This is a genomic window from Gammaproteobacteria bacterium (assembly GCA_032250735.1).
In the GTDB taxonomy this organism is placed as follows: Bacteria; Pseudomonadota; Gammaproteobacteria; order SZUA-152; family SZUA-152; genus SZUA-152.
This window is the reverse complement of record JAVVEP010000016.1, coordinates 1-57671: the sequence shown is the minus strand read 5'-3', so window position 1 is coordinate 57671 and position 57671 is coordinate 1. Positions and strand designations below refer to the sequence as shown.

The 57671-nt window shown below is 59.6% G+C and carries 52 protein-coding genes (1 of these 52 running past the window's edge); 18 read left to right on the top strand and 34 right to left on the bottom strand.

Annotation, left to right across the window (positions count from 1 at the left end):
- From RRB22_10405 to RRB22_10390, 4 genes are all read left to right on the top strand, one after another.
- A protein-coding gene (locus RRB22_10405; protein ID MDT8384818.1) for a ferredoxin family protein crosses the window boundary here: on the top strand, positions 1–53 show its 3' end. It extends 271 nt beyond the left edge of the window; only the last 53 of its 324 coding nucleotides appear in the window; its start codon lies off the left edge, out of view; it ends in the stop codon at positions 51–53.
- Complete coding sequence (locus RRB22_10400) at positions 53–3031, top strand: PD-(D/E)XK nuclease family protein (protein MDT8384817.1); 2979 nt, start codon at positions 53–55, stop codon at positions 3029–3031. The genes RRB22_10405 and RRB22_10400 overlap by 1 nt, the downstream gene beginning before the upstream one ends.
- Positions 3032–3592: 561 nt before the next feature.
- Positions 3593–7057 carry a UvrD-helicase domain-containing protein gene (locus RRB22_10395; GenBank protein ID MDT8384816.1) on the top strand — a complete coding sequence of 1155 codons (3465 nt, stop codon included), beginning with the start codon at positions 3593–3595 and terminating at the stop codon, positions 7055–7057.
- A 99-nt stretch (positions 7058–7156) separates the two neighbouring features.
- Positions 7157–7600, top strand: coding sequence for a response regulator (locus RRB22_10390; protein MDT8384815.1), 444 nt, complete (start codon positions 7157–7159; stop codon positions 7598–7600).
- A 55-nt stretch (positions 7601–7655) separates the two neighbouring features.
- Here the strand turns inward: RRB22_10390 and RRB22_10385 are convergent, their stop codons facing one another.
- The 12 genes from RRB22_10385 to RRB22_10330 form a co-directional block, all read right to left on the bottom strand.
- Complete coding sequence (locus RRB22_10385; GenBank protein ID MDT8384814.1) at positions 7656–8345, bottom strand: VWA domain-containing protein; 690 nt, start codon at positions 8343–8345, stop codon at positions 7656–7658.
- Between the two features lie 14 nt (positions 8346–8359).
- The gene (locus RRB22_10380; protein ID MDT8384813.1) at positions 8360–9826 is read right to left on the bottom strand and encodes a hypothetical protein; all 1467 of its coding nucleotides are present in this window, start codon (positions 9824–9826) and stop codon (positions 8360–8362) included.
- A gap of 248 nt (positions 9827–10074) precedes the next feature.
- Positions 10075–10842 carry a thioredoxin fold domain-containing protein gene (locus RRB22_10375; protein ID MDT8384812.1) on the bottom strand — a complete coding sequence of 256 codons (768 nt, stop codon included), beginning with the start codon at positions 10840–10842 and terminating at the stop codon, positions 10075–10077.
- Between the two features lie 69 nt (positions 10843–10911).
- Positions 10912–11394, bottom strand: coding sequence for a YajQ family cyclic di-GMP-binding protein (locus tag RRB22_10370; GenBank protein MDT8384811.1), 483 nt, complete (start codon positions 11392–11394; stop codon positions 10912–10914).
- A gap of 150 nt (positions 11395–11544) precedes the next feature.
- A complete protein-coding gene (gene xerD / locus RRB22_10365; GenBank protein ID MDT8384810.1) occupies positions 11545–12462 on the bottom strand; it encodes a site-specific tyrosine recombinase XerD in 918 nt (305 codons plus the stop codon).
- Complete coding sequence (locus tag RRB22_10360) at positions 12455–12982, bottom strand: methylated-DNA--[protein]-cysteine S-methyltransferase (protein ID MDT8384809.1); 528 nt, start codon at positions 12980–12982, stop codon at positions 12455–12457. Before RRB22_10360 ends, xerD begins: the two co-directional genes overlap by 8 nt.
- A gap of 103 nt (positions 12983–13085) precedes the next feature.
- Positions 13086–13430, bottom strand: a complete 345-nt coding sequence (gene rplS, locus RRB22_10355; GenBank protein ID MDT8384808.1) for a 50S ribosomal protein L19 — start codon at positions 13428–13430, stop codon at positions 13086–13088.
- A gap of 176 nt (positions 13431–13606) precedes the next feature.
- Positions 13607–14350: a tRNA (guanosine(37)-N1)-methyltransferase TrmD gene (gene trmD / locus RRB22_10350; protein ID MDT8384807.1), complete on the bottom strand. Its 744-nt coding sequence runs from the start codon at positions 14348–14350 to the stop codon at positions 13607–13609.
- 48 nt (positions 14351–14398) lie between these two features.
- Positions 14399–14956, bottom strand: a complete 558-nt coding sequence (gene rimM, locus RRB22_10345) for a ribosome maturation factor RimM (protein ID MDT8384806.1) — start codon at positions 14954–14956, stop codon at positions 14399–14401.
- Between the two features lie 101 nt (positions 14957–15057).
- On the bottom strand, positions 15058–15309 hold the full coding sequence (gene rpsP / locus RRB22_10340; protein ID MDT8384805.1) for a 30S ribosomal protein S16: 252 nt from the start codon (positions 15307–15309) through the stop codon (positions 15058–15060).
- Positions 15310–15458: 149 nt separating this feature from the next.
- Entirely contained in the window at positions 15459–16817 is a 1359-nt protein-coding gene (gene ffh, locus RRB22_10335) for a signal recognition particle protein (GenBank protein MDT8384804.1), read from the bottom strand.
- 182 nt (positions 16818–16999) lie between these two features.
- Positions 17000–17764, bottom strand: a complete 765-nt coding sequence (locus RRB22_10330) for a 3',5'-cyclic-nucleotide phosphodiesterase (GenBank protein ID MDT8384803.1) — start codon at positions 17762–17764, stop codon at positions 17000–17002.
- A gap of 349 nt (positions 17765–18113) precedes the next feature.
- Between RRB22_10330 and ccsA the strand changes: the two genes are divergently transcribed.
- The 4 genes from ccsA to RRB22_10310 all read left to right on the top strand — a co-directional run bounded on the left by ccsA (position 18114) and on the right by RRB22_10310 (position 22444).
- The gene (gene ccsA, locus RRB22_10325; GenBank protein ID MDT8384802.1) at positions 18114–18935 is read left to right on the top strand and encodes a cytochrome c biogenesis protein CcsA; all 822 of its coding nucleotides are present in this window, start codon (positions 18114–18116) and stop codon (positions 18933–18935) included.
- A gap of 144 nt (positions 18936–19079) precedes the next feature.
- Entirely contained in the window at positions 19080–20378 is a 1299-nt protein-coding gene (locus RRB22_10320; GenBank protein MDT8384801.1) for an HlyC/CorC family transporter, read from the top strand.
- A gap of 21 nt (positions 20379–20399) precedes the next feature.
- Positions 20400–21509 carry an agmatine deiminase family protein gene (locus RRB22_10315; protein MDT8384800.1) on the top strand — a complete coding sequence of 370 codons (1110 nt, stop codon included), beginning with the start codon at positions 20400–20402 and terminating at the stop codon, positions 21507–21509.
- Complete coding sequence (locus RRB22_10310; protein MDT8384799.1) at positions 21506–22444, top strand: carbon-nitrogen hydrolase; 939 nt, start codon at positions 21506–21508, stop codon at positions 22442–22444. The genes RRB22_10315 and RRB22_10310 overlap by 4 nt, the downstream gene beginning before the upstream one ends.
- A gap of 120 nt (positions 22445–22564) precedes the next feature.
- Here RRB22_10310 and RRB22_10305 read toward each other — a convergent pair whose 3' ends face one another.
- Positions 22565–22792: a cold-shock protein gene (locus RRB22_10305; protein ID MDT8384798.1), complete on the bottom strand. Its 228-nt coding sequence runs from the start codon at positions 22790–22792 to the stop codon at positions 22565–22567.
- Positions 22793–23480: 688 nt separating this feature from the next.
- Here RRB22_10305 and RRB22_10300 point away from each other — a divergent pair.
- Positions 23481–23786, top strand: a complete 306-nt coding sequence (locus RRB22_10300; GenBank protein MDT8384797.1) for a DUF2892 domain-containing protein — start codon at positions 23481–23483, stop codon at positions 23784–23786.
- 63 nt (positions 23787–23849) lie between these two features.
- On the opposite strand, the gene RRB22_10295 is transcribed toward RRB22_10300, so the two are convergent.
- A complete protein-coding gene (locus tag RRB22_10295) occupies positions 23850–24083 on the bottom strand; it encodes an RND transporter (protein ID MDT8384796.1) in 234 nt (77 codons plus the stop codon).
- A 307-nt stretch (positions 24084–24390) separates the two neighbouring features.
- On the opposite strand from RRB22_10295, the gene ppc reads away from it, so the two are divergent.
- Positions 24391–27210, top strand: a complete 2820-nt coding sequence (gene ppc, locus RRB22_10290; GenBank protein ID MDT8384795.1) for a phosphoenolpyruvate carboxylase — start codon at positions 24391–24393, stop codon at positions 27208–27210.
- Between the two features lie 79 nt (positions 27211–27289).
- On the opposite strand, the gene RRB22_10285 is transcribed toward ppc, so the two are convergent.
- The gene (locus RRB22_10285; GenBank protein ID MDT8384794.1) at positions 27290–27475 is read right to left on the bottom strand and encodes a hypothetical protein; all 186 of its coding nucleotides are present in this window, start codon (positions 27473–27475) and stop codon (positions 27290–27292) included.
- 147 nt (positions 27476–27622) lie between these two features.
- On the opposite strand from RRB22_10285, the gene RRB22_10280 reads away from it, so the two are divergent.
- From RRB22_10280 to RRB22_10270, 3 genes are all read left to right on the top strand, one after another.
- On the top strand, positions 27623–28792 hold the full coding sequence (locus tag RRB22_10280) for a cation:proton antiporter (GenBank protein ID MDT8384793.1): 1170 nt from the start codon (positions 27623–27625) through the stop codon (positions 28790–28792).
- 350 nt (positions 28793–29142) lie between these two features.
- Positions 29143–29454, top strand: coding sequence for a cytochrome c (locus tag RRB22_10275; GenBank protein ID MDT8384792.1), 312 nt, complete (start codon positions 29143–29145; stop codon positions 29452–29454).
- Between the two features lie 66 nt (positions 29455–29520).
- Entirely contained in the window at positions 29521–30801 is a 1281-nt protein-coding gene (locus tag RRB22_10270) for an FCSD flavin-binding domain-containing protein (GenBank protein ID MDT8384791.1), read from the top strand.
- A gap of 5 nt (positions 30802–30806) precedes the next feature.
- Here the strand turns inward: RRB22_10270 and RRB22_10265 are convergent, their stop codons facing one another.
- The 7 genes from RRB22_10265 to RRB22_10235 form a co-directional block, all read right to left on the bottom strand.
- A complete protein-coding gene (locus RRB22_10265) occupies positions 30807–32144 on the bottom strand; it encodes a YihY/virulence factor BrkB family protein (protein MDT8384790.1) in 1338 nt (445 codons plus the stop codon).
- Between the two features lie 147 nt (positions 32145–32291).
- On the bottom strand, positions 32292–33074 hold the full coding sequence (locus RRB22_10260) for a DNA-binding domain-containing protein (protein ID MDT8384789.1): 783 nt from the start codon (positions 33072–33074) through the stop codon (positions 32292–32294).
- Positions 33062–33937 carry a DUF692 domain-containing protein gene (locus tag RRB22_10255; GenBank protein ID MDT8384788.1) on the bottom strand — a complete coding sequence of 292 codons (876 nt, stop codon included), beginning with the start codon at positions 33935–33937 and terminating at the stop codon, positions 33062–33064. Before RRB22_10255 ends, RRB22_10260 begins: the two co-directional genes overlap by 13 nt.
- Positions 33938–34066: 129 nt before the next feature.
- Positions 34067–34321 (bottom strand): hypothetical protein, encoded by a 255-nt coding sequence (locus RRB22_10250; GenBank protein ID MDT8384787.1) that lies wholly within the window; start codon positions 34319–34321, stop codon positions 34067–34069.
- Between the two features lie 286 nt (positions 34322–34607).
- Entirely contained in the window at positions 34608–35660 is a 1053-nt protein-coding gene (gene nagZ, locus RRB22_10245; GenBank protein ID MDT8384786.1) for a beta-N-acetylhexosaminidase, read from the bottom strand.
- Positions 35661–35773: 113 nt separating this feature from the next.
- Positions 35774–36622 (bottom strand): ABC transporter permease, encoded by an 849-nt coding sequence (locus tag RRB22_10240; protein MDT8384785.1) that lies wholly within the window; start codon positions 36620–36622, stop codon positions 35774–35776.
- Positions 36619–37545 (bottom strand): ABC transporter permease, encoded by a 927-nt coding sequence (locus RRB22_10235; protein ID MDT8384784.1) that lies wholly within the window; start codon positions 37543–37545, stop codon positions 36619–36621. Before RRB22_10235 ends, RRB22_10240 begins: the two co-directional genes overlap by 4 nt.
- Positions 37546–37787: 242 nt before the next feature.
- Between RRB22_10235 and RRB22_10230 the strand changes: the two genes are divergently transcribed.
- The gene (locus RRB22_10230; GenBank protein ID MDT8384783.1) at positions 37788–38309 is read left to right on the top strand and encodes a SprT-like domain-containing protein; all 522 of its coding nucleotides are present in this window, start codon (positions 37788–37790) and stop codon (positions 38307–38309) included.
- A 10-nt stretch (positions 38310–38319) separates the two neighbouring features.
- Here the strand turns inward: RRB22_10230 and RRB22_10225 are convergent, their stop codons facing one another.
- From RRB22_10225 to RRB22_10215, 3 genes are all read right to left on the bottom strand, one after another.
- Positions 38320–39465, bottom strand: a complete 1146-nt coding sequence (locus RRB22_10225; GenBank protein ID MDT8384782.1) for an adenylate/guanylate cyclase domain-containing protein — start codon at positions 39463–39465, stop codon at positions 38320–38322.
- A 154-nt stretch (positions 39466–39619) separates the two neighbouring features.
- On the bottom strand, positions 39620–40549 hold the full coding sequence (locus RRB22_10220; GenBank protein ID MDT8384781.1) for a carbohydrate kinase: 930 nt from the start codon (positions 40547–40549) through the stop codon (positions 39620–39622).
- Positions 40546–41064: a L,D-transpeptidase gene (locus RRB22_10215; GenBank protein ID MDT8384780.1), complete on the bottom strand. Its 519-nt coding sequence runs from the start codon at positions 41062–41064 to the stop codon at positions 40546–40548. Before RRB22_10215 ends, RRB22_10220 begins: the two co-directional genes overlap by 4 nt.
- Before the next feature lie 289 nt (positions 41065–41353).
- On the opposite strand from RRB22_10215, the gene RRB22_10210 reads away from it, so the two are divergent.
- Positions 41354–42220, top strand: coding sequence for a sulfotransferase domain-containing protein (locus RRB22_10210; protein ID MDT8384779.1), 867 nt, complete (start codon positions 41354–41356; stop codon positions 42218–42220).
- A 12-nt stretch (positions 42221–42232) separates the two neighbouring features.
- On the opposite strand, the gene RRB22_10205 is transcribed toward RRB22_10210, so the two are convergent.
- The 7 genes from RRB22_10205 to RRB22_10175 form a co-directional block, all read right to left on the bottom strand.
- The gene (locus tag RRB22_10205) at positions 42233–43720 is read right to left on the bottom strand and encodes an ABC transporter substrate-binding protein (protein ID MDT8384778.1); all 1488 of its coding nucleotides are present in this window, start codon (positions 43718–43720) and stop codon (positions 42233–42235) included.
- Positions 43721–43724: 4 nt separating this feature from the next.
- Entirely contained in the window at positions 43725–44207 is a 483-nt protein-coding gene (locus RRB22_10200) for a CYTH domain-containing protein (protein ID MDT8384777.1), read from the bottom strand.
- Between the two features lie 17 nt (positions 44208–44224).
- Positions 44225–44575 carry an FHA domain-containing protein gene (locus RRB22_10195; GenBank protein ID MDT8384776.1) on the bottom strand — a complete coding sequence of 117 codons (351 nt, stop codon included), beginning with the start codon at positions 44573–44575 and terminating at the stop codon, positions 44225–44227.
- 208 nt (positions 44576–44783) lie between these two features.
- Entirely contained in the window at positions 44784–45584 is an 801-nt protein-coding gene (locus tag RRB22_10190; protein ID MDT8384775.1) for a Stp1/IreP family PP2C-type Ser/Thr phosphatase, read from the bottom strand.
- A gap of 14 nt (positions 45585–45598) precedes the next feature.
- Complete coding sequence (locus RRB22_10185) at positions 45599–48025, bottom strand: protein kinase (GenBank protein ID MDT8384774.1); 2427 nt, start codon at positions 48023–48025, stop codon at positions 45599–45601.
- A gap of 173 nt (positions 48026–48198) precedes the next feature.
- Complete coding sequence (locus RRB22_10180) at positions 48199–49494, bottom strand: MFS transporter (GenBank protein MDT8384773.1); 1296 nt, start codon at positions 49492–49494, stop codon at positions 48199–48201.
- Positions 49495–49727: 233 nt separating this feature from the next.
- Positions 49728–50942 (bottom strand): NAD(P)/FAD-dependent oxidoreductase, encoded by a 1215-nt coding sequence (locus RRB22_10175; protein MDT8384772.1) that lies wholly within the window; start codon positions 50940–50942, stop codon positions 49728–49730.
- A 374-nt stretch (positions 50943–51316) separates the two neighbouring features.
- On the opposite strand from RRB22_10175, the gene RRB22_10170 reads away from it, so the two are divergent.
- From RRB22_10170 to RRB22_10160, 3 genes are all read left to right on the top strand, one after another.
- Positions 51317–51829, top strand: coding sequence for a hypothetical protein (locus RRB22_10170; GenBank protein ID MDT8384771.1), 513 nt, complete (start codon positions 51317–51319; stop codon positions 51827–51829).
- Between the two features lie 111 nt (positions 51830–51940).
- Positions 51941–53635, top strand: a complete 1695-nt coding sequence (locus RRB22_10165) for an ABC-ATPase domain-containing protein (protein MDT8384770.1) — start codon at positions 51941–51943, stop codon at positions 53633–53635.
- Between the two features lie 88 nt (positions 53636–53723).
- Positions 53724–54581 carry a PDZ domain-containing protein gene (locus RRB22_10160; GenBank protein ID MDT8384769.1) on the top strand — a complete coding sequence of 286 codons (858 nt, stop codon included), beginning with the start codon at positions 53724–53726 and terminating at the stop codon, positions 54579–54581.
- A gap of 14 nt (positions 54582–54595) precedes the next feature.
- Here the strand turns inward: RRB22_10160 and lpdA are convergent, their stop codons facing one another.
- Together lpdA and odhB are read right to left on the bottom strand one after the other, a co-directional pair.
- On the bottom strand, positions 54596–56014 hold the full coding sequence (gene lpdA / locus RRB22_10155) for a dihydrolipoyl dehydrogenase (protein MDT8384768.1): 1419 nt from the start codon (positions 56012–56014) through the stop codon (positions 54596–54598).
- A 190-nt stretch (positions 56015–56204) separates the two neighbouring features.
- Positions 56205–57479, bottom strand: coding sequence for a 2-oxoglutarate dehydrogenase complex dihydrolipoyllysine-residue succinyltransferase (odhB, locus tag RRB22_10150; protein ID MDT8384767.1), 1275 nt, complete (start codon positions 57477–57479; stop codon positions 56205–56207).
- Positions 57480–57671: the final 192 nt, after the last annotated feature.

Below are 57671 nucleotides of genomic sequence, written 5' to 3'. Positions count from 1 at the left end.
ACGCCAAGCAATGGGAAGGCGTGCCGAACAAGCTCGACAAGCTGATCCGTTAGTGTGCGCCCTGCAGGTCATCCCCTATGGCGAGGACCCTTTGCGCAGGCTTGCCCAACAGCTGATCGAAACCCACCGCGACACCCTACCCAAGCTCACCGATGTCATTGTCCTGCTACCCACCCCACAGGCCAGCCTGCGATTTCGGCAGGTGTTACTGGAGATAGCCGCCGACCACCAGTTTCCGGCCCTGCTGGGGCCGACCATCGACACCCTGCCCCGCTGGGTCAATCAGCAATCCATTACTGAACAGGCGGTGCTCTCGGAACATCAGCGGGAGCTGATGCTGGTCGAGGCGCTGATCAGCCACCCCTGGCTCTACGGTCAGGGCAATCCCTGGACGCTGGCGGACAGCCTGCTGGAATTGTTTGATGAACTGGGCGCGACCCATCTCAGCCTGCCCGAAACGCTCGACCCCTTTGTTGAACAACTGGCCGGCGCCTACGGGCTGGAGCGTCTCGATCACGACAGCCTGGTCGGCGAGGCGCGGCTGGTGCACTCCCTCTGGCAGGCCTGGCACCAGCAGATGCACGCCGCCGGGGTGATCGATCGGCACACCGACCAGCTGCTAAAACTCGCCGCCTGCCAGGCCTCGCTCTCCCCCAGGGCGCATTTTTATATCGCCGGCCTGGGCGATGTTTCGCCGGCACAGGCCCACTGGTTGCGCCACCTGCTGGCGCGGCAGCAGGCCGAGATCCTGTTACAGGCCAGCCCCCTGGCGCTGCCGGACACGGACTATCACCCCGCTCGCGGGATGCAGGATCTCCTGCAGCGCCTCGACAGTGCCGCGGCGATCCCCGCCGCCGCCGACAATCCGTACGGCCAGTGCCTCGACTCCATCTACAGCGACAGCCCCAGCCCGCTGCGCCTACGCGCCAGCGCCTGTGCGCAGGATTTCCCCCACAGCCCGGTGGCGGAAAGGATCGCCATCTTCGCCGCCGGCAATGCGGAACGGGAGGCCCAGGCCATCGACCTGCAGGTGCGACTCTGGTGGCATGAGGGCAAACGCAACATCGGCATCGTCACCGAGAACCGGCGACTCGCCCGCCGCACCCGCGCGCTGCTGGAACGCTCCGGCATCAACCTGCAGGATGCGGCGGGCTGGGCCTTATCCACCACCAGCGCCGCCGCCACGCTGGAGCGCTGGCTGGAAACCCTCGAGGACGACTTTGCCTACCAGCCCCTGCTGGACCTGCTCAAGTCGCCCTATCTGCTGCCCGGGCAGGATCGCGAAGCGCGCCTGTCCTGCGTGTACCGGTTTGAACAGGGCGTGGTGCTGAAGGAAAATGTCGCGCGCAACCTCAACCGCTACCGGCAGCATTTGCGCTATCGCCAGAACCGCCTGCCCGCCGACATGGCGGCCGACTACGACGACATACACTTACTGTTAGATGAGCTGGCGACCGCGGCCAGCCCGCTGCTGGATCTCACCGGCGACACCCCCCATCCACCCGGCGAGTTCCTGGCCGCGCTGGCCACCAGCCTCGAGCGGCTGGGCCTCAGCCAATCGTTCACGGACGACGCCGCCGGTCAACGCATCCTGCAGGAGCTGCAACAGATGCAGGCCGCGACCCAGGGCAGCAATCTGCGGATGCGCTGGTCGGAATTCCGCACCTGGCTGGGACGTACCCTGGAGCGCTTCAATTTCCAGCCGCCGGCGCAGACCGGCCAGGTGCAGCTCATGAGCCTGGGGCAAAGCGTCCTCAGTCGGTTCGATGCGCTCATCATCGCCGGCTGCGAGGCCGAATACCTGCCGGGCACGGTGGGCGGCTCGCCCTTTTTCAATGACGGGGTGCGGCAGGCGCTGGGACTCAGCGGCCACAGCCAACGCCTGAGTGAAAAGTTTCACCAGTTTCGCTGCCTGCTGGAGTCGGCCGATCGCATCCTGCTCACCCATCGCCAGGAACAGGACGGCGAGGCGGTGGTGGCCTCCGCCTGGCTGCAGCGCCTGCAGTCCTTTCATCAGCTGGCCTATGACGATGACCTGATTGATCAGCCGCTCACCCAGCTCGTCAATCACGGCAACCTGCAGGTCACCCGTGTCGCCGACCCCCTGCCGCAGCCGATGGCCGCCCATCCCACGGCCCGGATTGGCGCCGAGCTGTTTCCGGAATTTCTGTCCGCCAGCGGCTATCAGCAGTTGATCAATTGTCCGTATCAGTTTTTTGCGGCGCGCTGCCTGAAGCTGGAGCCCCCGGAGCTGATCCGCGAGATGCTGGCCAAGGCCGACTACGGCGAACGCGTGCACCTCTGCCTGCAGGCCTTTCATCATGACGTCAGCGGCCTGCCGGGGCCCTTTGCCTCCCCGCTATCAGACAACAACAGGTCCGCCGCCGTACAGTGCCTGCACGACATCGCGGTCGCCGTGTTTGCCCGCGACCTGGAGGATAATTTCCTGCACCGGGGCTGGCTGAAACGCTGGCAGCTGATGATCCCCGAATACATCGACTGGCAGTTCACCCGACAACAGGACTGGCAGGTGAAATCCACCGAGCTGACGGTCTCGACGCCGCGCCCCAACAGCACGGTGACCCTGCGCGGCCGTCTGGATCGTATCGATGCCGGGGTGGATGCCGAGACCGGCGCCAGGGTGGTGGGCATTATCGACTACAAGACCGGCGCCATTCCTGACGCTGCCGAGGTGTTGAGCGGTGAGTCCGTGCAACTGCCCTTTTATGCCCTGCTGGCGGAAAGCACCGGCAGCGAAACCGTCACCCGAGTCGAATACCTCGCCCTGGACGAGCGCAAGGATCTGGCCAATGGCCGCCCGGCGTCCGCCTCGCGGAAGACCGCGGTCAAGACCGTTGGCACGCTGGAGACAGAGACCCTGGAGAGCCTGAAAGACGACATCGCGGAGCGTCTAGATCTGCTGGTAAACCAGATCCAGACGGGAGAGGCCATGCCGGCATGGGGGGATGAGGTGACCTGCGCCTACTGCCAGATGTCCGGCCTGTGCCGGCGTCAGGCCTGGCAGGAATAGTCCACCCGAAATTCACCAGCCCAGAACGAGCAAAGGCGGCCCATCCTGGGCCGCCTTCGTTTACCTCCATACCGGTCGATCCGTGACCGCGTCGATCCGTCGACAAATATCCGTTCCTCATCCCTGCTATCTTCCGTGCCTTTACCCCAAAGGGTAAAACCGGGAACTGTTCGGGATAGTAGCAAAGAATCTTCACATCACAAGGCCATATAAAATATAGACCCCATACCACTTAAACAGATTTAAACACCCTATTTGAAGGGTTTTCTGACTTTTTTACTGTGTAAACAGGGTGATGCTGGCTATTTTATGATCACGACAAACTACCGCATCAATCCATGACTACAAGTATTTCAGAAAAATCCTACACGCCCAAAAAGCGTAAAAACCCACGACATACGATTACTGTTAGTCCACCCATAGTCCACCCACGCATAAAATTCTGGACGACCCCGTGGTACTGAGAGCCGGTGAAAAAACCGTCGGCCTACTCGCCAAACAAAACCCCGAGTCGCCAAACAAAACCCCGGGCCGAATCATCAGCTGATAACATAGGCCGCCATGCCCAATCCACTCCACGCCTCCCAGCCCGACCTCAGCGCCACCGTCAGCGCCTCCGCCGGCACCGGCAAGACCTGGTTACTGGTCACCCGACTGATCCGCCTGCTGCTCGCCGGTGCCCGCGCCGATGGCATTCTGGCGGTGACCTTCACCCGCAAGGCTGCCACCGAGATGCAGACCCGTCTCAATGAGCGCCTGCTGGAGCTGGCCCGTTGCGGGCCCGATGAGCTGCGGGACCTGTTGCAACAGATCGATGCCCCCACCGACCCGCAGACCCTGCAACGCGCCACCACCCTGTATGAGGATCTGCTGCGTGCGCCGCGCAGCGTGCGGGCGACCACCTTTCACGCCTTTTGCCAGGACATCCTGCGGCGCTTCCCGCTGGAGGCCGGCATTCCCCCCGGCTTTGAGCTGCTGGAATCCACCGCGGAATTACAGCAGGCCGCCTGGGATGCCTTATGCGCCAGCGCCAGCACGGCCCCCGAGAGTGACGTGGCCCGGGCCATCGAACACCTGTTCGAGGCCTGTAATGGACTGGCCAGCACCCAGTCCGCTCTGAACAACTTTCTCGCCCATCGCAGTGACTGGTGGGCCTATACCGAGGCGAAGTCGGCGCCGCTGGACTACGCCTGCGACAGGCTCAGCGCCCAGCTGGCGGTGTCGGCGACGGATCAGCCGGAAGCGGATTTTTTCGATGCCGACATGGCCGAGGCGCTGGCCGAGTTTGCCGCCCTGTTGCGCAAACACCCGGGCAAGAAAAATGCCGAGGCATTGACCGCGCTGGGTATCGCGCGTGATGACAGCGTGGATATCGAGACACGTTTCGACCAGTGCAAAAAGGCCTTTCTCACCGCCGCCGGCAAACCGCTGGCCCGCAAGGAGGCCAAGACCCAGGCCAAGTCCATGGGCGACGAGGGCCAGCTCCGCTTTCTGGCACTGCACGGGCAGATCTGCGTGCGGCTGGAACAGGCCATGGGTCGACGCCATGCCATCCAGACCCTGCTGCGCACCCGCGCCTGGTATCAGGCCGGCACGGCACTGCTTGCACACTATCAACAGTTAAAGGCCGAGCAACGGTTGCTCGATTTTTCCGACCTCGAATGGCAGGCCTATCGTCTGCTCAACCACAGCGACAACGTGCACTGGGTACAGTACAAGCTGGACCAGCGCATCGACCATCTGCTGATTGATGAATTTCAGGATACCAATCCCACCCAGTGGCGGCTGATTCTCCCGCTGCTGGAAGAGCTGGCGGCCAACGAGGACCAGCGTGGTCGCAGCGTGTTTCTGGTGGGCGATAACAAGCAGTCGATCTATCGTTTTCGCCGCGCCGATCCGGAGCTGTTTGTCGCCGCCCAGGGGTGGCTGCGACAACATCTACAGGCAGTTACCCAGCCGCTGGATGTTTCCTGGCGCTCCGCCGAGGCGATCATGACCCTGGTGAACCGGGTGTTTGCCAGCGGGCCATTGCAACAGCGTTTGACGGCGTTTGCCACCCACACCACACACCACCCCGCACTGTGGGGCCATGTGGAATTTTTGCCCCTCATCGAGACCGATGAGGAAAATGAGGAAAATGAGGAAGTAGAGGATACCGCCCCAACATTGGTCCCCGGCCTGCGCAATCCCCTGCAGGCGCCACGCCTACTGGCACAGGATCAGCGTTACCTCCGACAGGGTCAGCAGATCGCCGCCCGGATCCGCCGGCTGATCGACGGCCACTGCCTGATCGGCCCGGCCGCTGCCGCGCGCCCACTGCACTATGGCGATATCATTATTCTGCTGCGCCATCGCACCCATGCCGGGGAGATCGAGCAGGCCCTGCGCAAGGCCGACATTCCCTATATCGGCGCCAATCGCGGCACCCTGCTGCACAGCCTGGAGGTGCAGGATCTGGTGGCGCTGTTAAATCTGCTGATCACCCCGTTCAACAATCTGGCCCTGGCCAGCGTGCTGCGCTCCCCCCTGTTTTCCTGCAGCGAACAGGACCTCATCGCCCTGGCGAGCCTGACCGAGGGCCACTGGATGGCGCGTCTGGCGGTGATCGGCCCACAGCAGCCGCCGGTCAGTCCGCTGCACCGCGCCCATCGACTGCTGGCAGGCTGGCAGGGTCTGGTGGGCACCCTGCCCGTGCACGACCTGCTCGACCGGATCTATTGTGACGGCGATGTGCTCAATCGTTATCACGCGGCCTATCCGGAACACCTGCAGCATCGAGTGATGGCCAACCTGACCCGGCTCATCGAACTCGCCCTGGAGATCGATAGCGGCCGTTACCCCAGCGTCGGGCGTTTTGTATCGCGCCTGCACAGCCTGCAACAACAGGCACAGGACGCACCGGACGAGGGCCTGCCACTGCAGACGGGGGCGCGGGTGCGGATCATGACCATTCACGCCGCCAAGGGGCTGGAGGCGCCGGTGGTGTTTCTGGCCGACGCCACCAATACCGGGCGCAGCATCCAGGCCCATCGTGCCATCGTCGACTGGCCGGCCGATGCGGCCAATCCCGGCAGTTTTTTACTGGCTGGCACCAAGGAGCAGCGCGACCCCTTCACTGCGGCGATCCTGGAACGCCACCAGCAGGCGGAGGCACGGGAAGACGCCAACCTGCTGTATGTCGCCATCACCCGACCGAAGCAGCACCTGTATATCTCCGGCTGTCGCCCCACGCGCGGCACGGAACTGGGCTGGTATGGGCTGATGGCAACGCAGTGCCGCGAGGCCGAAGCCGCGGTGCAGGACGCCACGGCAACGGCCGGGATTACCCCGGATGAGTCCGCGCCCATCGTCATCCGCAGCGGCGAACCCCCGAGCGTCGACACCATAACCGATCGCAAAACGACCGGCCCCGGCGGTGCCCCTTCCCTGGTCGCGGTGTTGGCGCAACCCCTGGAGATCGGCCCGGCCAGCCGGGTGATCGCCCCCAGTCACGCCGCCTCCGCCGGCGGGTCCCCGCCAGGCCGACCGGGGGCCGCCGCCGATGATGGCACCCGCGGCATCGCCATACATCGCATGCTGGAACTGCTGTGCGCACAACAACCGCCGGCCACCATCCCGACACGGGTGGCCGCGGAGTTGGCGATCGCCGCCCACCAGCACGACATCGCGCAGTGGTTTGATGAGGCCCGCCGCATATTTCAGGACCCGGATCTGGGCTGGATATTTTCCCCTCAGCAACCGCAGACCGCCTACAACGAGGTCGCCGTATCGTATCGCCAGCCGCAAACCGGCCACACCGTGTTCGGGATTATCGACCGCCTCATCGAGACCGATGATCAGGTCTGGGTCATCGACTACAAAACCCATGCCGTCACAACCCCGCAACAGTGCAACAGTCTCGTCGATCAATACCGCGAACAGCTCCGCCTGTACTGCAGTGGGGCACAGCAGCTGTTTCCGCAAAAGGAAATTGGCGGCGGTCTGCTGTTCACCGCGACCGGAACGTTTTTCGACGTCTCGCCATGAGTAAAAAAACCAGGCAACAATGAAACCCAAAATGCAGTAGACATCCCTCCGTTTTTCGCTTTTACTATACGTAATCAAGACACGAAAACTGGAAGTTTCATGGAAGAAAATACAATTTTACTAGTGGAGGACAATCCGGATGATGAGGCCCTCACCGTACGCGCGCTCAAAAAGAACAATCTCCGCAATGAGCTGATCATCGCCCGCGATGGTGCAGAGGCCATTGACTATCTTTTCGCGGAGGGTCAGCACCAGGGACGTAACATCAATCAGTTACCCGCCCTGATCCTGCTGGATCTACAGCTGCCAAAAATCGATGGTTTTGGTGTATTGAAGCGATTGCGCGCCGATCAGCGCACCAGGTTTCTGCCGGTGGTGGTACTCACCTCGTCGGCAGAGCAGGAAGATATTCTCAATGCCTACGGCCTGGGCGCCAACAGCTATGTGCGCAAGCCGGTAGACTTTGATGAATTCATCAAGACGGTCGGCCAGCTCGGGCCCTACTGGCTGGTCACCAACCAGTGTCCCGCCGTCGTTGCGTAAGTGACGGCCGACAGTTTCTTCACAGACTCGGAGAGCCCTGAACGAATAACCCCGCTCACTGGGACAACAAAGATTCCAGTCGCTCCAGGTCATTCACGACCTTCCACTGTCCGCCGCCAGACTCCACTCGCTGTTTCCAGCCGGCAAGACGATCCAGATAGTTCCGCGGGTCGACATTATCGGCACGCAATTTTGTGACGTTCAGCGCCACCACGCGATAACCGCTCAACAGTAACGGGATCTCATCGCGCACATAACCTTCGCGCAGCTCTTCCTTCAGGTCGGAAAAGATCAGAATGGTTTTATGGCCGGCACCGGTTTCATTCAGGTATTCGACGGCCTGCAGTATGCCGCCGGTAATATCGGTGTGGGTACTGCTTTTCACGTCTTTCAGAAAGGAGGTGATATGCGCCTGGAATTTTCGCTTCTGCTCATTGCTGACGCTGGGGCGCGGATCAAAGCTGGCCTTGGTGACGATGTCCTTTTCACTAAAACTACCGGTATCCACCCGGGCCACTGCAAAAGAATCACCGGGATTGAGTTCCGACAGGGTGAAGTTGATGACCCGTCGCGCCTGCTCCAGTTCCTGCGTATAGGTGCCGGAGGTATCGATCAGCAGGTACACGCCACGGCTGTCCGCCACCGGCTCAGCGCCATTTGAGCAGGCCGTTAACGCCAATCCTGTGGCGATAATCAACACACCCGCCCATCTTGTTTTGCTCACTATCTGCATCAATGCCTGCATGGTTCTATTCCTTTTCAGGGGGTGATGGTTGGAGACAAGGCTGCCGAACTCAAAGCCTCGTCCTGGCTTACGTGCGCGTCCTTTTCCCTTGCTGCGCGACGGATCAACTGCTCTACCCACAGCGGGGCGAAGATCAGCAGATCATAGATATTGGTCAGCATGCGACCGGAAAAGCGCGCCACATTCCCTGCAAAGCGCAGGCCCCAGTTCAGCAGGCGCAACAGCATTACCGCCAGCACACCCAGCACGGTGCGCGTGGAATGGACAAAGGATTCCAGCGGGATCGCCACAAAGGTCAGCGCGAAGGGCAATATAAATCCCATGCCCATCTGTGCCGCGGTGGTGATCCAGAGGTGGGAGTTCTGCACAATCTCGGTGGCGCCATCGGCGCGCAACAGGGCGCGGGTGGCGGCGGCGTCCTGCATGAGGATCTCACGCATGTACGCGAGCCCCGCCTCAATGCCCGCCAGGGAAAACAGAAAGATAAAGGCCGCCCACAGGATGACCCGTCGCAGTTTGTCATCCAGCGCACCGATCACCGGGAACAGACGGGTAATGCGCAGGGCCTCCATCAGGAACAGGCCCATGGCAATCTCCACCAGGATGATCACCATCGCGGCGATGCTGGAGACGGGATAACCCATAATGCGTGACGTGCCACCGACCATCTCGGACATCGGTGTGGCGATCAGGTTAAAATTGATCGCGGCGCCACCCACGGCAATCAACAATACAAAACCGGCCACAAAGAATTGCGTGAGCGAGGACGATGACAGGGTGCGCACCGCCCGACTCGTGCCCCGCACAATATCTTCGTAGTCCGCCATCTGGCGATCAATGCCCCGGGAACGCTCCAGCAGGCTCTCAACGTTCTTGTTCACCTGCGTCAGGCGTTGGCCGACCTTGCGCCAGTGCGGCATCATTCCCTTGAGGATTTGATGGCGCGCACGACTGGATTTTCGACACTGCTCTATCGCATCATCACTCGCCTTTTCCAGTGAGGCGTGAATGTCTTCGAGGATGTTGCTGACCACCGGGTCACCCTTGGCGGGAATTTTCGCCACCGCATCCACCGCCTTAACCCAGCCAGGTGGTGCCGGCGGCACTTCAATGCTCGACTGGTAGTCTTCATCGAGCAAGATGACCTCTTCGCTGAGCTGCCGATGCAATGCCGGATATTCCGCCAGGTCACGGCGCACGGTGGCGTCGATGCGTTCAAATTCACGCTCGATCATGCGCTCGGCGGCCTCTCTCCCCTGTGCCAGCAACACGTCCTTATTGCGTTGCAACATCCAGCCTTCCCAGCGCAGCACCGCATTGGCTGACAGGCGCAGGGCATTGTGCAGCACGCGGCTTAAGGCATTGATGGTTTGATGCGCCGGCTCCCGGGCGATGTACAGCAACAACGCCAGTATCACAAACCAGATCAGCCCAGAGAGAAACGCGCTAGGCACTATCATGTAGATATCCATATAGGACATTTCGATCTCCTCTATCCACGGAATGCATAACCACATTCCCAACTGTCATCATGTTATAAGCCAAAGCCCGGTCAAAAACGCCAACCGAATCACAAAAAGAAGTTACGCACTTTTTATTCTCTCTCGCATCCTCCAGGCAATCCATTGGGCAAAACCCGCAACGCAAAAAAATGGGGTATCGACGATTACGTCGATACCCCGGAAAAGCGTTAATGTCTCTATTTACACATTCAACGAGACGTTAAAAATTAGCCATTTTTCAGCTGTTCCAGAATCTGGAGCAGGCGCTTCGGTTCCACATAACCGGGAATAACCCGCCCATTCTCCAGCACCATTGTGGGCGTGCCTGTCACGCCCACCAGCTTGGCGGCATCCATGTGGGCCTCGATCGGCGTCGCGCAGTCGGCCTTGGGCAGGGTTTCTCCCGACTTGGCCCTGGTCATTGCCGCGGGGCGGTCGTCCGCACACCACACGGAAACCGCCTTGAAATAGGACGGAGTGTTTATCCCGGAGCGCGGGTAGGCGAGGTAGCGCATGGCGATGCCCAGCTTGTTGTACTCTTCTATCTGCTGGTGCATTTTTCTACAGTAGCCACAGTCGATATCGGTGAAGGCGGTGATGGTAAATTTCACCTTGTCCGCCGCCGGCGAGAAGACCACCATGGTCTTTTCATCCATCTCACTGATAATGCTGGCGCGACCCACATTGCGTTTGGCTTCGGTGAGATTCACCCGGTTCTTCAGGTCGTACAGGTCGCCTTCCAGCATGTAGCGGCCATCGCCCGAGATGTAGATAATCTGCGGCCCAAAAACGGCCTCATACATACCGGGGAATCCGGCAGGCTTGATACTTTCGGCCTGGGCCTGCGGCATCAGTTCAGACAGCACCTTTTTTATGGTGGCGAGATCGTCGGACTCCGTCGCCAGTGATTGCGCGCTAAAAGACAGGCTCGCAAACACTGCCAGTAATGTGAGCAGTGCGGTTCCGTGCGCGGCTTTGCGGGTAAAATATTTCATGCGATTTTATAACCTCTGTTGATGCTTGATGTGTTGGGGCTCGAGCAATCACGACGAAAATCGCCGATATTAATCCCGAAAGTTGGTGTATTGCAGGGGCAGTTCCAGCTTATGTTCCTTCAGCAGGGCCATTACCGATTGCAGGTCATCACGCTTCTTGCCCGTCACCCGCACCTGCTGATCCTGAATGGCGGCCTGTACCTTCAGCTTGGCCTCTTTGATCAGTTTGATAATCTTCTTGGCGGTCTCCTTGTCCAGGCCCTCGCGCACGGTGACCTTCTGTTTGACCTTCAGATTACTGGTCTCCGGTTCGCTGATATCCAGGCAGCCAGTATCTATGCCACGTTTGACCATTTTATTACGTAAAATGTCCATCATCTGCTGCAACTGGAAAGGCCCTTCGGCAAGCAGGGTCAATTCATTGCCGGACTGTTCAAATTTGGCGTCTGCGCCCCGGAAATCAAAGCGCGTGCCGACCTCCCGGTTGGCCTGATCCACGGCATTACTGAGCTCGTGCATATCGACTTCAGAAACCACATCAAATGATGGCATTCACTTTTCCCCTCTAATCTGGAAACGGTCGTTGAACGAGAATCGATGGGCGATCGTCGCAGCAAACGCCCGTTAACCATTGCCCTCAGACTGGCAAACAACGATCAACGGTGGTTTCCCTATGGATTTATTCGAATCTGTCCGCGCCCGTCAACCACGAGGATGATGTGCCGCATGCAGGCTTTTCAGACGCTCGCGCGCTACGTGAGTATAAATTTGTGTGGTGGACAAGTCACTGTGCCCCAGCAACATCTGCACCACGCGTAGGTCCGCACCGTGATTGAGCAGGTGGGTAGCGAAACTGTGGCGCAGGGTATGCGGCGACAGGGGGCGGGTGATCCCTGCCTGCTGCGCATGGCGCTTGATCAGGTACCAGAAGGCCTGCCGGGTCATTCCCGCCCCACGCTGGGTGACGAACAGCTGTTCCGATTCACGCCCCTTCAGCAGCCCGGGACGGGCGCCGAGCAGATACTGCTCCAGCCACTCGACGGCCACCTCACCCATGGGCACCAGCCGTTCCTTGCTGCCCTTGCCCAGGGTTCGCGCCACGCCCTGGCGGAGGTTGACCTGCAATACACGCAGCCCCACCAGTTCCGACACCCGCAGCCCCGTGGCATACAGCAGCTCCAGCATGGCGCGATCCCGCAGACCCAGTTCGGTGGCAGTATCGGGTGCCTTGATCAGCCGCTCGACATCGGCCTCCGTCAGCGCCTTGGGCAGTGAACGTCCCAGACGCGCCGCCTCGATGCGGTCACTGGGGTCTTCGGGGATCTCCCCGTCACGCACCGCCTGCTGATAAAAGCGCCGCAGGCTGGACAACAGTCGTGCCGTGGTACGGGGTTTGGCCTCGGCCCCCACCCGTTCCGCCAGATAGTCCAGCAGATCCTCCCGCCGTGCCGCCAGCAGTGGCTGGCGGCGATGCTGGTCGAGCCAGCCGGCAAATCCGATGAGATCCGATCGATAGGCCGCCAGCGTATTGCGGCTCAGCCCCCGCTCCATCCACAGGGTATCGAGAAAGCGGTCGATCTCGGCGCTGCCGCGGTCGGCGCCCGGCGCGGGCTCAACCACAGACCACGCCCTCGTGGGCCAACAGCGCCCGCTTGATACAGAGCTGTTCACCGGCCACAGCCCCGGCATAACCGCCGATGCCGGATTGCGCCAGGATGCGATGGCAGGGCACCACGATGGGTACCGGGTTGCGTCGACAGGCCTGGCCGACCGCCTGGGCGCCACTGCGCAGGGCCTGAGCCAGCTGACCGTAGGTCTGGGTCGTTCCCACCGGCACCGCCCGCAAGGCGGACCATAGCCGCTGCTGAAATTCGCTGCCCTGCATCTGCAGGGGCAGATCGAAGGGGCGCTGTGGATCCTGCAGATAGGCCTCCAGCTGGCGCGCAACCGTCTCGGCCAGGGCGGTCGATGGCCCCAGCGGCACGGCCGGCGCGGGGACAATATCGATGCTGCACAGGGCGCCGCCGCTGTGCGTGGTGTATATCGCCAGCCACAGCGGTTGTCCGGGCAAGGCAAAGGGCAGGACGGCACCCGGCCAGGGAGATGACTGACCGGATAATCGCGGTGATGGTTTGCTCATGGATGCTGGACTCGTTTCATCGCCCTATTCTGACGAAAAACCGGGACAAAAAAAACGCCCGGATAAACCGGGCGTTTTTTGATGCGACATACAGGATGCCGGCCTACAGCTTTTCTTTGATACGTGCTGCCTTACCCTTCAGATCACGCAGGTAGTACAACTTGGCGCGACGTACGGCACCGCGACGCTTGACCTCAATCTCGCTCACCAGCGGGCTGTAGGTCTGAAACACGCGCTCAACACCTTCGCCATGGGAGATTTTACGCACCGTGAAGGAAGAATTCAGGCCGCGATTGCGCTTGGCAATCACGATACCTTCAAAGGCCTGCAGACGCTCGCGCGTGCCTTCTTTCACCTTGACCTGTACCACGACAGTGTCGCCAGCACCGAAAGCAGGAACCACTTTGGACATCTGCTCGGCTTCGATTTGTTTAATTAGTTCGCTCATGTCCTGCTCCAATCGTTCCTGGCCATCACCTTGCGCCAAAACATTTTCAAAAAGACGGGCCAAAAATCCGGCCTAAAAATCAAGGCGCGAATTATACCTGCATCCGCCCCCGGAAACATAGCCTTTGTCCAATAAAATAACGCACAAATTGCCGGGCAGATGGGCAACTGCGCCGATCAATTTTGTGCATGCTCCCGAATGAACTCATCCAGCAGCTGCTGCTGGTGCGGATCCAGCGTCAAATCCTGCAATAAATCCGGGCGTAGCAGCCAGGTTCGGCCCAGGGCCTGTTTCTGTCGCCAGCGATGGATGGCCGCATGGTCACCACTGAGCAACACGGCAGGGACCTCCACCCCGTCCACCCGTTCGGGGCGCGTATAGTGCGGATAATCCAGCAATCCGTCACTAAACGAATCCTGCGTCGCGGAATCCTCATGCCCCAGCGCACCGGGTAACAGCCGCGTCACCCCATCGATCAGCACCATGGCAGCCAATTCACCACCACTGAGCACGTAATCGCCAATCGACCATTGCTGATCAATCTCCGCGGCGATCAGGCGCTCATCCACGCCTTCGTAACGACTCGCCACCAGCACCATGCCCGGCAGGGCCGCCAGCTCGTGCAACCCGGCCTGGGTCAGGGTCCGCCCCTGGGGCGAGAGGTGGATCACCGGCGAGCCCTCGGGGGCCTGAGCCCTGGCCTCACGGATCGCCGCCCGCAGGGGCTCCAGCTTCATCACCATACCGGGGCCACCGCCGTAGGGACGGTCATCCACGGTGCGGTGCCGATCGGTGGTGAAGTCCCGCGGGTTGCAGCTGTGGATCGACAACAGTGCCTGCTCCACCGCACGCCCGGTGATGCCCACCTGGCTCACGGCATCCAGCATCTCCGGGAACAGCGTCACCACGCCGATGTGCATCATCTCAGCGTCGTACGGCTGGTAGGCGAGAGGCGGGCGCTGGGGGCATTATTCACAATCGGGATCCCAGTCCACCTGTAGCGTACCGGCATGGAGATCGACGGCCTTAACGATGGGCCCCAGCACATAGGGGATCAATCGCTCACGATCACCCTTCACCACCAAGACGTCGTTGGCGCCGGTTTCCAGCAGATGATCCACAACGCCAAGCACTATACCCTCCACGGTCAGCACCGTGAGTCCCTGCAGATCGCTCCAGTAGTATTCACCTTCTGCGGCGGGGGGGAGCTGGTCACGGCGAATGGCGATTTCCTGCCCGGTGAGACGGGCGGCAGCATCGCGATCATCCGCCCCCCTGAATTTTGCCACCAGGCCCTTGCCGTGGGTTTTGACTTCCGTCACGGGCGCGATATCCCAGCCCGTATCACCGGTTGCGGGCGCCTTGTTGTTTATCGGTCGGGTATACCAGGGATCGTAGTCCAGCAGATTGTCCAGCGGATCGGTATAGGAATAGAGTTTCAACCAGCCACGCACACCATAGGGTGCGCCGATTTTGCCGACAACGAGGTACTGCGTCTCGGTGGAGACCGTTTCTGTTGACGTCATTGCTTTCGAGACTGCTTTCGAGGTCATCGCTGTTGAAACCGGGGAGACAACCCCGGCTGTGCTAAAAAGACCGGCTTGCGCCGGCCATCATAAACAATCGATTAAGCGGCCGCTTTCTGCTTCTGTTTCAGCAGGCTGGCGACACGATCAGAGACCTGGGCGCCCTGAGAGACCCAGTGCGCAATGCGTTCGACATCCATGCGTAATGGCTCTTCAACGCCCTTTGCGACAGGGTTGAAAAAGCCCAGGCGCTCAATGAAACAGCCGTCGCGCTTGTTGCGGCTATCGGTCACAACGATGTGGTAGAAAGGGCGTTTTTTGGCGCCGCTACGTGACATACGGATGGTTACCATGCGTGTAAATCCTTCATTTAATCAATAAAAGTCGTCAATAAATTCTGGTCGATCAGGCCGTACCCATCAACAGGCAGCCCAAGAGAGCCGCGCATTCTACGCCAATCCGCTAGAAAAGGAAATGGCGTATAACGCGGAGTCACGGGGCGCTAAAAGGGCATTCCCGGCGGCATTCTGCCCTTGAGGCCGCGCATCATCTTGGCCAGACCGCCACCCTGGGTCATCTTTTTCATCATCTTCTGCATCTGGGTGAACTGCTTGAGCAGGCGGTTGACATCCTGCACCTGGGTACCCGAGCCCGCCGCAATGCGACGCTTGCGCGAACCCTTGATGATGGCCGGATACTGGCGCTCCTTCATGGTCATGGAGCTGATGATGGCCTCCAGGCGGGAAAATTGCTTTTCATCGACATTCTTGGCGGCGCCGGCCATCTGGCCCATGCCGGGCATTTTGTCCATCAATGCGGCAATGCCGCCCATGTTCTGCATCTGTTGCAACTGGGTACGGAAATCCTCCAGATCAAAGCCCTTGCCCTTGGAGACCTTTTTGGCAAGCTGCTCGGCCGCCTTGTGGTCGACCTTGTGCTGCGCCTCTTCGATGAGCGACATGACATCACCCATGCCGAGGATGCGCGAGGCCATGCGGTCCGGATGGAAGGCCTCCAGCGCGGTGGTCTTTTCACCCACACCGAGGAACTTGATGGGCTTGCCGGTGATCTGGCGGATCGACAGCGCCGCACCGCCACGAGCGTCGCCATCGGTCTTGGTGAGAATCACGCCGGTGAGCGGCAGAGCCTCGTTAAAGGCCCTGGCGGTATTGGCGGCGTCCTGGCCGGTCATGCTGTCCACCACGAACAGGGTCTCCACCGGCGTGATGGCCGCATGCAGATCCTTGATCTCGGCCATCATCTCCTCGTCGATGGCGAGGCGGCCAGCGGTATCGATGATCACCACGTCCACGCCCATCTTGCGGGCCTGCTCCACGGCGCCCTGGGCAATGGTCAGCGGCTTCTGGGAGGGGTCACTGGGGAAAAACTCCACACCGACTTCCGCCGCCAGGGTTTTCAACTGCTCGATGGCGGCCGGGCGATAGACGTCGGCACTGGCCACCAGCACCGATTTTTTCTTGCGTTCCTTGAGCCAGCGCGACAGCTTGGCCACGCTGGTGGTTTTGCCCGAGCCCTGCAGGCCGGCCATCAGAATCACCGCCGGTGGGCGCACCGTGAGGTCCAGTTCCTCATTGGCCTCGCCCATCACCTTCACCAGTTCGTCGTTGACGATCTTGATCAGGGCCTGGCCGGGTGTGAGGCTCTGCATCACCCCTTCACCCAGGGCGCGCTCCTTCACGTGGTCGACAAATTCACGCACCACCGGCAAGGCGACATCCGCCTCCAGCAGGGCCATACGCACATCACGCAGGGTATCCTTGATATTGGATTCCGTCAGTCGCGCCTGACCTCGCAGGGTCTTAAGGGTGCCACTGAGGCGTTCGCTAAGGCTGTCAAACATGGGTCATTTCCTAAAAGGTACTGAGTAAAGTGTCACATCAAAACACCCGGATAGCCTGCCCCGTGCCGCTTGCTGGAACCGTGTGGCTGATAAAAACCACAGCAGCACGCTACCGCTACGGCCGTGCCATGCTACTTTGGGCGTCGAATGTGAATCGATCCAGTCGATCGATAAGGTGAGGATTATAACGTGAAAATCAATCCCGTTCCGGCGGCAGTGATTTTGCGGTCGGCGATGGCCTTGCGGCACTCCGCCATGATCACCGATTCATGGCCGGGCTTGTTGTGGGTGATATACACATCGGGCTGGTGCTTGAGCTTCTTCAGATCGGCCGCCAACAGCTCGGCCGTGTAGTGTCCGGAACGTTTGCTGAGCTCGATATCCGCATTGGCGAAAGCGGCCTCCACCAGCAACAGGTCAAGGCGGTCGTGGCCGTTGAGCACCTCCCAGAAGTTGTCATTGGTGGTGGTATCGCCACTGAAGGCAAACGCACCGGATGCACAGGCCACGCGATACCCCACCCCGGGCACGATATGGTTCACCTCAATCATCTCCAGCGTGCGCCCTTCCAGCTCGAACACGTCACCGGGGGTCAAGGTCCGGTACTGCATCACGGGTTTGTCCTCGGTGGGCAGCTTGGCGAAATCGGGCCAGATGGTCCAGTTGAAGACATGAGTCTGCAGGGCCTGCAAGGTCACGGGCTGACCGTGGACGATCAGGGGGTCACGAATACTGGGGAAAATACTGTCCACCAACAAGGGCAGAAAGGAGAAATGGTCGAGGTGTGAATGGGTCAGAAAAACATGGCGAATCTTGCGCATCTCATCCAGCGTCAGTTCACCTACACCGCTGCCGGCATCGATCAGAATGTCATCATCAAGCAGGAGAGAGGTGGTACGCAGGTCATTCCCCACACCACCGCTGCATCCCAGCACGCGTAGCTTCATAGACCACCCAATGGGTTGTTGATTCGTTTAACAGCGAGGGAAATATAATTTTTCCCTGAATTTACATGATGATAGCGCAATGTGCCAGCCCAATAATTTTTCAGTATCATGAACGCCGCCCTGTGCCAGGACGAACGTCGGGATAGCCCTTTTCGGTACCCCCTAACCGTAAACAGTTCAATGAAGACACTAGCGGCAAGTAAATAATGAATATTTAGCCCGCGCACCCACAGAAAGGCGGTGACAGGTCACAAATTAATGAAAAACATTGACAAACCGGGCACCGAACCGACTTAATACGCCCACACAACAGGTGCGCTGCCACCGCCATTTGCGACTAAAAAAAGACATGATTCAAACACTCACCGGCATTATCGCCCTCGTTCTCTATTCTGTTGCCGGCCTGCTGCTGGCCAGACGGCTGTTCCATGATCGCACCAAACCGGAAAAGACTGGCGGCTTAAGCAAGGCGCAGATCATCGCGATCGGTTTGATTGCGGTGCTATTCCACACCATAACGCTGTATTTCACCCTGTTTGTGGATGGCGGACTGAATATCGGCTTTTTCAACGCCGTGTCGCTGATTTCCTGGCTGATTGCCCTGCTGATATTACTCGCCGCGCTGTCGAACCCGGTGGAAAGCCTCGGGGTATTCCTGCTGCCGCTGGCCACGATCGCCATTTCACTGGAGATGATTTTTCCCACCCAGCACACGCTGATGGCTGTGCAGGCGCTGGAGCTGAAACTGCACATCATGATGTCGGTGCTGGCCTACAGCCTGTTGAGCATCGCCGCCGTGCAATCCGTCTTGCTCGCGATACAGGACAAGCATCTGCGCGAAAAACGCCCCGGCGGCTTTATCCGCACCCTGCCCCCCATGCAGACCATGGAGACCCTGCTATTTCAGTTAATCGGCCTGGGACTGACGGTGCTGACCCTCTCCCTGATCAGCGGCGTTATCTATCTGGAGGACATGTTCGCCCAGCATCTGGTGCACAAGACCATACTCTCGATGACCGCCTGGGTCGTATTCGCCACCCTGCTGTGGGGGCGCTGGAAATTCGGCTGGCGCGGACGCGTCGCCATTCGCTGGACACTCACCGGTTTTGTCGTCTTGCTGCTCGCCTACATCGGCAGTAAATGGGTGGCCGAAATCATGCTGGGACGCTAACCACCCTCCCACCGCTATCGACAGGCCCGCGCCCATCACGCGAAAAAACACCGATAGAAACAGCACCGGCCCCGGCAACTTGACACGCCACTGACTTCATTCAAAATATTCCTTTAACACACGGCTTGCGAGGCACTACGCTTTTTGGACGAGATTCCCATAGAAGCCTTATTCGGCGTTCTCATATTCCTGATTATCCTTTCCGCCTTTTTTTCCGGATCTGAAACTGGATTGGTCAGTCTGAATCGGTACCGCCTGCGGCACCTGGCAAAGACCAAGCATCGCGGCGCCACACGCGCAGCAAAATTGCTTGAACGTCCCGACAGACTGATCGGACTGATATTGCTGGGCAACAATTTCGTCAACATTCTGGCCTCTTCCATCGCCACGATACTTGCGCTACGTCTGTATGGTGAGGGCGGCATCGCCATTGCGGCGGGCATACTCACGCTGGTGATCCTCATTTTTTCGGAAGTCGCCCCCAAAACCCTGGCGGTGTTGCACCCGGAACGCTTTGCCTTTCCCGCCACCTGGATCCTGTCGCCCTTATTAAAGCTGCTCTATCCCCTGGTGTGGTTAGTCAACATTGCGGCCAATGGCCTGTTGAGACTGTGCGGCGTCAATGTCAACACGGCAACCAGCCAGGCACTGAGCAGCGAAGAACTGCGCCTGGTCGTCACCGAGGCCGGAGCGATGATTCCACGCCGGCATCAAATGATGCTCACCAACATCCTCGACCTGGAAAAGGCCACGGTGGACGACATCATGGTGCCGCGAAATGACTTGATCGGCATTAACATGGACGTGGACTGGGATGACATTCTCAGGCAATTGACCAACGCCCAACACACCCGCATGCCCGTCTACAAGGGTGACATCAACAATGTTGTCGGCATGATCCACGTGCGCAATACCTTGCATTTGCTCACCCAAAAAGAAACACAAAAGGAAGATCTGGAACGATGGATCCGGCCTGCCTATTTCGTCCCCGAAGGCACCCCGCTCAACAAACAGCTGCTGTATTTTCAGCGGGAAAAACGCCGTAGCGCGCTGGTGATTGATGAATATGGGGACGTACAGGGCCTGGTCACGCTGGAAGATATACTTGAGGAAATTGTCGGTGAATTTACCACCGACCCCACCATGCACATCAAGGAAGTTCATCGCCAAAGCGATGGAACCTACCTGGTGGACGGCAGCGCATCCGTACGCGAGCTAAATCGGGTTATGCACTGGAAACTGCCAACCAGTGGACCGAAAACATTCAGCGGCCTTATCACCGAGCACATGGAAAGCATCCCCGAGCCGGGCACCAGCCTGATGCTGGCGGGTTACCCCGTGGAAATTGTGCAAACCAAAGACAACATGGTGAAAACCGCACAAATCAACCCCAACTTCCGTCGCCCCAAAAGCAGTGATTCCAGCAATCAATCCGCGGCCTAACTTCCGGACACTCTAACCAACATGAACAACCGACGCCTACCCGCAGAATGGGAACCACAGAGCGGTGTAATACTGGTCTGGCCGCAAGCCCTCGGCGACTGGAAACACAATCTGGACGAGGTCGAAAAAAGCTATCTGTCGATCGCCGCCGAGATCTGCGCGCAGGAAACGCTAGTGGTCGTCTGCGCTGATGAGGCGCATCACGCCCATATCGAACAGCAACTGGATCTTCACCTCGCCCCCAAAAATATCGACCCAAACAATCTGCGATTCATCATTGCCGCCAGCAATGACAGCTGGGTGCGCGACACCGCCCCCTTCAGCATCATCGAAAACCGTGACGACAGCGGCGAAAATGGCGAGAATAAAGAGCACTTCTACCTGCTCAATTTCACCTTCAATGGCTGGGGCGACAAATATCCCTCGGCACTGGATAACGCCATTACCCAACACCTCACCGAGGGGCGTATCTTTGGGCAACATCCCGTGATCAATCACCCGATGATACTCGAAGGCGGCAGCATCGAATCGGATGGACAGGGTACCTTGCTGACCACCACCAGCTGCCTGGCCAATCCCAACCGTAATCCGCAGCTGTCGATAGAGGACATCGAAAAAATATTACGCACCGAACTAGGTGCAAAACGTATCCTGTGGCTCAACCATGGCCAGCTCATTGGCGACGACACCGATGGACACATTGATACCCTGGCGCGTTTCTGCTCCCATGACACGATTGCCTACACCCACTGTAACGATGAATCCGACATCCAATATGCGCCACTGGTGGCGATGGCCAGCGAGCTCGCCACACTAAAAACCGCCGACGGCAAACCCTATCGGTTGCTACCACTCCCCATACCCGCCGCCATCTACAATCCGCAAGGTGATCGCCTGCCTGCAAACTATGCGAATTTCCTGATCATCAACAATGCGGTGCTTGTCCCCACCTACAATGATCCCAACGATGCCCTTGCCCTACAGACACTGGAGGGCTGTTTCCCGGACAGAAAGGTCATCGGCATTAACTGTCACAGCCTGCTGCAACAATTTGGCAGCCTGCATTGCGCGACCATGCAGTTTCCACGCGGCGCTTTATCGTCTCTCAGCACACCGGAAATGAAACCATGAACAGAACCGTCACCCTGGGCCTCGTGCAACACGCCTGCACCCCTGACCCCGCCAGCAATCTCAAAAAAACAATCGATGGTGTGCGGGCTGCTGCACAGCAAGGCGCCCGGTTAGTGTTATTGCAGGAACTGCATGCAACGCATTATTTCTGCCAGCAGGAATCCGCCGAGAATTTCAAATACGCCGAATCCATACCGGGCCCAAGTTCCGACCAGCTTGCCCATCTGGCCGCCGAACTGGATATTGTCATTGTTGCATCCATCTTCGAACGTCGTGCCGCCGGCATCTACCACAACACCGCGGTGGTGCTCGACGGACAACACGGCATCGTCGGCACCTATCGAAAAATGCACATTCCGGATGATCCGGATTATTACGAAAAATATTATTTTACGCCCGGCGATTATGAAGCGGGACGACAGGGTTTTGAACCTGTCGACACCTCCGTCGGAAGGCTGGGGATTTTGGTGTGTTGGGATCAATGGTTCCCGGAGGCGGCACGCTTGATGGCGCTTGCAGGGGCCGAGTTATTGCTTTTTCCGACCGCGATTGGGTGGGACAAACAGGACGACGAAACTGAACAAAACAGACAACGCGATGCCTGGATAACGGTGCAACGCGCACATGCCATTGCCAACGGGCTGCCTGTCGCCGCCTGCAATCGCAACGGCTTTGAGCCGATCGAGCCGCAGGGCTCGGCGCAGACCACGGACAACGGTTCAGCACTGCAGGATAAGGGGATTGCGTTTTGGGGGTCGAGCTTTATTGCCGGGCCGCAAGGTGAAATCCTGGCCCAGGCCGCCACTAACAAGGAGGCCGTGATTCTCGCCACGCTGGACCTTACTCACAACGAAAAGGTCCGCCAGGCCTGGCCATACCTGCGTGACCGTCGCATTGATGCCTACCCCGAATTACTAAAACGGTATCGCTCATAGCGGCATTCATGCACCGCCGCACCGGCCTCATCAGACCGGTTACGGTACATGTACCCGCCAGGCCGCACCCGTCCTACGCGACCGATATCGGTATCAGGAGCGACCCAAACAGACCCGCTATTAATTGTGGCTTGAAGGGTCGCCTTCCGGCCCGATCACGCGCGTGGTCTGCACGCCACGGGGACTGCTTAATATCTCGAATTTTACCGGCTGACCTTCTTTCAAGGTCTTGAAGCCTGCGCCATCAATCGTCGAATAATGAACGAAGACATCTTCCCCGCCATCCTCCGGCACAATAAACCCGTAACCCTTGGCGTTATTAAACCACTTCACTGTTCCTGATTGCATAATCTCAACCTCTTATTCCTTTACTGGTCTGACTAACAAACCAACCAATGAAACACGTCATTCCACAATTCCTATTGTAGATCACGGCCCCGCGACATCGATGAATCGGCAAGCCGCCGGACACGCTCAGACGCGCAGTTGGCAACTCTAGACAATTGTCAATTTCATTGCAATCCTCTGAAAATACTGACTATGAACCAAAAATTCACTTAAGCCAAACACTTATCTTCAACCGGGTTTTTCGTCCACCAATCCCGGCTTCGCCGTCTATGGCCGCGCACGTCCCTTTGATTTTGAAAATGCATTCCCCCCTCACACCGACCATCCCGCACAATACTTGAGAAAAACACATAAGTATTTTTTCTGCGCCCCAAAATCATTCCCTGGGCAAATCGCTTGTCACTGACATCACATCGACTACGCTTTATTTAACATGTCGATAAAGCTTATCGATGCCACAGCAACGATGTACTTATCGGCCGTTCTTAGGTTGGCAAGTTCAGGGTTGGCAAGTACAGGTTGGCAAGTTCAGGCTGGCAAATAATGAAACCCTGGCGAATATCGTCTGTCGCCGCGGCTCATCCGGGTGGACACAAGTCGTCTGCGGTATCTTGTCTATCAATCAGGACATAAGACCCCGGACGGCCTGCCCATCCACTGGCATCATGTATGTAATGGAGGTGTTTTTATGGCTCAGCTCATCGATAAATCACTGCAAAACAGCAATGCCCTGCAAAATATTGGCCTGATCGATCGAAGCGTGCGGATACTGGTCGGTTTAGCGATGGTCGGTAGCTGGTTTTTCTACCCTGTTGAATCGGTCAGCCTATGGTTTGCGATGCTGCCCCTGCTCGGCGTTTTTCCTTTGCTGTCCGGCATCCTCGGCTGGTGTCCGGTCTATGCGATATTCCGCACAAAATCCTGTGGAATGGATAAGCGCAATACCTGTAGCACCCTGCCGAACCAGATCGATCACATGCTCCATCCACACTAAGGTCATTCACCTCATTGCCAAAAAGCCCCGCACTGCGGGGCTTTTTGCGTACGCTAGTACGAGTTATTTCACACCCGCCACCCGTTGCCGGCGCGCCAGCACCACTTTCACCACGAGCAGAATGGGTAATGCCGAATGCCATAACAGATCAAATATATCCACTGGTTTCGTTAGCGAACCATCCACTAACATCGTCAGCTTTTCCCATAGATGGGGTTGAGGGACAAACGGCGCCAGCCCCATAAAAATGGCGGCCAGGATCAGCGGCACCAGCGGGATTTTCTCTAACCATCGCATAACAAACCCTCACAAAACATAATTTATTACTGGGACACAGGGATTGAAACACAGAGAATAAGGATGCCCTTCACCCAACGTCGATTCCCGCTACCTCAGCCCACCCACCAAGTCAAGGGACTGTAATGTCCCCGTATCAGGTATAATGCGCGGCTGTTCGTCCAACTGACCACCAGAAAGGGACCTCGAAAGGATCCAGACAAGGGGTTGATCAAGTTGGTCGAAACTTACTGACAACACCAAAAAAAAACACGGTTCCCCGCCAGCCTCCGGTTTGCCGGCGACCGGGTTTTGGACTTTATCACATATGGCATTGAAGACTGACGACAAGGCCCTGCGTTCGCGCGTGAAACTACTGGGCACCCTTTTAGGCAACATTCTGCACGAGCAGGAAGGTAGAGATGTGTTATCCGCGGTTGAGACCCTGCGCAAGGGCTACATCAATCTTCGGAAAAATGATAATCCCGCCAAACGTCGTCGCCTTAATCAACTGATTGAAGGTCTGTCTTCGGAAAGTCTGGTGCATGTCGTGCGGGCCTTTAGCACCTATTTCAGCCTCACCAACCTCGCCGAGGAATCGTACCAGCACCATCAGCGTCGCAAACAGCTTCGCCAGATAGGCAGCACCGAGAGCCTCTGGACCGGTTCGTTTGACGCCACCCTGCGCGAGCTGCGCGATCAGGGAATCAATCCCGAACAATTACAGATCCTGCTGAATCAGCTGGCCTATATTCCCGTCATCACCGCCCATCCCACCGAGGCCAAGCGTCGCACCATCATGGATGCGCAGCGCCGCATCTTTGAGACCAATGAAGAGCTCAACGATACCCGGCTCACCAAACTGGATAAAATAGAGCTGATCGACAAGCTGGAAAGCCAGATCCAGATTCTGTGGAAGACCGACGAAGTCCGCACCATTCGTCCCCGCGTTAAAGACGAAATTGGTTACGGGCTCAGCTATTTCAATGAATGCCTGTTTGATGCGGTTCCCAACACCTATCGAAATTTTGAAAACGCCGCGTTGCGCGTCTGCGGTAGAACGCCAGAAGGCAATCCGAAAGTCACTATCCCCAGCTTCTTACGCTTCGGTTCCTGGATCGGTGGTGACCGCGATGGCAACCCCAACGTCAAACCGGACACCACGGCCATGGCGGTGCGTCTGCAGTCACAAACCATCTTGCTGGAGTACCTCAACCGTATCCCCGAACTCATCGAGTTACTGACCCATTCCGACAGACTATGCACGCCCACCGTGGCGATGCAGGAAAGCCTCAAGCGCGATGAACAGTACATGGAGCAGAGCTTTGCCGACAAACCGGAACGTTTTCGCCATGAACCGTATCGCCGCAAGCTGAGCATCATGCGTTATCGCCTTGAGCGCAATCTGGTGGCGCTCAAGGACAAATTACATAAACGTCACGAGCGCGGTGATGCACACATTGCCGACCGTTATCCGTCCGAAAAAGAATTCCTGACCGACCTTAAAACCATCTATGAATCATTGGTCAGCCATGGCGACAAACGTATCGCCGACGGCAGACTCAAAGACCTGATTCGTCTCGCTGAGACATTTGGCTTTTATTGCCTGCGTCTTGATATACGCCAGGAATCCACACGTCACAGCGAAGCGGTTGCCGAGATTTTCCAGCAGATCAATATTGACTATTTGTCGCTAGACGAAAGCGCCCGCCTCGCCGCGCTGGAAAAGGCTATTCAGGACCCTGATGGCATCGATACAGAACGCGCCGGACTCAGTGAGACCACACAGGAAACACTGGATGTATTCCGGGTAATGGTACAAATGAGAGACGAGGTCAGTCAAAAAGCTTTTGGCAGTTATGTCATTTCCATGACCCATGAAGCCAGTCATGTAATGGAAGTATTATTCATGGCACGGCTCGCGGGTCTGGCCGGCTATCACAACGGCAAAGCCGAATGCGCAATTCGCATCGCCCCGTTATTCGAAACCATCGAAGATCTGACTCATATCGAACCGGTGATGAGCACGCTACTCGACAACCCAACCTACTCAGCCATGCTGAAGCAGGTCGGCAACCTGCAGGAAATCATGCTGGGATATTCCGACTCCTGTAAAGATGGCGGCATCCTCGCCTCGGTGTGGAACCTGTACGAGGCACAGCAACGCGTCACCCAATTGACCAACCAGCACGGCGTGCGCTGCCGCCTGTTCCACGGCCGTGGCGGCACCATCGGCCGTGGTGGCGGCCCGACCCACGAGGCGATTCTGTCGCAACCCGAGGGCACGGTGCATGGCCAGATCAAGTTCACTGAACAGGGTGAGGTGCTGTCCTTCAAATACAGCAATCGGGAAACCGCAGTCTATGAACTCACCATGGGGCTCACCGGGCTGATCAAGGCCAGCGCCAACCTGGTCCAGCCCACCACCCCGGAGCGCCAGGATTATCTGACCACCATGAATGAATTGGCCAAAACCGGCGAGGCCAGCTATCGCCAGCTGACCGATCACACCGAAGGCTTTCTGGATTATTTCTACGAAGCCACACCGGTCAGCGAAATCGGCCTGATGAACATCGGCTCACGCCCCTCGCATCGGAATAAGGGTGATCGCGCCAAGACCTCGGTCCGCGCCATCGCCTGGGTGTTTGGCTGGGCGCAGTCGCGTCATACCCTGCCGGCCTGGTTCGGCATTGGTGCCGCACTGGAACAGTGTCGACAAAATGATCCCGGCTGTCTGGAGCGATTACAAAAGATGTACCAGCAGTGGCCCTTCTTTCGCGCCCTGCTCAGCAACACACAGATGGCCCTGTTCAAGGCGGAGCCGAACATCGCCAAAGAGTATGCGGGACTGTGCGTGAACAAGCAGACCGGTGAACGGGTTTACCGGATATTCCTCGAAGAATACACGCGTACCGTAAGGCAGGTACTGGAGATCACGGACTCACAACGCCTACTGGAAGAGAACCCGGTGCTGGAGCTGTCATTGACGCGCCGCAATCCCTACCTCGACCCCCTGAACCATATTCAGCTCACCCTGTTAAGACGCTACCGTGACGAGACGCTGAGCGACGAGCAACGCGAGAACTGGCTCAATCCGCTACTGCGTTCCATTAATGCGATTGCTGCGGGCATGCGCAACACCGGCTAGCCCTGAAAAAAGCGGATTAGAGAATTGGGGTTTATACCCTCCAGGCACTGGTCCGCTATTTTCGGCATCACCCTTCTCGCTAAAAGCGGCTCATGCCGCCCATCATTCCACCAAACAGCATCATTATGATGCTGCCAATAATCGACAGGATGATAAATGCCGGAATAGATGCCACCACCCACTTCACCATGAACACCACCATCGACAGAAATGGCATACGAATATCCGTCACCACGACACACCGGCCCTCTTGTTCATCCATCATTTTTCGCCCCCTTGATTAAGAAAAACAGCCGCAGATTAACGTGCGCACGATCGGCGCGACCTGATCCGATAAGCCGCTGATTTTGGCTATCGCTTTAGTGGCAGATAGACTACCTTTAGTGATACTAAAAACCACGTATCGCAAATCATGCACCAACACCCCCTCGTATTCACCATTTTCCTGATCTTTGTCGGTGCCGCCATAGCCGCCACGATCGCCCTGTACGCCCGCCAGGCACTGCTGGTCGCCTACATTTTTCTGGGTGTCTTATTTGGCCCGTCAGTGCTGGGGCTGGTCAGCGACCCGGTGTTGATCCAACAAATCTCCCACGTCGGCATCATGTTTCTGCTGTTCTTGCTCGGCCTCAACCTGCCACTCGCCAAGCTGATTCCGCTGATTCAGAAAACCACCCTGGTCACCGGCGTAAGCTCGATATTGTTTGCCATTGTCGGCGCCGGTGTCGGCTGGGCATTCGGATTCACCCCCACCGAATGCCTGATTATCGGCGCCAGCCTCACCTTTTCCAGCACCATCATTGGCCTGAAACTGTTGCCGACAACGGTATTGCACCACAAACGCAGCGGCGAAATCATCATCAGCATTTTGCTGTTACAGGACATCATCGCCATCATCATCCTGCTATTGTTACAGACCGCCGGCCAGGGCGGCCTCCCCTGGGTAGAGATCGTGCTGAGAATAGCCGCGCTGCCCGCACTCATCGGCATCGCCTATCTATTGGAACGCTACATCCTGCTCCGACTCGTCGCCCGCTTCGATAAAATCCAGGAATATATCTTTCTTCTGGTCATTGCCTGGTGCCTGGGATTTGCCCAACTTGCCGCAGCGATGGGACTTTCCACCGAGATTGGCGCCTTTCTCGCCGGGGTCGCCCTGGCCCGAAACCCCATTGCGCTATTTGTCGGTGAAAGCCTGAAGCCCTTGCGAGACTTCTTTCTGATTATTTTCTTTTTTTCACTGGGCGCCAGCTTTGAACTGCGAATGTTGTCGACCATTTTTATTCCCGCCATCCTGCTGGCCGCCCTTGTGCTGCTGGGAAAACCTCTGGCGTTTCGCTGGTTGTTGCGCGGCTCCGGCGAGGCAGCGGATCGCTCCAGCGAAATCGGCGTTCGTCTTGGTCAGATCAGCGAGTTTTCGTTATTGATTGCCGTGCTCGCACTGGAATTGCACATCATCAGTGACGCGGCATCTGCCCTTATTCAGCTGGCCACCCTGCTGACATTTATCGTCTCTTCCTACGTCATCGTAAGGCACTACCCGACACCCATTGCCATCGACGACAGCCTCCGACGAGACTGAGCCCCTTGGGAAAAATTTAGTGCTTCAACAGGGTGCAAAACCCATTGTTATGGTCTATAGCTAAAATAGATTAAAAAAATGGTTTCAAGCCTCACAAAAGCACATGATCCGGCAAGGTATCGAACAAGGTATCGAACAAGGTATCGAACAAGGTATCGAACAAGGTATCCAACATATGGCATGCGGGATAGAGCATGAACCTTTATGCATAGTCTCAATGAAGTCTCAATGAAGTCTCAACGTGGTCTCACTGTCGTCCCAACATGGCCTCGACCTATAGAAACATGATCTTGACCACCATCATCAGTTTGATTCGTACCGATAACGATGAATACGGGGGAGCTGACGTCATGAAACAAAAAAATCATAAAACCCTGATTGCCCTCGTTGGCGGCCTGTTCCTGTTCACCACAGGCAACAGCCTTGCCACCGACTACCGGCCGGCCATGCTGGCCAATCCCTGCGCAGGCTGCCATGGCCCGGATGGCGCCAGCCCGGGACCGATACCCCCCCTGAAAGGCCTGCCCGGCAGCTACATCATCTCCGCCATGCAGGCCTTCAAGACGGACCAGCGCCAGGGCACCGTCATGAATCGCATCGCCAAGGGCTACACCGATGAGGAGATCAAACTCATGGCCGGGTACTTTGAGGCCGGCCGTTAACATCAGGCTATTTATTGGCAGTTGTTTATTTGCAGTTACGGCAATAACAACACCAGGAGGTGCATCATGAACACCTTGGACCGTCGCCGTTTTTTACAGTGGTTAGGGGCTGCATCCGCGCTGAGCGCATTCGGCATGCCCTCGCTCTCGTTCTCCCGGTCCAGCGCCCGGATTATTGTTGTGGGCGGAGGCTTTGGCGGTGCCACCTGTGCAAAATATCTTAAACGTTTTGATCCTTCACTTACCGTCACCCTGATTGCACCCGAACCGACCTTTATCACCTGCCCCTTCAGCAATGCCGTGATTGGGGGGCTGAAAAAGATCGGCTTCATTACCCATAACTATGAAAAATTACGCACAGTGCACGGCGTCGATATCGTCCACGATAGCGTCAAAACCATAGACCCCGATAGCAAAAAGGTTCACACCGCAGGCGGCAAAACACTGGCGTATGATCGGCTGGTTTTGTCACCGGGCATCGATTTTCAGTGGAATGCGATCGAGGCCTATGACCAGGCCGCCAGCCAGGTCATGCCACACGCCTGGCAGGCGGGAGCACAGACCACCCTGTTGCGCAAGCAGCTGGAAGCCATGCCCAATGGCGGTGTCGTCATCATCGCCGCCCCCGCAGACCCCTTTCGGTGTCCACCGGGGCCATATGAACGCGCCAGCCTCATCGCCCATTATCTGAAACAGCATAAACCCCGCTCCAAGGTTCTGATTCTTGATGCGAAGGATAAATTCTCCAAGCAGCCGCTATTTCAGGATGCCTGGGATGAATTCTATCCGGACCATATTGAGTGGGTGCCCGGTTCTCAGGGCGGCAAGGTGACGCGTGTCGATACCAGGCAGATGTCGGTGCATACGGGGGACGAGGCGCATAAGGCTGCCGTCATCAATATCATTCCGCCACAGACCGCCGCCGCCATTACGCATAGCAGCGGCCTGACCGACGAGAAAGGCTGGTGCCCTGTCAACCAGAAAACCTTCGCCTCGACCCTGCACAAAAATATCCACGTCATTGGTGACGCCAGTATTGCGGGTAAAATGCCTAAATCAGGTTATGCCGCCAGCAGCCAGGCCAAGGCCTGCGCCGCCGAAATCGCCGCCGAACTGCGTGGTGAAAGTGTCGGCACCTCGTCCTGGGTAAATACCTGCTATAGCCTGGTGACACCGGACTACGGTATTTCAGTGGCCGCGGTCTACCGGCTTACCGACAACGTCATCATGCCGGTGGAGGGTGCGGGTGGCGTCGGTCCGCGCGATGCGCCAAGAGAGACCCGACGTATGGAGGCCCTCTACGCCGAGGGCTGGTACAAGGCCATTACTGCGGATATTTTTTCCTGACGGTTTTATTTCGGCAGGGCTGAGGACTCGATGATATCCCTGACGCTCAACTGAGCGAGGTGCTCAGCGGTCAGGGCATCGATCTGCTCCATAATATCCAGCACCGGCTGCCCGGCATGCAGGGTTGTTTCCTGCCCTGGCAGGGAATCCCCGCTCACCACATCGAGCACCTGCTTCACTAAAATGGTTTCCAGATCCCGGCCCGGCATCAGCTGCGAAGAGTCATCCCCGGCCTTCACCACCAGTCTGTGCGCGATCAGCCTCGACACCACCTCATCAACCGTCTCCATAGGCAAGGCGAATTCCGCCGCCAGAGCATCCACCGTCCATCGGTTGTCGCCGCCATGAAAACCTTGCCCCAGCCGGCGCATGATCTCCAGCGCCATGACCGCCTGATGTCGCAAGCCCAGCCGGGCGCGGGCACCGCTGCTGGTCTGATAACCGGGATTCTGATGATAAAAGGCGATACTCGATCCCAGCAACAACACCAGCCAGTTCAGGTACAGCCACAACAGAAACAGAATCACGATGGCAAAGCCTGAATAGACCGCCGTGTATTTTGCCGAGCCGACAATAAACGAGGCAAAGCCCCAACCCACCGTCTCCCACAGCACGCCCGCAATCGTGCCGCCGATCAGGGCGCTACGCCAGTGCACGGTCGTGTTGGGGATGATCAGATAGGTCAGCGTAAAGGCGACGATCACCAGCAGGTAGGGCAACACCTTGCTCAGCACATAGAACAGGCTGCCAAATGGTTCGATGGCCAGCAGTTCAGTGACCAGGGCGCTGCTCATAACCGATGCCGTAATACCCAGGGCCGTTACTATCAGCATCGGCCCCACCATTACCACGCTGAGATAACCGCTCAGGCGCTGCGGGAGGTTGCGCAGACTGGACACATGCCAGATAAAATTGAAGGCCTCTTCCACCTTCTGCAACAATGACACCACCGTGTAGATCAGCAACAGCAGGCCCAGGAAACCCAGCACGCCAACGCCGATGTTTTCCACAAAGCGCACAATCTGCGTCGTCATCTCGACGCTCTTTTCGCCCAGCGGGGCAAGAAAATTCAGCAACAGCGGTTCGATCTGGTTATGCACCCCAAAGGCCTTGAGCAGCGAAAAGCTCAGTGCCAACAGCGGCACCATCGAGAGCAAGGTGGTGTAAACCAGGCTCATGGCACGCAGGGTAAGTTGTCCGCGCATGAAATCTTCAACCACACGATACAGGATGCGTGCGGCAACCAGGGCCAGCGCCTGCGGCCTGGACATCCGCTCTGCATCGGAAATCCAGAGCACCCGCTGTAAATGCTCAAACCACTGTGGGAAATTCTTGATCATCATGCCGTAAGTCTAACGCATATCTGCCCGTATGGGCCTGCCGGCTGAAGGATAAAGGCGGAGAAAAATAGCGGCCTAAAAGGTAGGGCAAACAGACGCCATAAAAGAGTACGAAGGGAAGAGAGGAGAAGAGAAGGGAAAGGAGACCGCCTAGGTCTCAAACGCCGTAATCATCCCCGCCGCCAGCCAGGCCTTAAGAAAACCGGCCGCCTGCATGGGCACCATTTTCTGATTCTGCATCTCCTCCGCCAGCGCACCGCAGATCTCGGAAAAGCCGGCCCCCGACAAAGCCGCCTGCAGCGCGACCGCTTCAGCGGCCTCCAGTGACCGGTACTGGGTCAGCAATGCCTGACGCCATAACAAACACTGGGCCGGCTCGGACAGGTGCACTGGCGCAAGAAGGGATTCCCCGTTTTTTGCCGCCCGCCAACAGGCCAGGGTGCTCCACCAGATGGTGATCATCCGCACCGAGGGATGAAAGCGCATCCGCAGCTCGGGCCAGGCTTCGGGGGGAATGGCCGCCGCCGCTGCTTCCGTGACCGGCTCGGCATCGGCCGCGTCAAACGCCGCAGTGAAGTTCCATTCCAGTTGCGCCATTTCGGCCGGCCAATGATGCTCCCCCGAATCGGCCTGATAGCCTAAAAAGGCGGGAAAATCCTGACCAAACCAGCGTAACGAATAATAGCGTGACGGGTAACGATGGATGTAAGCCATGCAGGCCTCACTGAAAACCTCCTCGCCCAGCAGTTTTTTGAGTATCTCAAAATCGGTCCCCAGCGCCTCTTCCAGGCGGGAATAATAGGCGTTGCCGTAGATGGCCAGGCGCACATCGCTGGGCACCGCCTGGGTACTGATGATGTACTGGGAGAATTCTTCATCACCGTTCACCACGTTGCGCTTGAAGGCGTTCTGCAATGCTTTCAGGTCGGGCATGGTGGCGTCTCCGGCCTTTCGTCCAGGGTGGCATCGGCAATCTGCCGCAGTTCGCCCAGCTCCGCCATCAGTTCCTCGAAGGGGGGAAAGCGGTCGTCGCGTTCTATCATCGCCGACACCGGGCCAAAATGTTTCAGCGCCTCGGCATACAGATCCCACACCGGCTGCACCACGGGGTGGTCGTGAGTATCGATCACATAATCGCCATAATCCGCATGCCCCGCCAGATGAAGCTGCCAGACGCGGTCCGCCGGCACACCGCGAATATAATCCAGCGGATCAAAACCGTGGTTGCGCGCACTGACGTAGACATTGTTGACATCGAACAGCATCAGGCAGTCCGCACGCCGCATGATCTCCGTGTGGAACTCCCACTCGCTCATTTCCGACTGGGCATAACTCACGTAACTGGAGGCATTCTCCAGGAGGATTCGCCGGCCCAGGTAATCCTGTACCTGCTGCACGCGGTCCACCACATGGGCAATAGCCTCTTCGTTGAACGGCAGTGGCATCAGGTCATGCAGATTGTGGCCGCCCTGTCCCGTCCAGCACATGTGGTCGGAGACCCAGCGAGGTTCGACCCGCGCGATGAGTTGTTTTAATCGCCGCAGATAGGCCTTGTCCAGCGGATCGGTGCTGCCGATGGACATCGACACGCCGTGCATCACCAGCGGATAGTTTTCCCGCACCCGCTCCAGAAAATGTAACGGCTTGCCACCGTCCACCATGTAGTTTTCCGAGAGTATTTCAAACCAGTCGACCGCGGGCCGGGTGTCAACAATGGTGTCGTAATACTCCGGCCGCAGTCCCAGGCCGTAACCCAGAAACGGTTTGTCGTGTTTTTTAAGAATTTCAGTCTGCACAATTACAACCTAAACCACCATCACATTAATGAAAACCGCAACCGAACCATCGCGCATAAAAAAGGCCGGTGCCACGAGGTGATTGAATCCCCCTGCGCGACACCGGCCTCCTTGACGCATAACCAACGATCAGTCGCCGATCTTGCCACCGACCTTGTCACAGGCACTCTTGGACATGCTGACAAAGCCCTGGCCCTTGCAGGAGCTTTGACCCTTGCAGGCATTGCTTGCCGATTTGCAGTCATTGTTGCCCTTGCACTTGTTGACGCCATAACAATGGACCTTGGCTTCGTCGCCGGCATGTACCGTTGCCATTGGGGCAAAGGCAAACAGGCTCGCCGCGGCGATGGCCAGGGCAACATTGGTGGTTTTCATTGCTTTCATTGTATCTCTCTCCATGGGTTGACTAAAAAAGTAACTATAAACAGTATGAGCACAAATATTGGGCGTCGATCAAACTACGCATCATCATTAAGACAGGAAATTATCCCGCAACTATCACGACAACCCATAAAATCACCTTCGTTATAAATCAACATTCATAAACCTGTGTTCACAGGCATTGCGCGCAACCCAGGGCGTTCCGGTCGAGCGCCTCTCGCCATGACCTGCACACCAGGCTTTGACACACAGGACGGGGCATTGTTACAACAGAAGATACAATAGCCTCCTACAACTCAAGCTCCCCCGTGGCCTGCGCGCACAGCCCCTCCGCCTCCGCCTCCGCCACCGCCTGTTGCCAGGCCGGATTCTGCTGCAGGGCCGCACGATCGAACTGGTGGCGCTCGTGGAGACGGGCCAGGCGCACGTGGGCCACCGGATCGGCCGGGGCATCCAGGCGCTCCAGCAGGCGGACCGATTCTTCAGGGTGATTGCACACCAGCAGCATGTCGCAGCCTGCCGCCAGCGCCGCCTGACCGCGTTGCACGATATCGCCCATCACCTGCGCGCCCTTCATGGTGAGATCATCGCTGAAGATCACCCCCTGAAAACCCAGCCGCTCGCGCAAAATCGACTTCAGCCAGCGGGCGGAAAAACAGGCGGGCCTGTCGTCCACCGCCGGATAGATCACGTGCGCGGGCATGATGCCCCCCAGCCCGGCGCGGATCAGCCGGCCAAAGGGTTTCACATCCCGCGCATAGATGTCCTCAAGGCTGCGCTCATCCACCGGCATGTCGATGTGGGAATCCGCCACCACCGCGCCGTGGCCGGGAAAGTGCTTGCCGGTGGCCAGCATGCCCGCCCGCTGCATGCCCAGCATGTAGGAGACGGCCAGCTCGCCCACCACCTCCGGCTGGCGATGAAAGGCGCGATCCCCGATCACCGTGCTCACGCCATAATCCAGATCCAGCACCGGCGCGAAACTGAAATCCACCCCCACCGCGCGCAGTTCTGCCGCCATCAGCCAGCCGCAGGTCTCGGCCAGCTGCTTGGCCCGTTTGGGCTCATCGGCGTAGATCCTACCGAAGATCCCCGCCGGCGGCAGAGAGGTAAAGCCGTGACGAAAGCGCTGCACCCGCCCCCCTTCGTGATCCACGGCCACCAGCAGATGAGGGTCGCGCAGGCCATGGATGGCGGCTACCAGCTGCTGCAGCTGCTCGGGGGATTCATAATTGCGGGTAAACAGGATGACCCCGCCGACCAGCGGGTGTAACAGGATTTCGCGTTCCTCGGGGCTGATCTCCAGTCCGACGAGGTCCAGCATGATGGGGCCGAGTGACATCCTTCAAAAAACCTCATACAAGGGTGGGCATTGCCCACCATTCGTAGTTTATATAAGCCTCGTTGGTGGGCAATGCCTTTATGCCCCGCGGGTACACCCTACAGACTGCGAACCTACCGTTTCTGGTTACGCACATCCAGCCGGTCGCGCAGCCGATCACCCAGTAGATTGACCGACAACACCACCAGCATCAAGGCCACGCCGGGCACCAGCACCATGTGCGGCGCCACCAGCAGATAGCGCGCGCCGTCACGGATCATGCTGCCCCAGGAGGCCTCGGGCGGTTGCACACCCAGCCCCAGGAAGGACAGGCCGGCCTCGGCGATGACAATACCCGCAATGCCGAAGCTGGCCTCGACGATCAGCGGCGCCATGATCAGCGGCAACAGGTGCCGAAACACGATCCGCCCCGTGCCCGCGCCCAGGGCAACGGCCGCCTGCACATGCTCGCGGTGTTTGAGGCTCAGCACCTGGGCCCGCGCCAGCCGGGCATAACCCACCCAGCCCACCACGCTCAGCGCGATCACCACGTTTTCGATACCGGGGCCGAGGATACCGGCCAGGGCGATAGCCAGCAGGATACCGGGAAAGGCCAGAAAGATGTCCATGATGCGCACCACCAGCAGGTCCCAGCGCCCGCCGAGATAACCACTGAACATGCCGATGCCGGTACCGACCAGGGTGGACACCAACACCACCCACAGGGCGACGATGAACGAGGTCTGCGCGCCCGCCAGCACCCGCACGCCCAGCGACCGGCCCAGATCATCGGCCCCCAGCCAGTGCTCGCTGCCGGGTGGCAGCAGGATATGCTGCAACACGATGGTGTCCGGCGCCAGGGGCAGCAAGGGGCCGAGCAGTGCCACCAGGGCCCACAGCACGATCACCGCCAGCGGCAACCACAGGCCCAGCAGCGTGGCCACGCTGACGGTCGGCGCCCGCAGCGCGTACGGCCGGTTCATGCCGAGCCACCCAGTCGCACGCGGGGATCAAACCGGCTGTAGGCCACATCGGTGAGGGTATTGACCAGCACATAACTCACGCTGATCAACAACACGCAGGCCTGCACCACCGGGTAGTCGCGGCGCTGGATGGCCTCGATCACCAGCTGGCCGATACCGGGCCACGAGAACACCGCCTCGGTGATCACCGCCCCCGCCAGCAGCGCGCCGAGCTGCAGGCCCAGCAGGGTAATCACCGGCAGCAGGGCATTGCGCAGGGCATGGCGCCAGATCACCGCCCGCGGCCCCAGCCCCTTGGCGCGGGCGGTGCGGATATAGTCCTCGCCCAGCACCTCCAGCAGGGTGGCCCGCACCATGCGCGAGAGGATCGCGGCCATGGCCGTGCCGAGGGTGATGGCCGGCAGCACCAGCGAACTCAGCCCCTCCCGGCCGCTCACCGGAAACCAGCCCAGCCATACGGCGAACACCAGAATCAGGATCGGCCCCATCAGAAAATTGGGGATAGACACCCCCAGCAGTGACACCGCCATCGCGCCGTGATCCCAGGCCGAATCCTTTTTCACCGCCGCCATCATGCCCAGCGGAAACGCCACCAGCACCGCCACCAGCAATGCCGCCAGGGCCAGCTCCAGCGTGGCGGGCAGGCGCTCCAGCAGGATGTCGGCGATCGGACGCTGGGAATGCAGCGAGGTCCCGAGGTCAAACTGCAGCACGTTGCCCAGGTAGCTGCCGAACTGCGCCCACAGGGGTTTATCCAGCCCCAGCGATTGGCGTAGCGCCTCGCGATCCGCCGCCTGTGCCGATTCACCCAGCATCACCTCCACCGGATCACCCGGCACCAGATGGATCAGCAGAAACACCAGACACAGCACACCCAGGATCACCACCGCGGCACTGGCCAAACGAGAAATCAACAGCGGCAAAACACTCCCTCGACAATAAGTCTCGACAATAAACCTAGAAAATAATTTTCTGCATTGTGCGTGTTTCCCCCCCCCTCTACAACCGCCGGGCGCGCAAGGGAAAATTTGCCGCTGGCCACGGCACTTGTACAATAGGCCCTCATCCGCCGCCGACTGACAGCGGGCGTCGCCGGGACAGCGGCTGGAAAACAAACCGACATAACATCCGACACCTGACCCGATAACCTGACCCAATACCCTACATGCCGACCATCCAGCCCATCACCGCAAGCCAGCAGCAGACGGTGACCGACCGTGTCGCCGAGCTGCTGCGCCAGTGCGAACGACACTTCAACCGGCCCTTCGCGCCGATCGAGATCCGCTTTGACCTGCGCGGGCGAATCTCGGGCATGTATGTCTTCAAACATCGCCAGCAGTGGCTGCGCTTCAATCCCTTCATCTTTGCAAAATATTTTGCCGACAGCCTCGACAACACGGTGCCCCACGAAGTGGCACACTATGTCACGCAGGTGTTATTCGGGCTCAAGAGAATCCGGCCGCATGGCCGGGAATGGAAATCCATCATGCAGACCCTGGGGGCGGAACCCCGGGTGACGGGGGACTATGATCTTGACGGTATACCGGTCAAACGGCAGCGTCGCTTCAGTTATGTCTGTGACTGCATGACCCATCAGTTGACGACCATACGCCACAATAGAATAGCCAGGGGGCAGTCCCACTATTTTTGTCGCCGGTGTAACGGGGAGTTGCTGCAGCGGCCCTAGCCCGGGTGATTCAGGCGCGGTAGGCGCTGATCTCCGGCACGTTGCGCTCAAGGCTCAACTGGTAGCGCCCGCCCAGACCGGACAGGCGATAGACGATGATCGGATGGTCGATACCTTTGGGCGTGAATTCACGCTTGCCGTCCACCCACACCTCCAGCCTCCCGCCGAGAAAGGCCGATTCCGAGATCATGATCTCGTCACCCGCGGCACAGCCCTGAATGCGGGCGGCGAGGTTCACGTGTTTGCCGATGACGCTGTAGTTGGAATGTTTTTCGGAACCGATGTTGCCTACCATCACATCCCCGGTGTTGATACCGATGCCCATCTTCAGTTCCGGCAGCTCGCTGGCGCGATTCCGCGCATTGACCGCCGCCATCCCCAGCTGCATTTCCAGCGCACAGGCCAGGGCGCGTTCGGTGTCGTCGGGGCGTTCCCGGGTGGTGCCAAAGGTGGCCAGCACCTCGTCGCCGATCAGCTTGTCCACCGTGCCACGGTATTTACGGATTACGTCGATCATCACATCGAAGAAATTGTTCAGCATCTCCACCACCCGTCCCGGTGGCAGGTGCTCGGAGATCTCGGTGAAGTTGCGGATATCGGCGAATAGCACGGCGACCTTCTGTAGCTCACCGCCCATTTTGCTGGCCGACGGCGACTCCAGCAGATTCTTCGCCACCTCATCGGTCACATAGCGGCCGAACAGTTTGAGCAGCAGTTTGTTGCGTCGGGAAACATCCTCCGCCAGATGGATGGCCTTGTTGTAGGCCTGGGCGAGGGCCGTTTGGGTATGGACCCGGGCCAGCAGGATTTTTTTATTAAAGGGCTTGGTGAGGTAGTCATTGGCGCCAAGGCTCAGGGCGTTGGCGACCTGGTCGGTCTCGTCCAGGGCCGTGGCCATAATAATGGGCAGCTCGGTCATGGAAAACTGCTGACGCGCCGCCTTCAGCACGGCGATGCCGTCCACCTCGGGCATCATGATATCCAGCAGCACCAGGTCATAGGCATTGAGCCTGATCAGCTCCTGCGCCTGACGGCCGCCACTGGCCAGCGAGACGCTGTAGCCCTGCCGCACCAGCATCCGCTGAAGAATGTCACGATTGGTGATTTCATCATCGACAACCAGAATATGGCCATGGGTAGTTTCAATCGATGTCATGTCGCCGGTACCCGGTAAGGAAGTGTGATGATCTTCCCACCGGTATCGGAATGCGTCGTCAGCCACACTGTGACGTGGCTCACAGTTTGCGTATCGACCGGCAACCGGGCGGCATTCAGGCGCGTGCAGGCGCTCACGCTGAGCGACGAGGGGACTAGTCCCGATACAGCTCCGGGTGCTGCGCGGTGGCACCCCGCTGCTGGCAGATCCTGGCGGCGAAGGCCAGGGCGCGATCCAGCGTGTAGGCGATTGACCAGCCCTGCAGAATCCCCTGGATAGTCACCGCGCTGAAGGCATCGCCCGCGCCGACGGTATCGACGATGGCATTGGCCGCCACCGGCCGGCCCTCCGCGAGTCCCTCCGCACTCACCACAAAGACGCCCTGCGCCCCGCGGGTCACGATCAGCCGTTCCAGCGCGCAGTCTGCAAACAGGGTCTTTGCATAGGCCTGTAGCTCGGGCCCCTCGGTCAACGGCCGACGGCTGACCTCGCACAGCTCCTCGTCATTGAGCTTCAGCCAGCGGGCGCGCTGCATCAGTTGCTCGATCCGTGGCGGCTCCCACCAGGGGGCGCGCAGGTTGAGGTCAAGAAAAACCGGTGGCCCGGACTGCCGGCCATCTAACTGCAACAGGGAATCCAGGGCCGCCCGCGAGGCCGCCTCCCGCAGCGCCAGACTGCCATGGTAGACCAGGGCCGCCGGCTGCTGCCCCACCGCCGCCAGGGCGGCCGGTGCGGAGATATGATCGTAGGCCTGCCCGGGCACAATTTCGTAGCTCGGCTGGCCGTCCTGCTCATGCACCGTCACCTGACCCGTGGGGTAATGCTCGCTGCGTTGCAGGCCCGCGACATCCATCCCCCACTCGCGCATGGTGGCGCAGACCTTGTCACCGAGGGCATCGCTTCCCACGCTGCTGATCATCAATGGCGCACAGCCGAAACCCTGCAGGTGCCAGGCGACATTGAAGGGCGCGCCACCCAACACCGCCTGACCATCGGCAAAACAGTCGAACAATACCTCGCCGAAGATGATCGGCCGCGCCCCGGCTGGAAACGTCGGCCTGTTTGTTGGGGTGCTTTCTGTCATGACATCGGTCCACTGTCGATCTCGGCCGGATCACCGATATACACCTTCACCCCGGGCGCGACGGCGTCAAACAGCGCCACCACATCGGCATTGCGCATCTTCACGCAACCGTGCGAACCGGGCACGCCCATCACATCCTCATCGGGACAGCCATGAATGTAGATATAACGCCGCATGGTATCCACCGGCCCCAGACGATTCCTGCCCGGCTCCAGACCGGACAGCCAGAGTATCCGCGTCAGTATCCAGTCGCGATCCGGAAACGTCTCGCGCAGGGCCGGCGAATAGATCTCGCCGGTGGCGCGCCGCCCCACGAACACCGTATTGGCCGGCGCATCGGCGCCGATCATCGCCCGCACCTGATGCCAGCCACGCGGCGTGCACTCACTGCCCATCTGTTCGCCAGGGCCGTTGCTGGCCGTCGCAATCGCCACCTCCATGCGCAGCTGATGGTCGGAGCGCAACTGCAGGCGTTGCTCGGCAAGATCGACAACAATGATACTGTCGGTATTCACACGCACTACCCTATCGATGTCTGATGTCCAATGTTTGATAGCAACAATATACGGCAACTCACCCTAAACCGTAACCGCGCCTTGCACGTGCCCGGGGTATTCCTTAGGCTGTTGAGATACGCGTTAGGCTGTGAGATGCGCGCTGAAACAGGATATAAAATGTCGCCCGGTGATCGCACATGAAGAAAACAGTTTGAGATGGCACTACTGCAGACCGTCATCCGCACGACGCAGTAGCGAATGAGCGCGAAGCCGCCACGATCACCGACAACCACAGGTTCAGATCCGCATGACAACCCCCGCAGACCACATCGACACCAAATGGGGCGAGCCCGACCCCACCCATGATCCCTACATACTGGCGCATTTTCGGGCCCGCCCCGGCGACGTGCTCATCACCACGGCGCCCAAGGCAGGCACCACCTGGATGCAGCAGATCCTGCACCAGTTGCGCTGCGGTGGTGACGACCGGTTTCACGCCATCGATGAGGTGGTGCCCTGGCTGGAACTGCCGCGCGCAGGGCGGCACTGGTCGGAGGTGCTCGCCGACTATGAGGCCCTGCCCGCGCCGCGCATCTTCAAGACCCATTGCACCTATGAACAGACCCCCGGCATCGACACCGCGCGCTTCATCCTCACCTCACGCGACCCACGCGACTGCTGCATCAGTTTTTATCACCACAAAAGGGATATGACCGATGCGGCAAAGGCACGCATGAATATCCGCCACACCGAAGACTTCGATGCCTTCCTGGATGAATGGCTGCACTATGAAAGCTGGTATCGCAACGTCAGCAGCTGGTGGCCGCATCGCAATGACGACAATGTGTTATGGCTGCGCTACGAAGACCTGAAACAGGACCTTGATGCCGGGCTGGATCGCATCCTCGGTTTTCTCGGCTGGGAGCTCGGTGCGCCACAGCGTGCGCGGGTACTGACACTCTGTTCCTTCGAGTGGATGAAGGCCAACACGATTCGCTTCGCACGACAGGACAGCACCGGCGAGGCCGTCTTCAAGCCCGGTGGATTTATTCGCAAAGGCCAGATCGGCGACGGGAAGAGCGCCTTGTCCGCTGAACAGGAGCAGCGCATTCTCGACCGGGCCCGGCAACGACTCAGTCCCGATTGCCTCGCCTTTTTCGGTATCGAGGCCTAAGGCTACCAGCGACTAACGAGGCGCATAGCGCACCGTCAGCAGCCCATCGTAATTACCGTCCAGGCTCAGGGCGTAATCGGTGATCCCCTTGCGCGCCACAAACACATGGTCTTCATACCACAAGGGGACATAGGGCAGGGTCTCCAGCAAGCGCTGTTGCAGCTGCCGATAGGCCGCCGCCTGCGCGTCCAGTGTGTCGGCATCCGCCGCCACCTCGATCAGGCGATCCACGGCCTGATCCCGAAAACGGCCGCGGTTGGCGCCATTGGGGGGCATAGCGTCGCTGTGAAAGGCATAACGGAAAATATCCGGCGTCTTGATCCCCACCCAGGACAGGCTAAACATCTGAAAGTTACCCGCCTTGATATCGCCATAAAAGGTGCCCCAGTCATAGGTCCGCAGATCCATGTCGATGCCCACCGCCTTCAGCTGGCTCTGCAACACCGTGGCCAACCGCACCCGAAACGCATTGGTGGAGGTCTTGTAGCTGATCTTTAACGGCCGCTGTGGGCTGTAGCCGTGCCTGGCCAGCAGCGCCCGGGCGGCATCCGGGTCATAGGGGATTGCGGCCAGCTGCGGGTTTCCCGCCCAGTGGCTGGGCGGCAGCAGGGCGCTGGCCGGACTCGCCGCGTCGCCCATCACATAACGGATCACGGAGCGGCGATCGATGGCCATGGCGATGGCCCGCCGCACGTCCGCCTCGCCGGTCACGCCATCCTCCAGATTAAAGCCGAGATAGGTGAAGTTGGAGCCACGCGCCCGACTGACCTCGATGCCCTGGCGCTTTTGCAGATAGCCGACCAGTTCCGGCGACAGATCGTTTTGCAGCATGTCCACCTCGCCCCGCAGCAGCTTGAGTACCCGCACGGTAGCATCACTGACCTGGATAAAACTCAGGCGCTGCTGGTCACTGCGACGCAGCAATTGCAGCCGCCCCTCCTCCGGCCAGGCAACAAACCGAAACGGACCGCTGCCGATCGGCTGCTGATTGAAGGGGTGGCCGGCGGTCATCTGCACCGCCGGCAGGATGCCGATCACCAGATAGCCGGGAAACAGCAGGTCGGCCTTGCTGAGGTGGAAGTCGATGGTGTCGGCATCGACGACCTCGATGCGCCGGATCATGGCCAGGGTGGCGCGGTGCGGCGAGGCAGTGGCCGGATCGAGCACCGCGTCATAGGTGGCCTTTACATCCCCGGCGGTGAGCCGCTGGCCGGTGTGGAACTCTCGCGCGCCGACATCGCGCAACCGAAAGCGGTAATGGGTGGGAGTGAGCACCTGCCAGTCGGCCAGGCTGGGCACCGGCAGCTGGCGATCGTCGAAATCCACCAGCCGCGCATACAGCAGCCGATTGATGCGGCTGGAGGTGGCATCGGTGGCAAAACGGGGGTCCAGGGTGATGGGGGCGCTGGCCAGCCCGATGCGCAGGGTGTCATCGCTGACGGGCGCGCAGGCCGCCTGCAACAGCAGCAGTCCCAGCAGCAGCGGGCGCAAAAGGGGCAAGGCCTTACCAGTCTTTAAAGGGGTGTTTGACCAGGCAGACATTGTAATAGCGCGGATCATCCGAGACCTCTGCGCCCAGCCAGGCGGGACGCTGGAAGTCTTCATCGGGCGCGGACAGCTCGATCTCGGCCACCACCAGGCCCTGATTGTCGCCCGCAAAGACATCGATTTCCCAGCAGTGTGCACCATGTTGCACATGGTACCGGGTTTTCTCGATGAGCGGACCGTCGGCCAGGGTGTCGAGTAATTCATTGGCGTCGGCCAGCGGAATTGCATATTCATATTCCTGCCGGGTGACACCCAGCGTGGCGCTCTTGATGTTGAGGTGGGCCCGGCTGCCGGCGATGCGCACCCGGATCGAGGCCTTGGCCGCCGGGCCGGCTCCCGCGGTGCAGAGATAACCCTGTCGCATCGTCACGCCGTCATCGGCCTGCGCCCGCCAGTCGGCACTGGCCAGCAGAAATTTGCGTTCGATCTCGACGGCCATTTTCTATTTCCGACGGACTAGTCCGGCAGCACCACGGTGGTGGTCTCGAAACCGCGCGTCGATTCGTCCACCAAGGCGAATTCGTGGCTGCCGACCTTCACCACCTCGCCGTGCTTGAGCATATGCCGCTTGACCGCCTTGCCGTTGACCGTGGTGCCGTTGGTGCTGCCCTGGTCTTCGATGTGCACGTCCAGCAGGCCTTCCATATAGACACTGGCGGCGACCGTCAGCAGGGCATGCTTGCCGCTGACGGTATCGTCATCCAGCCGAATGTCGCACTCCGGCCGACGGCCGATGAGCCAGTTGCCTTCCTGTAGCGTGATATCTTCCAGAAATTGGCCGTCGCGGGAATGCACAAGTTTGGGCATGGTGTGAAACCTCAAATGATTGAAATCAACAGGGAATATACTAACAAGGCGCATGGAAAGGATACCCTTCAATCAAGACCGTCAGCAGCAGGGATGCTGCTGTCGAGCGTACACGGATGTATTCTCAGCGCGTCTTGATTGAAGGGTATCCTTTTCATGTGACTCAATAACAAGTGGCATCTATTATGGCGTGAATGTCGGGACTCGATCAACGCGGCCCGCCCAGCGCCGCCAGCAGCACGGAGATATTGTCCCGCCCACCCCGCCCATTGGCGAGATCCACCAGCCGCTGCGCGGCCGCCGCCCAGTTACCCGCCGCGGTCACCAGGGTGTCCTCGATGGTCGCATCGTCCACCAGATCGGTGAGTCCGTCCGAGCACAGCAGGAACACGTCGCCCGCCCGGGTCTCCAGCTCCTGCACCTCGGCGACGACCCGCTCGCGGATACCGACCGCCTTGGTGATCACGTGGCTATAGGGATTGTTGTCCACCTCTTCGGGGGAGATCACGCCCTTTTCCAGCAGCGCGCGCACCAGGGAATGGTCCGCCGTCAGTTGTTCCAGGCGGCGGCCACGCAGGCGATAGACCCGCGAATCCCCCACATGCGCCACCACCACCCGGTCACGGTAAAACAGCGCCAGCACCAGGGTGGTGCCCATGCCCTGACGGGCGGGATTGGCGGCGGCATTGGCAAAGATCGCCGCATTGGCGCCATTCACGGCGCGACGCACCAGAGTGGCTTGTCTGCTCACGCCCTTGTTGGCACGCAGCCGCAGGGGGCCGGACAGGGCCGGCACCAGGGTGGCCAGCAACTGTTCGATACACAGGCGGCTGGCGACATCGCCGGCATTGTGCCCGCCCATGCCGTCGGCGAGCATCGCCAGGCCATGGCCGGCATCCCAGGCGATGGCATCCTCGTTATGCTCGCGGGCACGCCCAGTATCCGTCAGGCCGCATAGCTGTAGGCTGAACTGTGGCTGCATCGTATTGGTGGTCTCATCCAGTGACATAAACACTACCCTCTTTACAGCTGCTCGGCGCAGCGCCTGATCGCCTCGGCCATGGCCTGACCATTGGCATAACGCTTGTCCGGCTGCTTTTCCAGGGCCCGGTTGATCATGCGGGTCACGCAGTTCGGCAGTTGCGGGCGCAGCTTGCGGATGGGCCGGGGTTTCTCGTGGGTGATCTGATACATCAGGCTGGTGAGCGAGTCGCCCTCAAAGGGCAGCTGCCCGGTCAGCAACTGATACAGGGTAACGCCCAGCGAAAACAGGTCCGAGCGCCCGTCCACCTTTTTGCCGGCAATCTGTTCCGGCGACATATAAAACGGACTGCCCAGCACCGTGCCGGTGCGGGTCCGACTATTATCCGTTAGGCAGGCAATACCGAAATCGGTCACCTTCAGCTGGCCCCGGTCGAGATCGAAAATGATATTGCCGGGCTTCACATCACGGTGCACCACCTTCTGCGCATGCGCATAATCCAGCGCCTCCGCCACCTGCACGCCGATGGCGAACACCTGGGCGATGGGCAGCAAGGCCTCGGGGCGCACATGCCGATCCAGGCTTTCGCCGCTGATGTAATCCATGGCGATATAGGCCAGGTCATGCTCCTCGCCCACGTCGTAGATGGTCACGATATTGGGGTGATTGAGCCGCCCGGCGGTCTCGGCCTCCTGAAAAAAACGCCGCCGCACCTCGGCCAGTTGCTCGCTCTCGAATTCCTCGCTGAAGGCCAGGGTCTTGATCGCGACCGTGCGGCTGATGCGCGGGTCGCGCCCCAGATACACCGTGCCCATGGCGCCCCGACCCAGTTCGCGTTCGATCTCATAACGCCCCAGTACCGGCCGCGCAACCGCGGGATCGTCCACCACCAGCCTGGTGGAGGCATGGGAGATCGTGGTGCTCGCCAGGCTGGTCTCCGGCAGCGACTGATGCCGGGCGCGGCGTTCACGGATATCGCGATAATTATCGTCCTGCTCGGCGATGCGCTCGTACACCGCCAGGGCCTTGGCGAACTGGCGGCGGCGTTCAAAATCCAGCCCCAGCTGATACAGCGCCTCGCGCAGGGCCTCGCCCCCCGCCTCCACGGTCAGGCGCCGGTGGGCCGTATCCAGCCGCCCCTGTGCGCGCAGGTTATTCGACAGCTCCACCAGGGCCAGGTCACGCGCATCACGCAGCCGGTAATAATGGCCGCCGATGCGGCGATGTGCATACAGCAGGCTGTGTCCCAGCAGCAAAAACAGCACCGGCAGCCCCAGCGGCAGGCTGGTATTGCGCAGGATCAGCAACAGCAACTCGGCATTGAGCAACAGGAAGGCCAGCCCCAGGCCCACCGCCAGCCCCAGGCCGCTGCGCAGGCGGGCGGGCAGGATCAGCAGATAGACAAGGATCAGCAGCAGCACGCCACGCTGCACGCCTAACGACCAATAGGGAGCCGAGACAAAGGTCACATTGGTCAGCGCATTGACGGTCCGTGCCGACCAGTCCAGCCCGCTGCCCCGCATGCCCCCCGGTAACAGGGCGCTGTCGGCCGGCGCCGTGTCCGCCAGCCCCACCAGCACGGTCTTGCCCCGCAGCTGTTGATTGGGGATATCCCCCGCCAGCACGGCCTCGGCCGACAGGCGCGGAATCGGCCGGGAGGCGGACGAGAGGCGGGGATAGATCCGCAGAGCGGCGTCCGTGGCATACCAGGCGGTGCCGATTTCCAGCCCCGTTCCGGGGTGCACCTTGATGGCGTCCATGGGCACGCCCAGGGCGGTGGCGGCCAGCGCCAGCTCAAAGCCGGGGGTATAACGAGAATCAGGTGACTCCCCGTTGCGCAGGGCCAGCGGGGCAGACACCAGCACCGCGGGCAGCGGGCGAGCGAACAGGGCCGAGCCCGCCACAACGGCGTTAGCGGAAAAAATCGCCAGCGGGGTGGTGTCGACGACGAAGGGCGGGGCCGCCGGCCACGGGCCCGGCGACAACACCGGCAGCAGCCAGGCCAGGCGGTTGGCCGGGGCCTCCACCGCTAGCGCCGTATTCGACACAAACGCCGGTGTTGCTGCCAGTACCAGCCCGGGCAGCGCGGCCAGGGCGGCCTGCAATTCGGCATCGGGGTCCAGCTGCCGGCGCAGCTGTGGATCTAACGGTGCGCCTGACTGTGCACTTAACTTTGCGAGCAGCTCGGCACTGAGCGAGGTCTGGGAGCGGTGCAGCGGCACAGCTATACCCACCGCCGCCACCCTGGCGGATTGCAGACGGGTTAGCAACTCGGCCAGCAGCGGGTAGGAGACCTGACGGTTTTCCAGCGTCACCAGCAGTGTATTGACCGGCGTCTCCGCCGCCGGCACCACCGCGCTCAACTGGGCATACAGCCAATGCTCCAGGCGCTGTGCGCCCGGCATAAAGCTCCAGCCCAGCAGGCCCAGCCCCAGCAGCAACACGAGAATACGGTGCCGTCCCAACACCCTTGGCAACGTCCTTAGCAACGCCCTTAGCAACGAAAAATCCCCACCATCAAATGATGATCCCCACCCTGAATTTGTCTTATTCCATATTTCAGCAGGATATCAATAACCTGAGTCCGTGCATCCATCACATCGACCCGCGCCGCGCCCAGCTTGAGGTGGCGAGCAGCCTCCTAGAAACCGGTCTGCCGTTTTGCCGCGGACGGGTCGACTCTCAGCAGCAGACCGGCGCCCAGCAGGAACAGGCCGATAATCGACACCATCCCCCAGCGATGACTGCCGCTGGCGAGACTCACCACACCGATCATCAACGGCCCCAGCACGGCGGCAAACTTGCCCAGCATGTTGTAGAAACCAAAAAATTCGGCCGACTTGTCCAGCGGGATCAGCCGGGCGTAATACGAGCGGCTCAGGGCCTGCACCCCGCCCTGCACCAGGCCGATGGTCACCGCCAGGGCATAAAACTCGGCGCTGCTGTCCATGAAAAAGGCCCCCAGGGTGGCCAGCACGTACACCGCCAGCGCCAGCAAGATGCCCCTTTTGGCCCCCTCCCCGTCCGCGCCGAGGTGCTGGGCCAGATAGCCGAAGGCGATGGTCGCCGGCAGGCCCACAAACTGGGTGATCAACAGGGCGGTGATCAGGTCCTCCTGCGCCAGACCGAGGGACAGCCCGTAATCCACCGCCATGCGCACGATGGTGTCGACGCCATCGATATACAGCCAGTAGGCCACCAGAAACAGCACCACCATGCGCAACTGGCGCAGGTGCTGAAAGGTCTCGATCAGCTGCCGGTAACCCGCCCGCGCCACCGCCCAGCCGGAGGCTGCCTGGGGTGCGGGCCGCTCCCTGACCCACAGCAACAGGGGCAGGGAAAACAGCGCCCACCAGATGGCAACGCTCAGGAAGGAAAGACGCACCGCCTCGGCGGCGGAGGCCAGGCCAAAACTCTCCGGCGACAGGGTCATCGCGACATTCAGCCCAAACAGCAGACCGCCCCCCAGATAACCCAGCGCATAACCCAGCGCCGAGACAAAATCCCAGTCGTCCTCTTTTGCCACGCCCACCAGCAGGGCGTCATAAAAGATATTCGCGCCCATGAAGCCGATGGTCGCGGTCACGAACAGCACCAGGGCCGCCAACCACTCACCCTGTCCCACGCCGTACAGCGCCGCAGTGGCCACCATGCCAGTCAGCGCAAACAGCAACAGAAAACGCCGGCGCAGACCACCCCGGTCGGCAATCGCCCCCAGCAGGGGCGCGATCAGCACGATCACCAGACTCGCCGCGGCATTACCGATGCCCAGATGAAAGGTGCTCTCGGTACTCACCACCCCCGCGCTCCAGTATTGCTTGAAGAATAACGGGAAAAAGCCAGCCAACACCGTCGTGGCAAAGGCCGAATTGGCCCAGTCATACAGGGCCCAGGCAATGGTCGATTTGTGCAAGGAGTGAAATTTCACAGCGGTCATCGGTTTTTGATCAGTGGCCGATTGTCCATCAGCCGAGGTCAAATAGAAACACCAAGGTAGTGCCGAGTTTTGAGTACCGAGTTTTGAGTACCGAGTTTTGAGTACCGAGTTTTGAGTACCGAGTGTCGAGTAAAAGCCACAGACCGTAGGGCGCAATAACCGAAGGGCATTGCGCCGTATCCCCGACGCCAAGATAGTGCCAAGTAAAAGCCACAGACCGTAGCGCGCAAAACCTACTGCAACTTGCCGGCGATGTAACCGGTGGTCCAGGCGGCCTGGAAATTATACCCGCCGGTGATGCCGTCAATATCCAGCAGCTCGCCGGCGAAATAGAGATTGTTGCAGACCCGGCTTTGCAGGGTGGTGGGATCGACGCTCTCCAGGCTGATACCACCGCAGGTGACGAACTCCTCCCTGAAGGTGGTCTTGCCCTGCACCGCATACACGTCGTTACTCAACACCTCCACCAGTTTATTCAGCCCCTTGTTGCCGAGCTCACTCCACTTTTTCTGCGCGGGCAGGCCGCCCTTCTCCAGCAGGTAACGCCATAACCTGTCGGGCAGGTCATAGGGGCGGATGCTGGTGAGGAGCTTTTGGGGATGGTGCTCGGCAATGTTTTTCAGGTCGGCCATCACCACATCGTGGCGCGGCACATTCACCCAGTTCACCTGGATGTTGAAGCGATAGTCCCGCTCACTGAGCAGGCGTGCGCCGAACGCCGACAGTTTGAGGATCGCCGGCCCGCTCATGCCCCAGTGGGTAATCAACAGCGGACCATCGGCCTTCAGTCTGCTGCCCTGGATTGCCACCAGGGTCTTTTCCACCACAATGCCCATTAACGCGGTCACCGGCTCGGTCGGCATGTTGAAGGTAAACAGCGACGGCACCGGCGTCTCGATCTTGTGACCCAGGTCTTCCAGCCATTGCAGGTTGTGGCGTTTCGGACAGCCGCCGGTCGTGACAATCACCTTATCAAACACCCTTGCGGCCGCCCCCGGCGGCGCGAAATCCAGACTCAGCCGGCCATCGAGCGGCCGGATCGCCGTCACCCCCATCCCGGTCTCGATGCGGACCTGGCATTTTTTCGCCTGGCCGAACAGGCAGTCGATGATGCTCTGCGAATTCTGCGAGGCGGGAAACACACAGCCATCCTCCTGCACCACCAGCGGCACGCCCCGCGATTCAAACCAGTGCATGGCATGTCTGTTATCAAACAGCCGAAAGGCCTTTTTCAGGGCCTTGCCGCCGCGGGGATAGGCCGCGGCGAGCTGCTCGATGGTGTCGCAGGCATTGGTGACATTGCAGCGCCCACCGCCCGATATCCTGACCTTGGCCAGCAAGCGTTTTGATTTCTCAAACAGGGTGACCGTGGCCGCGGGATGATTCTCCTTGACGGCGATGGCTGCAAAAAAGCCGGCCGCGCCGCCGCCGATGACAGCAACCTGCACCGGAAGGGCGCTCGGCCCGGGTCGGGATTCAGGGTTTCCTTTCATGACTTACTCGGCGATGATGAACAGATCGACAGTAGCAACCGGGCCGCGAAAACAGTATCACCAACGCGCGCACAAACAAGCATCGATACCGTTCCCTCCACTTCGCCCCCTCACTTACTAACAGTTATCGTCCCATGGCTACCGGCCAGCGATCTGCCAATGCCACCCCCCTCCTGGCGCTATCCGAGCCGCGTCTGGCAGTCAGCAAAAAAGTGGCTACACTTGCTGAACTCTTCCACCCACAATGGCCATCGAGCTTGCGCGAAATCACATCCCTAATGCGGCAGAACACACTGAGCCGCTATCAACGTACCGATGATAACAGGGTCATGGTTGAGATTGACGCCGGCAGCATCAAGGATCTCTACAATGATTTCGACAAACATGCGCCCTACGTCAGAAAAGAGCTGGATGCCGGACTGGTCGACTATCTGATCGAATCGGTCACCGAGATCGGCAAGGAAGACTTTATCATCCAGTTTCGGCTCGCCCAGTTGGAAGATGACAACCTCATGGAACGGGTGAAGATCAGTATCCACAACTATTTTTTATACCTGGTTGAACGCGAGCATCGCGAGGTGAGCAGAATGCTGCGCACCTCGTTGATCTATTTTATTATCGGCATCGTCATCCTGTTCCTGTCGTTCTGGATCAATCACCAGATCACCGATCACGACACCTTTATCGCCCATGTCCTGACAGAGGGGCTCAATGTCGCCGCCTGGGTCTCGCTGTGGACCGCCATCGCGACCTTTCTGATCAACTGGGTTCCGCAACGCAATATCATCAAGGTCTACAAGCGTATCTCGCACGCGCCGATATTTTTTGTCGCCGACACCTGAGTTCCCGGTCCAGGGCCTGTGACAGCATTGCAGGCCATCGCCGGCCGAGTGTGCTTTAATAAACGCCGATAACGGCGACAGGCCACGGCACAAGACACGCAACCCTCGCACATGGAAACCTTACGCAAAAAACTGCTGGCGCTCGACGGCAAGGGCTACAAGGCCTACAAGGCGATTGCCGGGCTTTATCAGATAGCCGATTTTGACCTCAGCATCGATCATGTCCAGGGCGATCCCTTCGCCACTCCATCACGCATCAGCGTGCGGCTGGCCGCCGGGCTGGCGGGCTTTCCCGAGGCCCTGTGGCAGACGGCGGTGCGCCGCATCGCGCTGGAGGATTTCATCGCTCGCGCCGTGCAGGACGGCATCCGCCAGCACGTCAAGGGTCGGCGCGGCAGCGGCGGCAGCGGTGAGATGCACATCTCGGTGAGTGGCCAGCAGGTGCTGGTGCGCAATGCGGTCGCGGTGAACGCCGAAGGTGTCGAGGCCCGCCTCACCCTCGGCCTGCCCGCACAGGGGCGGCGGGCGGCGGGACGCGAGGCCATCGCCATGCTGCTGGAGGAGCTGCCCCGCGTGGTCAAGGCTGCCCTGTACCACGACAGTCTGGATGCCGAGCGTGTGCGCCGGCATGTGCAGAGTATCGAGGATCAGGACGCCCTGCGTCACTGGCTGGCATCGGCCGGACTGGTGGGCTTTATCGCCGATGGCTCGCTGCTGCCGCGCGCCAGCGGAGTGGACGACCGCCCGCTGAGCCGGGACGCGCTGCGCTTTGCGGCGCCGGCCTCGCTGGCCCGCAGCGTCGAGCTACCCAATGCCGGCCCGCTGCGCGGACTGGGCATTCCGCGCGGCATCACGCTGATCGTCGGCGGCGGTTTTCATGGCAAGTCGACCCTGCTGCATGCCCTGGAACGTGGGGTGTACAACCACATTCCCGGTGACGGCCGCGAACGGGTCGCCACCCTGGAAGATGCGGTGAAGGTGCGCGCGGAAGACAACCGCGCCATCGCCCGGGTCAACATCAGCCCCTTTATCGACCACCTGCCCTTTGGCCGCGACACCGTCTCCTTTAGTACCGAAAACGCCAGCGGCAGCACCTCGCAGGCGGCCAATATCATCGAGGCCCTGGAGTGCGGCACCCGCCTGTTGCTGATTGACGAGGATACCTCGGCCACCAATTTCATGATCCGCGACCAGCGCATGCAGGCCCTGGTCGCCGCCGACAAGGAACCCATCACCCCGCTGCTGCACCGGGTGCGTGAGCTGTATGAACAACACGGTGTCTCCTCGGTGATCGTGATGGGTGGCTCGGGCGATTATTTTGACGTGGCGGATACCGTGATCATGATGGATGCCTACGAGCCACGGGATGTCACCCAACAGGCCCGGGCACTCGCCGACCCCGGCGTGCAATACCGTAGCCCGGGCCGCCCCTTTTGCACCCCCACCAGCCGCCGACCCATGGCCGATGTGCTCAGCCCGGCACGGGGCAATCGCGCGGTGAAGATCGATACGCGCGACACCCGCGAGCTGCTGTATGGCGAGCACCGTATCGACCTCAGCGGCGTCGAACAGCTCATCGACAGCGGCCAGACGCGCAGCATCGGCCTGATGATTCACTATTTTGCACAGCACTATGCGGAGGAAGGCGAGAACCTGCTCAGCGGTCTGCGGCGAGTGATGGCCGATGCCGAGCAGCAGGGCCTGGATGTGTTCAGCGAATACAAGATCGGCAACCTCGCCCTGCCCCGGCTGCATGAACTGGCCGCGGCGATCAACCGGATACGCGAGGGCCACTGGAGCGGATGAACTTTTGATCTCCGCTCGATATCCAAATTTTTACCGCTCAATCGACCGGCCATCCATGCTTTCGCCACCGAGGAAAAACCACCCAGCCATGCGCTCTTCCATTATCAGTCTGAGTCTCGCCGCCATCATCGGCATCGTTATCGGCCTGCTGTTGCAGTCACCGACTCCGGCCCCGCCCGGCTCGCCAGCCCAGGCCACCACGACTAACCGCGAGCTGACGCAAACACTGGCCGCGCTGGCACAGCAGCTTGAGCAGGAGACCCTGGCTCGACAGCAACTGGAGGGCGAGGTCGCGACGCTGGGCAAGCGGCTGACGGTGCTTGCCGGTTCTGCCAACGCTGCTGCCTCTGTCGCCTCTGCCATCAGTACCGAAATCGACAAGACCCCTGCCACGCCGCCGACGGCGGACGAGGCACCGGCGACCGCAGCACAGGCCCCCGCGACGGCGTGGTTCAATCAGCAGGCCCTGATCGATGCCGGCATGGCCGCGACAGAGGCCGAACAGTTAAAGACCCACTTTGAGCAACTGGAACTGGAGAAACTCTATCTGCGCGATCAGGCCATACGTGAAGGCTGGTCGGGGGCAAAACGCTACCGGGAGGAGTATCAGAAACTGGAGGCTAAGTCCGCTAACATCAAACAGACACTCGGCGAAAACGCCTATGACGCCTATCTGTTCGCCGCAGGGCAGGCAAACCGGATTGCCGTGCAAAGCGTACTGTCCGGTTCCGCGGCCAGCCTCGCCGGCATGCAATCGGGGGATCAGGTGATTCGCTACAACGGGGAGCGCATCTACAACGGCCAGGATCTGCGCAACGCCACCACCCAGGGCGACAGCAGCGAGAGTGTGTCGATCGAGATCCTGCGCGACAAGCAGGTGATGCAGTTTTATGTGCCGCGCGGCCCGCTGGGCATTCGCATGAATTCGATCAGCGTCGCACCGTAACCATAACTAGAAACTTACAAATGGATCGGTCGACCATCCACCGCCAGCGCCGCCTCATGCACCGCCTCCGACAGGGTCGGATGGGCATGCACGATACGCGCGATGTCTTCCGCCGAGGCGGCGTATTCCATGGCGACCACGGTCTCGGCGATCAGCTCCGAGGCATTCGGGCCGTAGATGTGCACGCCAAGAATCCGGTCCGTGGCGGCATCGCTGAGGATCTTCACCATGCCCGCGGTTTCACCGGCGGCGTGGGCGCGGCCACTGGCGGCAAAGGGAAACACGCCGCTCTTGAAGGCAACCCCCTCGGCCTGTAACTGCTCGCTGGTGGACCCCACCCAGGCCAGCTCCGGCCAGGTGTAGATCACCGAGGGAATCACCGTGTAATTGAGATCCGGCCGCTGTCCGGCAATCCGCTCGGCCACCGCAACGCCCTCTTCCGATGCCTTGTGCGCCAGCATCGGCCCGCGCACCACGTCGCCGATGGCATACACCCCCGGCAGGTTGGTGCGGCAGTCCTCATCCACCTCGATGAAGCCCCGGGCATCCAGCGCAAGCCCCGCCACCTCGGCACCGATTGCGCCGCTGTTCGGCGTGCGCCCGGTGGCCACCAGCACGCGGTCAACCAGCAGGCGCTTTTCGCCCTCGGCCGTGCGGTAGGTCAGCGTCACCTGTTTGGCCGTCGATTTCACCGACAGCAGTTCCGCCCCCAGGCAGATGTCCATGCCCTGCTGCTGTAGATTGGCCTGCACCGCCCTGGCCAGCTGCTGATCCACCTGCTTGAGAAATTTGTCGCCGCGCACCAGCACCGTGGTCTTCGCGCCCAGCCGGCTCCATACACTGCCGAGCTCCAGGCCGATCGCGCCGCCACCGATCACCGCCAGCCGTTTGGGCACGCTGTCAAAGGCCAGCGCACCGGTGGAATTCACCACCCGCTCATCGTAGGCCACGCCTTTGAGTGCGACGGGAGACGATCCCGTGGCGATAATAATCTGCGCGGCCTGATACACCTGCGCCGCGCCATCCGCCCCCGGTTCAGTGACCGCCACGCGCCGCTCGCCCAGCAGGGCGCCATGCCCCTTCAACCAGGTGACCTTGTGTTTTTTGAACAGCAGGGCGATGCCGCCGGTCAGGGTCTCGACCACCTTCTGCTTGCGCCGCATCATGATCGGCACGTCGATGCGCAGCTCGCCGGTGCTGATGCCGTGGTCGGCAAATTCATGTTGGGCGCGATGAAAGTGGTGGGTGGTATCCAGCAGAGCCTTGGAGGGAATACAGCCGATATTCAGACAGGTGCCGCCCAGTACGGACTCGCCCCGGGGATCAAGATAGGCATCGACGCAGGCCGTCTTCATGCCCAGCTGGGCACAGCGAATGGCGGCCACATAACCCCCCGGTCCTCCGCCGATAACCATCACATCAAAATCGGACATGGTATTTTCCCTGTATTTATTATTGAGTCACATGGAAAGGATACCCTTCAATCAAGACACGCTGAGAATACATCCATGTACGCTCGACAGCAGCATCCCTGCTGCTGACGGTCTTGATTGAAGGGTATCCTTTCCATGCGCCGTCTTAAGTATCCCGAACATTTCCCGTAAAAATACCACAACACCGAGACTATAACTCCAGCAACAGACGGGCCGGATCTTCCAAGGCATTCTTGATCGCCACCAGAAACAGTACCGCCTCATGCCCGTCAATAATACGGTGATCATAGGACAGGGCAAGGTACATCATCGACCGCACCACCACCTCGCCCTCTTCCACCACCGCACGCGGCTGAATATTGTGCATCCCCAGAATCGCGCTCTGCGGGGGGTTCAGGATCGGCGTCGACAGCATGGAACCAAAGGTGCCGCCATTGGTGATACTGAAGGTGCCACCGGTCAGCTCATCGAGGGTCAGTTTCCCCTCGCGGGCGCGCAGCCCAAAGTCCGCGATGCCCTTTTCGATATCGGCAAAACTCATCTGTTCCACGTCACGCAGGATGGGCACCACCAGCCCCCGCGGCGAACCGACGGCGATGCCGATGTCGTAATAACCATGATAGACGATGTCCTGACCATCCACCGAGGCGTTGATCACCGGGTACTGTTTCAGCGCCTCGGTCACGGCCTTGGCAAAAAATGACATGAAGCCGAGCTTCACGCCGTGGGTCTTTTCAAACGCCTGTTTGTATTTGCTCCGCAGCGCCATCACCGGGTCCATATTCACCTCGTTAAAGGTGGTCAAGATGGCCGCCGTGTTCTGCGCCTCTTTCAACCGTTCGGCGACACGCGCCCGCAGCCGGCTCATGGGCACCCGCCTTTCCATACGCCCCGCTGCGACTGTTTCGCGGTTGTCCCTACGCGGCTCTGATCGGTCTGTCTCTGATTTGTTCGCTTGCACTCTGTCAGCTTCCGATCTGTTTGTGTGCGATTTGTTTGTTACCAAGTAATCGACAACATCCGCCTTGGTGATCCGCTGATCCTTGCCGGTGCCGCTCACCCGCGTGGGGTCGATATTATTTTCGGCGGCCAGCTTGCGGGCGGCCGGGCTCAGATAGATCTCGATCGATTTCGCATCGACCCGCGGCGCGGTCGCCGCCACCCCGCTGAGCCGTGAAATGGTTGCCGGGGCATTGGTCTGGCCCTCGTCCACCGTCGCGGCCTGCGCCTCGCTGTCAATGATGGCAAGCACCTCATCCGCGACCACCACGGCGCCTTCCTGGCGCTTGATGCTCTTGAGCACGCCATCGCCCGGCGCCACCACCTCCAGCACCACCTTGTCGGTTTCCAGGTCGACCAGACTCTCGTCCCGGCGGACGATATCACCGACCTTTTTATGCCAGCTCACCAAGGTGGCATCGGCAATCGATTCCGACAACACGGGCACCTTAACCTCGATGAGCATATGTATTCTCCACGCTGTATTGCCTAACCATAATCATGTGTCCCTGGATTCATATCTAAAGTCATATCTACTAACAAGGCCATGGAAAGGATACCCTGCAATCAAGACCGTCAGCAGCACGACTGCATGGATGCAGAAGGTAGAGTAACGCAGGAGCAGTTACCGAGGGATGCTGCTGTCGAGCGTACATGG

What these genes read in the sequence shown, in the direction of transcription:
- RRB22_10395 (MDT8384816.1), top strand. Translation starts at nt 3,593, where the DNA reads ATGCCCAATCCACTCCACGCCTCCCAGCCCGACCTCAGCGCCACCGTC.
- RRB22_10390 (MDT8384815.1), top strand. Translation starts at nt 7,157, where the DNA reads ATGGAAGAAAATACAATTTTACTAGTGGAGGACAATCCGGATGATGAG.
- RRB22_10385 (MDT8384814.1), bottom strand. Translation starts at nt 8,345, where the DNA reads ATGCAGGCATTGATGCAGATAGTGAGCAAAACAAGATGGGCGGGTGTG.
- RRB22_10380 (MDT8384813.1), bottom strand. Translation starts at nt 9,826, where the DNA reads ATGTCCTATATGGATATCTACATGATAGTGCCTAGCGCGTTTCTCTCT.
- RRB22_10375 (MDT8384812.1), bottom strand. Translation starts at nt 10,842, where the DNA reads ATGAAATATTTTACCCGCAAAGCCGCGCACGGAACCGCACTGCTCACA.
- RRB22_10370 (MDT8384811.1), bottom strand. Translation starts at nt 11,394, where the DNA reads ATGCCATCATTTGATGTGGTTTCTGAAGTCGATATGCACGAGCTCAGT.
- RRB22_10360 (MDT8384809.1), bottom strand. Translation starts at nt 12,982, where the DNA reads ATGAGCAAACCATCACCGCGATTATCCGGTCAGTCATCTCCCTGGCCG.
- rplS (MDT8384808.1), bottom strand. Translation starts at nt 13,430, where the DNA reads ATGAGCGAACTAATTAAACAAATCGAAGCCGAGCAGATGTCCAAAGTG.
- trmD (MDT8384807.1), bottom strand. Translation starts at nt 14,350, where the DNA reads ATGCACATCGGCGTGGTGACGCTGTTCCCGGAGATGCTGGATGCCGTG.
- rimM (MDT8384806.1), bottom strand. Translation starts at nt 14,956, where the DNA reads ATGACGTCAACAGAAACGGTCTCCACCGAGACGCAGTACCTCGTTGTC.
- rpsP (MDT8384805.1), bottom strand. Translation starts at nt 15,309, where the DNA reads ATGGTAACCATCCGTATGTCACGTAGCGGCGCCAAAAAACGCCCTTTC.
- ffh (MDT8384804.1), bottom strand. Translation starts at nt 16,817, where the DNA reads ATGTTTGACAGCCTTAGCGAACGCCTCAGTGGCACCCTTAAGACCCTG.
- RRB22_10330 (MDT8384803.1), bottom strand. Translation starts at nt 17,764, where the DNA reads ATGAAGCTACGCGTGCTGGGATGCAGCGGTGGTGTGGGGAATGACCTG.
- ccsA (MDT8384802.1), top strand. Translation starts at nt 18,114, where the DNA reads ATGATTCAAACACTCACCGGCATTATCGCCCTCGTTCTCTATTCTGTT.
- RRB22_10315 (MDT8384800.1), top strand. Translation starts at nt 20,400, where the DNA reads ATGAACAACCGACGCCTACCCGCAGAATGGGAACCACAGAGCGGTGTA.
- RRB22_10310 (MDT8384799.1), top strand. Translation starts at nt 21,506, where the DNA reads ATGAACAGAACCGTCACCCTGGGCCTCGTGCAACACGCCTGCACCCCT.
- RRB22_10305 (MDT8384798.1), bottom strand. Translation starts at nt 22,792, where the DNA reads ATGCAATCAGGAACAGTGAAGTGGTTTAATAACGCCAAGGGTTACGGG.
- RRB22_10300 (MDT8384797.1), top strand. Translation starts at nt 23,481, where the DNA reads ATGGCTCAGCTCATCGATAAATCACTGCAAAACAGCAATGCCCTGCAA.
- RRB22_10295 (MDT8384796.1), bottom strand. Translation starts at nt 24,083, where the DNA reads ATGCGATGGTTAGAGAAAATCCCGCTGGTGCCGCTGATCCTGGCCGCC.
- ppc (MDT8384795.1), top strand. Translation starts at nt 24,391, where the DNA reads ATGGCATTGAAGACTGACGACAAGGCCCTGCGTTCGCGCGTGAAACTA.
- RRB22_10285 (MDT8384794.1), bottom strand. Translation starts at nt 27,475, where the DNA reads ATGATGGATGAACAAGAGGGCCGGTGTGTCGTGGTGACGGATATTCGT.
- RRB22_10280 (MDT8384793.1), top strand. Translation starts at nt 27,623, where the DNA reads ATGCACCAACACCCCCTCGTATTCACCATTTTCCTGATCTTTGTCGGT.
- RRB22_10275 (MDT8384792.1), top strand. Translation starts at nt 29,143, where the DNA reads ATGAAACAAAAAAATCATAAAACCCTGATTGCCCTCGTTGGCGGCCTG.
- RRB22_10270 (MDT8384791.1), top strand. Translation starts at nt 29,521, where the DNA reads ATGAACACCTTGGACCGTCGCCGTTTTTTACAGTGGTTAGGGGCTGCA.
- RRB22_10265 (MDT8384790.1), bottom strand. Translation starts at nt 32,144, where the DNA reads ATGATGATCAAGAATTTCCCACAGTGGTTTGAGCATTTACAGCGGGTG.
- RRB22_10260 (MDT8384789.1), bottom strand. Translation starts at nt 33,074, where the DNA reads ATGCCCGACCTGAAAGCATTGCAGAACGCCTTCAAGCGCAACGTGGTG.
- RRB22_10250 (MDT8384787.1), bottom strand. Translation starts at nt 34,321, where the DNA reads ATGAAAGCAATGAAAACCACCAATGTTGCCCTGGCCATCGCCGCGGCG.
- nagZ (MDT8384786.1), bottom strand. Translation starts at nt 35,660, where the DNA reads ATGTCACTCGGCCCCATCATGCTGGACCTCGTCGGACTGGAGATCAGC.
- RRB22_10240 (MDT8384785.1), bottom strand. Translation starts at nt 36,622, where the DNA reads ATGAACCGGCCGTACGCGCTGCGGGCGCCGACCGTCAGCGTGGCCACG.
- RRB22_10230 (MDT8384783.1), top strand. Translation starts at nt 37,788, where the DNA reads ATGCCGACCATCCAGCCCATCACCGCAAGCCAGCAGCAGACGGTGACC.
- RRB22_10225 (MDT8384782.1), bottom strand. Translation starts at nt 39,465, where the DNA reads ATGACATCGATTGAAACTACCCATGGCCATATTCTGGTTGTCGATGAT.
- RRB22_10220 (MDT8384781.1), bottom strand. Translation starts at nt 40,549, where the DNA reads ATGACAGAAAGCACCCCAACAAACAGGCCGACGTTTCCAGCCGGGGCG.
- RRB22_10210 (MDT8384779.1), top strand. Translation starts at nt 41,354, where the DNA reads ATGACAACCCCCGCAGACCACATCGACACCAAATGGGGCGAGCCCGAC.
- RRB22_10200 (MDT8384777.1), bottom strand. Translation starts at nt 44,207, where the DNA reads ATGGCCGTCGAGATCGAACGCAAATTTCTGCTGGCCAGTGCCGACTGG.
- RRB22_10195 (MDT8384776.1), bottom strand. Translation starts at nt 44,575, where the DNA reads ATGCCCAAACTTGTGCATTCCCGCGACGGCCAATTTCTGGAAGATATC.
- RRB22_10190 (MDT8384775.1), bottom strand. Translation starts at nt 45,584, where the DNA reads ATGTCACTGGATGAGACCACCAATACGATGCAGCCACAGTTCAGCCTA.
- RRB22_10180 (MDT8384773.1), bottom strand. Translation starts at nt 49,494, where the DNA reads ATGACCGCTGTGAAATTTCACTCCTTGCACAAATCGACCATTGCCTGG.
- RRB22_10170 (MDT8384771.1), top strand. Translation starts at nt 51,317, where the DNA reads ATGGTTGAGATTGACGCCGGCAGCATCAAGGATCTCTACAATGATTTC.
- RRB22_10165 (MDT8384770.1), top strand. Translation starts at nt 51,941, where the DNA reads ATGGAAACCTTACGCAAAAAACTGCTGGCGCTCGACGGCAAGGGCTAC.
- RRB22_10160 (MDT8384769.1), top strand. Translation starts at nt 53,724, where the DNA reads ATGCGCTCTTCCATTATCAGTCTGAGTCTCGCCGCCATCATCGGCATC.
- lpdA (MDT8384768.1), bottom strand. Translation starts at nt 56,014, where the DNA reads ATGTCCGATTTTGATGTGATGGTTATCGGCGGAGGACCGGGGGGTTAT.
- odhB (MDT8384767.1), bottom strand. Translation starts at nt 57,479, where the DNA reads ATGCTCATCGAGGTTAAGGTGCCCGTGTTGTCGGAATCGATTGCCGAT.